The organism is Sphingobacterium sp. MYb382, from assembly GCF_037572665.1.
Lineage (GTDB): Bacteria > Bacteroidota > Bacteroidia > Sphingobacteriales > Sphingobacteriaceae > Sphingobacterium.
The window spans coordinates 115344-173014 of record NZ_JBBGZT010000011.1; the positions used below are offsets into that span (position 1 = coordinate 115344).

Genomic DNA, 57671 nt, shown 5'->3' on the forward strand with positions numbered 1-57671 from the left:
GTTTTAAATTGAATGAAATGGGTAATCCTCCAGGAGATAAGGTTAAGGGAGGTAGGGCTAATCCGGAGGGAATATCGTACCTGTATCTTTCTTCCGATATTAAAACTACCATTTATGAAACTAGGGCTAGCTTATTTGATTTTGTGTCAATTGCTACTTTTAGGTTGGAGCACAATATTAGAATAATCAACTTAAGTAGCGATACTTATGATATTTTTAGGCTCGCTGAGCTGGAGCAATTGGAAGAGGTCCTTTTACATAGTTCCTTTATTCAAAAACTAGAAGAAGAATTGTCAAGACCTAAGCGAAAAAGTGATAGTGATTTGGAATATTTACCAACACAATATCTTTCTGAACTAATTAAATCAATGGATATTGATGGAATAGAGTTTAGAAGTTCCCTTTATAGTGATGGTTATAATCTTGCTATTTTCAATCCTGAAAAATTCAAAGTATTGGATGTAACTGTTTATGATGTTTCTCGTATTGATGTTGAATTCGAAAAGGTTTGAGAGGAATGAAATTTATTTTAGACACTGCAATAGCCTTTAGCAGTTACTAAAGGCTATTGCAGTGTTTTTTTTAGCGCACCATATGCGACCCCGCTGGGGGCGATTTACAAAACAATTCTTTCTCTATACACATATTACCCCGCTGGGGTAATGATTAACGAAGTTCTTCTTGATCATGGTGTGCCTTGATATAGGATAATCAATCCGGAGGGTTTGCACGTTTCTAGAATTGCATGGTTAGTGGGAAGATGTTATTGGTTTGTATGATTTTGCTTTGTTGGACTTCGTCTTCAATATTTAGGGATTATCTTGAATGCCTTCAATCCGGAGGATTGATATGTTTATAGAATCGTATGGTTAGTAGGGGATACGCGACTCTTGAGGAGTCGAATTTTTCGCCTTGCTCGTTTGCCTAATGTATGTCGGAGTAGAGGAGTTTGATAGTATTTTTATAACTAGTCGTTAATTTCATCATTAACTATGATAATCTCCAAAACTTCATTATCCATTAATTTTGAAAGTGAACCATCTGCTTTCTTCTTTGGTACTTTTTTATATCTTACAATAATTTGTTCATCCTTAGGAATATCGTTAGGAAAAAAAATCATCTAAGCTTTTGAAACCGAAAATGCCTTTTAGTATTCCAATGTGTCGTAGATTGTGTTTTTCAGGTTGATCTAAAGATTCACATTTACCTACAAATGCCTCAGCGAGCCCCATTTTTTTGCTTAATACTCTTTGAGACCAGCCGCGCTCTTCTCTAAACTTCTGAACGTTAGTGATTAATTCATAATCTATACGATATATAGGGTTAGTTTCAAGGATAGTTGACATAGATAAAAACTTATCAAATTTTACATCATTTATGATTTACATCTAGTCTTCGTAAATAAATTCATAAAAATCATCTTTATATTATTCTTGGCTGTAGGTCATAATGGCTTTAACTAAAGTTACTTAATTTATTGTTGTAATTCAATGATTAATTATACTATAATAACCTCATTTATTTTAAAGCGTGCTATTTGATTCTTTAGAAGTTTTGACTCAAGAATATCTCGTCATTTAATGGAACCGTATGTTTATTAATGGCTGCTGTTTTTAAATTGGTAAAGCGGATACTCTTCAGGTTTTATTTAAGGAAGAAAAATACTAGAAATCTTTTAGCATGGGAAGCATTGGCCAATTATATTCCAAACCTTCTGATGAAATGGCTTTTAGTGTTTTCTCGGTTAGTTTATGCTTCTTTTTAACTTCGTTTCTATATTTTTTCATTAACTGATTTCGCAAATTTTCATTCTTGTCAAAATTATTCCTTACGGATAAGGGATATTTTTTATCAGCTAGGATGGTAGCTTTATCTTCTGCCACAATAGCTTCTTTAAAAATAAGCTTTCGCTGATCAAGTGTAAGAGATTTGTCGTACGCTGCAATCTCATTACTTACAGATTTTGGTTTAAAATGTTGGATATCTACAGTTGGTTCTAGGTCTACTTTCGCTTTTGAAAGTTTGGCAACCCATTGCCCCATACCGCTTTTACTGTGCTCTTCTGTTTGAAACAGGAATAAGCCAACAGCATTTGGCTCAGAACTGGTATTTTTAATTGAATCGTAAATATAGAGTAGGAGCTTTTTATTAAGTTCATCGTCTAAACCATCGTTTCCTTTTATGATTACATTGGCTCTATACAAAGTTCTATTTGGTGTTGTATAAACTTTCGGTTCAGAAATTATGTAGTCAACGGGTTTTGCATTTGTTATCGTTCCTGTATAATTCGTACTACTTCTTTCAATAGATGTATCTGTCGACTTTGTTGAATTTTCGTTTGTGCAACTAGAAAGTAATAGTATCCCCGCTACGAACATGTATGTTAAATTTCTCATGAGAACGGATTTTAGTTAAGTATTATACGAATGTATACTTTGGTTTATCAAAGTTATTGTGGTTTTCCGTAAGGCTAAGATTTATTGGTTATATATCTTTGAAAAAACTAGAGGGGGGCTTGCTAAGGTTTTCAAAATTAACGAGTACCTTAATATCTGGTTCTTAAAATAGTGGGGGGGGAGAAGAGATTTTTATTTCTTTAAATGTTAAGTAACATGTTTTTTGTATTGTTATCATAGTCTAGTATGCAGTTTGACTTTTGGTGGTTTTGTTGTAATTAAATTTAGTTTTTATCTTATGTTCATATTATTATTAAAATTAATCGGTTTGGCTTACTTGGCTATATTAATATATGGGTTTCCGCTAATAATGGGAGGTGTTATTGGCGACACTATTCAACAAAGAGATTCTAGTAAAACAACTTATCTGAAAGCAGTAATTTTAAATGTAATTATACAAACGCTTATTTACTCAATTTATTCTGCATTATTATTTAAAATAGCTTACAAATATGTAAACAATAATGATACAGTTAATTGGCTAGTATGGATAGTCGTGTTTTTTTGTAACATCGTTCCAATATATAATTTTTAAGTCGTAACTAGTTCTCATGTTAGGGCCGGTAATCCAAATCATAGTGTTGTAAATGCAGATTCATTAGGTCTTGTGGTTATAACTGCTTTTATTATGTTTTTCCTATTTCTGCTTTTTCCTAGCTTATTAAATCATTATAATTGGATTCCGTTTGTAGGTTAGTGATATTTTAATTACCTAGGTTAATCTATCTTTTGCATCTTACTCGTCAGTAGAAGTTAAGTATAAAACTTCATTATCCATTAATTTTGAAAGTGAACCATCTGCTTTCTTCTTTGGTACTTTTTTATATCTTATAATAATTTGTTCATCCTTAGGAATATCGTTAGGAAAAAAATCATCTAAGCTTTTGAAACCGAAAATGCCTTTTAGTATTCCAATGTGTCGTAGATTATATTTTTCAGGTTGGTCTAAAGATTCACATTTACCTACAAATGCCTCAGCGAGCCCCATTTTTTTACTTAATACTCTTTGAGACCAGCCGCGCCCTTCTCTAAACTTCTGTACGTTAGTGATTAATTCATAATCTATACGATATATTGGGTTAGTTTCAAAGATAGTTAACATGTGTAAAATTTATGTACCAAATATTTGGTACTTATAAGTTAATTTTGTATATTTGACTTAAGCAATTAGAAAAGCTATTATCCATTACGAACGCTACCTTCCCATCAAGACGATTAATCCAAACACATTAAGATATTTATTCATCGCCCATATAAAATAGAGAAAAAGGGTAACGTATGTAGAGAAATCTTGCAAGCTTTGGGCAAGAGTGTTTTTCATCTAGAACATAGAACACGCGCTTTACTTTTCGTTATCCTTACCGACCGCAATATTAAGACAGCGTTATAGCCATGAAAGGGTATAGACGTTGGTCAATAAATTGGTTCGTGTTTTTATTCTTAAGCAGCTTAAAAATAGCAAACTTTTCGATGACCAGCAAATCATGTTCTTGAATGTTTGAAACGTAGTTTGAAATTGTGGTCGGTTATTTCATAAAAAAACTGGCCTGTAATAGTAGAGGGGCAAATGTGGCTATTTGTTAATCGTAAATTAGCGATGGGTTTATTTCCATCTTTTCTCGAACGTAAAATTTAGGCCGTAGCACGGCCTCTTTCAATCTGTTTAAATTTATAATGGCCTGGAAAAAATACCTAAAAGAGGGTAGTATGTCCATAAACCTAGGTATTTCGCCAATCCGACAACAAATTATTTATTTAGAAGGCAGGTTTTATTGGCCGTAGTGTTATTGGTAGGCTTGTTTGTATTAGTTTGTATACTGCTAAAAGTTTTGTTAACGATGGGTGTTTTTAATTTATTAATAATCTTTTAGTTATGTAATTATTGAAACTAGGTGTGTTCGTTGTTTGTTTTAAATATAGCGTCGCTAGATTTCTCTTTGCGACGCTTTTTGATATAATATGATTTGGCAAGTAAATTTAATACAAGCGGGCTTGAATGAAAGCCCGCTTGTATTTTTTAGAAGCATTTACTTCCTTCTGGCGTATAGAATGGCAATCATCAGCATTAAGCTTGCCGCAAATAGAAAGGCGCTCTCTAGGTTCAGTTGGTGTGCGATAAATCCTAAGATGGCTGGCCCCATGAGCTGACCGGCATAGCCCATAGTAGATAGTGCCGGTATACTTACCGATGTAGGGATAGATTTGAGCTTTCCAGCATCACTAAAGAAGATAGGGACGATATTCGCGGAGCCAATACCTAGCAAGAGAAAACCCAGTAGTACAAATACCATAGCGCTACTGTAGACCATAACAGCAAGGCCTAGAGCGGCTAATAAGCTTCCTCCGATTACGATAACCTTACCGTCTAATTTTTCTACCAAACGGTCACCCAGCAAGCGCATCGTAGCCATAGCTATAGAGAAAGTGGCATAACCAGCACCAGCAAATTCAGGACTTATGTTTTTAAGATCTTTCAAAAACACAGCGCTCCAATCTAGCATAGCTCCTTCAGAAAGAAAACTTGCAAAACAAAGTAAACCTAGAAAGAGAACCGCACCATTGAATAGGAGCTTTTTGTTGGATGTTGTGGCTTGTTTATCATCTTCCTTAGGTAATTGAAAATTATGTTCTTGCGCAGCGTTGAAAAGATGTTTGTACTGAGTCAATACAATAACGCAAAGTAAAATGGAAATGGTGATCGCGGCTATTTGAGGCTGAAGTCCCATCTTGATGAGGAAACCTAAACCCAGCGAACCAAAAAGCCCACCTAAGCTGAATAAACCATGTAAGGATGACATAATAGGCCTGCCGTATTCATTTTGCACAATAATACCGTGCGAGTTCATCGCTACATCTATCGTTCCAATTCCAGCGCCAAATATAAAGATGGCTAAAGCCATCATCGGTGCCGTAGGGATGATAAGTAACAAGGGAAGACAGAGCGCAATGATGGCTGTTGCGCAGAGAATGATTATCCGATTGCCATAGCGTTTGGCAAGTAAGCCCGTGATGGGCATCATGATGATAGCGCCTAAGCCTAAAAATAAAAGAAGCAAGCCTAATTCTGCTTCGTTAATGTTTAATCTTTCTTTTACGTAAGGAACCATAGGTGCCCAGCTGGAGATACCTAATCCGCATACTAAGAAGATAAATTGAGTAGCTAGTTTAGCTTTTTTTGTGTGTTGTGTAATCATGTATGAATGTCTGCGTTTTGCAATTAAATTACGTTGTTTAGTAAATTAATATGCAAATATATGCAAAGTTGCATATATTTGCATATGAATTATTTTAAAATAGAACAATATGACAATAGAACATCTTGGTGTTTGGGTCGATGACCTAGAAGGAATGCGCAATTTTTACCTGACTTATTTTGATTTGACAAGCAATGAGAAGTACACAAATGCACGTACTGGATTTACATCCTACTTTTTATCCTTTGGAGAAGGGAAAACACGCTTAGAGCTGATGCATCGCGCTGATATTAGCGAGGAGCCTACAAAACGAGGCTTTAGCAAAGGTCTTGCACATTTTGCAATTTCTGTAGGGAACGATGAAGCCGTTGATCGCTTGACAGAGCGCTTACGTGCCGATGGTTATACGATTGCTAGCGAGCCGCGTCGCACGGGAGATGGCTACTATGAAAGTGTGGTGCTGGATCCTGAAGGAAATTACGTAGAAATCGCAGGTTAAACAGCTGATAGTATGATTAAAGCAATAATCTTTGATTTTGGAGGTGTCTTAGTGGACTGGAATCCACGATATCTTTATGCTGATGTATTTTCGGATACCGAAAAAATGGAATGGTTTCTTCATGAGGTCTGTTCTACAGCATGGAATTTAGAGCAGGATAGAGGACGTAGCTTTGCCGATGGTATAGCGCTATTGGAGAAACAATATCCTGCGTTTCAAAAGGAAATTCGTCTTTTTTGGGAAGGTTGGCCAAAAATGTTGAAAGAGAAAATTGCGGAAACAGTTACGCTATTACCGCAATTGAAGCAAAATTATGCGGTTTATGGACTTACAAATTGGTCGGCAGAAACGTTTCCAATACTGATGGACAGGTTTGATTTTGTTCAGCTCTTTGATGATATCGTTGTTTCGGGAGATGAAGGACTCGTTAAGCCCGATAAGTCTATTTATGAACTTTTGCTGAAACGCTATAACCTGCTGGCGCAGGAATGTATTTTTATCGACGATAATAGCGACAATGTGAAAGCTGCTGAGCAATTGGGCTTTTCTGCTATACTTTATAAAAATTCAGATTACTTGATGCAAGATTTGTCCAGCTTAGGGGTAAAAGGATTTCAATAAGCGTATCTATTTTTTTTAGTAATTTAACGACGCTATTTAAATTTTGCCGTTGCATGCAAAATAATTGTCCCCAAAAGTAGAAGCCTGATTGTCTATACTTAAAATAGAACGTAAACTTAAAGAAGTAGCATTATGAAAGAGTTTTTATTACTAATCCGCGAAAGTGCCCATTATGCTGAATTATCTGCCGAAGAGATGCATGCTGATATCCAAGAACACATTCAATGGGTAGAAACATTAGTCGAGCAGGGAAATTTTAAGGGAGGAAATCCTTTAGACGGAAATGGGGTGACCTTGCATGGAGATGTGTTGACCGACGGACCTTTTGTAGAGTCGAAAGAATGCATTAGTGGTTACTACTTTTTGTTGGCCAATTCATTGGAAGAGGCTGCTGCACTGGCAAAAGGTTGTCCCGATCTAAAACGAGGAGCTCGTTTAGAGGTTCGCGAGATTATTGATGCTGATGCCTAACGCTGGCCATACTGGTAACATGCAAAGGCTTACTGACCATCTTTTCAGAATCTATTATGGGAAGATGGTTGCTTATCTGACGGCGAAATATGGGTATAACCTGCTAGATGCAGTCTTAGATGCCATACAAGAGGCTTTTGAAGCAGCACTGCGTACTTGGAAATTTGGAAACCTACCGGCAGACCAATTCGCTTGGCTTTATCAGGTGGCGCAAAGAAAGTTATTGAATGGCTTAAAGAAAAGTGCTACACACCAGAAGCATTTATCCGCATTGGCTGAAGGCCAAGATTTAAACCTGGCTTGGAATGAAGAAGAGGCCGAGGATGATCTGTTGTATTTACTCTTCTTCTTCGCTAGGCTACCTTATGGCGAAAAGACGAAGTTGGCAGTTACCTTATACTTTCTGTGTGGCTTTAGTCGTAAGGAAGTGGCTAAGGCTCTACTAAGTAAGGAGGAGACAATTAAAAAGATGCTATCTCGTTCGAAAGATTATATCAAAAAATATGCAGTAGGTTATAGACGCTTTGCTATTCATCAGAAGGAGGAGGATATTGCTTATCTATTAAAGGTCTTGTATCTCCTGTTTAATGAGGGATACAAAAGTTCGAATCAGAAAGTGGCTATCGAATTTGATTTATGTTTCGAGGCTATGCGCTTGGCCAAGCTGTTGCATGGTACCTATCCAAAGCATGTAGAGCTTAATGCTTTACTGGCTTTACAGTTTTTTACAGCGGCACGATTTCCAGCTCGTGTAGATAGTGAAAGCCATTGGGTAGATTTGGCGGAACAGGATAGGAAGCTTTATGAACCTCAACTTATGAAGACGGGATATTATTATCTGGAGCAAGCCAAGATCTATGGTCATTCCTTGACAAAATACTATCTTGAAGCCCTAATCTCTTCACTCCATTGCAGTGCACTTTCGTATGCCGATACCGATTGGCGAACAATTTCATTTCTCTACGCGCAACTTGAAGCATTGGAACCGCTATCACTAGCCCAGCAAGTTAATCGGTTGATAGCCGCGAGCCATTTTGAGCCTAAAAATGCTATTTTAGATGCATTGGGCGCTATTGAAGTGAAGGCAGCTCCTAATTTTCTTTTTACCATTCTTATGGCTAAAGCCTACGTACATCGATTGCATAACGATTGGGGTGAAGCGCGTCATTGTTATGAAGAGGCTTTAACCAAAGATATAACTGTGCTAGATAAAGTCTTTATTGGTAAAAAGTTAGCAGCTCTTTCTTGAAGTTAAATAACCTATTCTGCATATCCCTTTTGAATTGTACTAAAAAACTCTTTGTAGGCATTATTCATTGGAAAATCTTTGCGTTTAATGAATAGAGTAGGTACTTTTTCTAATTTGTCGGCAGGCGATTCAGTCTTCACATTTCTAAAGGCATATTGCTTTTCGATAAGCGCTGTCGGAAGTAGCGTAATGCCCAAGCCTTGTTCGACAGCTTGTATGATAGCTTCTAAGCTATCCATTTCTATGAAGCGGATGGTTTTTTCGGGATAGGTGGCAAGTAGTTCGGTCAAGATATGTCGATAAGTACATCCTTTACTGAATACGATAAGCTTAATGGTTTTGTTAGCCTTTATTAAATCGTCTAAGCTGCCAAAGTTTTTCGCATATACTACACCTAGTTCCTCATAGACAATAGTTTGTCCTTCTAATTCGCCATTGTTAAGCTCGCCAGAAACAAAGGCTCCATCGAGCTTATAAGTCAGTACTTCTTTGATAAGACTAGCGGTAGTGCCGGTTTTTAGTTTAAATTCTACTTCAGGATAGCTTTCTGTGAATTGCTGCAATATCGCTGGCGCACGGAGTGCTGCTGTAGTTTGAAGACAACCAATTTTTAGATGTCCTTTTATGACTGTCGTGTCGGCTAATGATTCTTTAAAATCTTCCAATTTACCGAGTATTTCCCTGGCAAGCTTGAGGAAAGAGGTGCCTGCAGGGGTTAGCTCGGCCGATCGCGTACTTCGTTTGAGTAGCTTATCACCAAAATAGTCCTCTAATACTTTTATTCGCGCCGAGACATTAGACTGCACGGTGTTGGTTGCTATAGCAGCTTGCGTGAAAGTGCCGTAATCAGCAATGGCGATAAATATTTTTAAATCATTGATATGCATAGTCTACTTTTTTGAATTATTCATCATTATAAATGATAAATAATAATCATTTAATATCGTTTATATAGATGTAAAATTACACATAAATTTGTATGCGGAGCAAGTTTTCCAAGAAAAAGGAATGAACTGATGCGCTATATCCAAAACGGGGCTTATTTTAAAAGGTATTATAGAGGCTTGATAAAGAGGAGTGTGACGAATTATAAAAGTATAAACAGTGAAGTATGAAAAATGATATTATATATCTTGGTCTCGCTCTGCTTACCGGAGCATTGATTCCTATTCAGGCGGCAACAAATGCTACGTTTAGTAAGAGTGTAGGGCACCCTTTTATCACTGGGCTGATGGTTTTCTTGGTTGGCCTTATCGGCATGCTTGTTTTTGTAATTGCTTCACGGACAGCATTGCCTAATCCAAAGCAATTGATGTCTGCTCCACTGTCGGGTTATCTTGGCGGTATTATCGTCGCTACCTATGTTATTATGATCACCGTTCTTACCCCAAGATTAGGTGTTGGGGCCTCCATTGGCTTAATCGTTACCGGACAGATAATTTGTGCTGTTACCATTGATCATTTTGGTTTATTCAATATGGCTGTTCGTACAATGAGTATGTCACGGTCTATTGGTTTAGTTTTGATGGCCTTAGGGGTTTATTTGGTGATGAGGAGGTAAAGGCAGAAGGTATATGGCTCTTTTAATCTATTAAATTATAGGTTGTTGTGCTTATTTGGATGAGGCTTTTTTCTTCATTGTATTGAAGCCTTCAAAGCATGTGTCTATAATTTACAAAGAGGGAATAATCACGCAAATTATGATATTTTAAAAAAGCCAGTGGTTTTATGTCCACTGGCTTTTTGTCTTTATTCTTGTCCTTTTATAGCGAATACAACGCCACCATATGTGCTTCTGTCGTCTCCGATATAAAGAAGGTCGAAGCTACTTTTATCTTTCTGTTCAAACTGTGCCTTCAAGCTTGGGTAATTCACACGTTCCATAGTGCTTTCCCAGTCAGAGTCTGTTTGTGGCTTTAAAGGTTCTAGCTGCTTCATATCAAACAGACCTGTAACTTCACGAGTTTGTTTAGAGCGTTGGATGAATAAGGTATCGCCTTCAATTTTATTGATTTTAATCCACGCCTCTTGCAACGATTGGTTCTCGCCTTTAAGGTTGGTATACAGGCTCACACCATATAGTTGTCCTGGTTGAAGGTGTTGCAGTTTTTCAGTAAGCGCTGCCGTTTCATTGGCACGTTGGCTATTTTCAAACTTAAGCTTTCCCGCAAAAATTACACCTCCTATTAGTGCTATAGCACTGAAGTATATTAGTCCTTTCCATAGTTGGAAATAAGGGATGCTGAAATTTTTCTTATATTCTTTAATTTCTGCTTTAAGCTCGTCGGAGTAGTGTCTAGCATGAATAAGTTTTCCTTCTTCATTATATAGACGTGATATTTTAACAAATCCACCACCAATAGGGAGATAGATGAAACTACGTGCTGGCGTAGTAATTTGTAGGGTGTACCTTCTTGGAGTAGGATCTTTCTTTAAAGTTGCGGTGATGATTTTTTCACCTAAAACGTAATCGTGAAGCGTATAAATAAACATGATACTATGATAAAATTGAATGTGATTTTCTGTCGTAAAAAAGCGCTATCCAGTCACAAATTTCTATTATTTACTAAGTTGTTTTTCTGCTGCGAAAAGAAGAAAAACAGCCTCAAAGCTATGTAAAAACATAGTTTTGACCCAAAATAAATAATTGTTTCCTGACTTTATGACTTAGGGCTAGCACACAACAACCTTTATGCCAGCATAGTAAAAAGTGCAAAAAAAATGTGATTTTATTTCATGTTTGTAACATCTTGCGTTCGGTATGATTTGACCTTTTGGAGCTGTTTTTATGGCTAATGCCGTTATTTTATGCTGATTAAGCAGCTTAGCTTTGTGTGAACTAAAATGCTAATACGATGATACAAGGCAATAAACAAATCGCAATTATCGGCGCTGGTCCAGGCGGATTAACTTTAGCGCGACTTCTACAGCGCAGCGGACTAACAGTAAAGGTGTATGAGAGGGATCTAGATAAGGATACACGTGTGCAAGGCTCTCCCTTAGATATGCATGAACACTCGGGATGGGCAGCTTTGGTGGCTGCAGGATTAACGGAATCTTTTAAAGCGCATGTTCGCCATGGGGCCGATCGCAAAGTTGTTGTGAATGCAGAAGGTGATGTTTTGTTTAGCGATCATGCTGCAAAAGAAGAAATAGGCTTAGCTGCTGGCACTAACCGTCCGGAAATTGATCGTGGTATGCTTCGTAAGTTGTTGTTAGCTTCGCTTAAGACGGATACGGTGTCTTGGAATCATCATTTTTTACGCATGGAGCCACATGGCGAGGGTTGGTTGTTGTATTTTAAAGATCGTGATGCTATTTATGCTGATTTAGTAATTGCTGCAGATGGTGCTAACTCCAAAGTGCGCCCCTATGTAACACCAATAAAACCGTTGTATAGCGGTATTACCATGATTGAGGTTAATATAGCTCATGGATTACGCGATACCCCAAAGCTACGTGCGCTGTTGGGAGGAGGGAAGATTATGGCCATTGGCAAAGGGAAGAATATCCTTGGTGGCCAGAAAGAGGTCGATGGCCTAGGTTTCTACGTTAGCTTGCCTTTGCCAGCGGACTGGACGAAGGCAAGTGGTCTAGATTTTTATAATCGAGAGCAGGTTTTTACTTGGTTCAAGCAGGAGTACAAAGGATGGAGCACCATATGGGATGAGCTGTTCCTGCATATGGTTTTGCCCGTTATTCCACGTCCGATTTATTACATGCCACTCGACCAATTTTGGTCGCCTCGTGCAAATGTAACCTTGCTGGGAGATGCTGCCCATGTGATGCCTCCATTTGCTGGTGAAGGAGCTAATACGGCGATGTATGACGCTCTGGAGCTTTGTCACTATTTGACTTCTAATGAATATCCCAATTTGCAAGAGGCTATTGGCGACTACGAGTCGAGCATGCGTCAGCGGGCTGCTATGGCGACCAAGCAGTGCTTAGAAAATGGGGAATTGATGCATAGCGATGAGGCTTTAGCCACGATGCTTGCCCGTTTTGAGCAAAATTAATTTGTAAGAAATTTGCCTTTTTTATTGGTTACAATAACTATCTTTAGGGAAGCCGCTACGTCCTATAATAACTGTTTCTTTTATTTTGCGTGAAAACGCAGCGTTTTAGCTGTTTGTAAAAATATATTTTGATATATTTTTAGATATTGCATAATATTGCATTAAACAAAACCAATATACAACATGAAAATGATGCACCTCTTTAAAGCTGCAATTTGCTTTTTACTGCTTGGTCAAATGGTCGGCTGTTCATCCGCCGAAGGCGAACCCAATACATTGAGTGAACAAGAACAAAAAGAAGGATGGACCTTATTATTTGATGGGAAATCTTTTGATAAGTGGCATATCTATAATGCTGGTAGTCCTGCGGGATCGGCTTGGCAAATTAGAAATGGAGAGATTTATTGTGACCCTGATAATGAAAGCCAGAAAGGCGATTTAGTGACGAATGAGGAATTTGAGAATTATGAATTAAAATTCCAATGGAAGCTGATGAAGGAAGGAAATAGTGGTGTATTTATTAACGTGTTGGAGACCCCTGAGCTTAATGCCACTTGGCATTCGGGACCTGAGTACCAGCTTTTAGATGATGCACATGCCGATTATGATGTTTTCGCTAAACGCTCGGGTTGTCTATATACTTTTGCTCCGCAAAAAAACTTAGCAAATAATAAAGTGCGTACGGAATGGAACAATTCAAGAATCGTACAGAAAGGTGGTAAGGTTCAGTTTTACTTAAATGATATTTTAACTGCTGAAATGGATTTCAAGTCTAAAGCTTGGTTCGATAAGATTGAGAAAAGCCATTTCCGTGATTTTCCAGAGTTTGGCAAACATACGAAGGGAAAAATCGCTTTACAAGATTGGTCGAGAGGGGTATCCTTCCGAAATATCAAAATTAAAACGTTATAAAATATAAAGGGACTTTAGTGATAAAGTCCCTTTTTTATGTGCCTTGTACTCGGATATTCTTTGTGTTATACAATCTTTAGGTTTAGATTTCTAAAATCATTTAAAGCATTATCATCGCTAGCCAGATTCGTAATCAAAACAGCTATATTATCTGTTGTACATACCTTAAATGGCTTTGCTACACCAAGGTAGTCATGGTTAGCTAAAGCAATTGCTTGTTTACTATTTTGTAACATCGCTCTTTTTACGTCAGCATCTTCTTGCACGGCAGCGGTTATTCCCAATTGATTGTGTACACCACAGGTGCCCATGAAGTATACATCGGCGATGTATTTATTTACTTCTAGGCAGGTTTCTGTTCCAAGCGTTGTTGCTGTTTCAGCATCATACTTTCCTCCTAAAACAATAAGTTCTATATTTTTAAAAGTCGATAAGATTGGGACTGCTTGCATATTGGTCGTTATGATCCGTAGCTTACTGTCGGCCGCCAATTGACTGATGAGCATACATATCGTGGTGCCTCCATCCATAAAAATAGTCATGCCATCAGCGATAAATTGCTGGGCTTTGAGCGCAATAATCTCTTTTTCCTGTTTCAGGTAGTTGCTTCTATCTTGAAAAGTTAATGGGTTTTTAGCTCTTTGCATGGCGCCGCCACGTACTTTTGATAGTAAGCCATTATTATGAAGATAATCGATATCCCTACGTACCGTATCTGCTGAAACTTGTAAGTCTGTTGCCAGACTTTCGTAGGTTAGCATTTCAGCTTGCTCCAATTGTCTTAGGATAAAGTCAAATCTTTTCTCTTTTAGCATGAAATCGAATATTTTACCAAAAATACGCAATATTGCAAGTACTTGCAATAGGTGCGGTCTTTTGATTAGCATTTGGTAAAAGGTTGATTTTTATTCCTTTTAGGCTAGGCGATCTTTTAATAAACGTTTGTAGGTAATACCGATTGGCAATTGTGTTTCTTTGAGAACTAGTATATTACCTTAAATTTTTTGAACCCGAGTTAAGGATACAATAAACGACTTGTGGATACGGACAAACTGAGAGCCTGGCAGGAGGTGCATAATTTCCTGTGTGGTGATGGCGACAACGTAGCTGCGTGTTGGTGTAAAGATTTTTACATAATTGCCATAGCTTTGTATATAGCAAATATGCTTTAAGAGTATATCGTAAATTCTGCCATCAACTTTTACAGTTAGTATTTCCGGTTCTTCTTCTGCCTTGGTTATTTTTGTGTAGGAGAGTGCACGGTCTACCGCTTTTAGAAAGCGTGAGGTGGAAACGGGTTTTAGTAAATAGTCCACAACACCATAGTCGTAACTTTCTAAAGCATATTCGGAATGTGCTGTTGTTAAAATAGTCTTTGGCGGATTTTTTAATAGTTGAAGCAATTCCAATCCACTAATCTCCGGCATATCAATATCTAAGAAAATTAAGTCTACAACATTTTCTTTTAGGTAGTTATGCGCTTCAAGTGCATTATAGCATTGCTTGACTAAAAGCAAAGCGTTATTCTTTTCAATATGGTTACACAATACGTAATGTGCGGCAGGCTCGTCGTCAACAATTAGACAGGTAAATGTCTGGTTTATCATGACTAAGATAAATTTATGTGTAGTAAAACATTATGCAGGCTTTTCTCTGCATGGATGGATAAGCTGTGGCGTTCTGCATACAGCATTTCTAAACGAGATTTCGTGTTTTCTATACCGACATGTGTCGACAGTATTTTTGGCTTTTTATGCGGTACCGAATTACTCGTGCATAAGGTTAGAAGTCCCTTCTTTACCGTAAGGGTGATGTGTATGAAGCAATCTTCAATGTTGCAGGTGCCATGCTTAAATGCATTTTCAATAAAATTAAACAACAGCATAGGATGGATATGGTAGGGGCCGTGTTCGTCGATATCGTAATTAAAATCGATTTGTGTACGGTAGCCTACACGTTCCTTTTGTAATTCAATATAGCTTAAAATAAACTCTACTTCGCTTTCTATAGCGACTCTTTCTTTCTTGGTGTTCTCCACTTGATAGCGCAATAGTTCCGAAACTTTTAGAATCAATTCGGAGGTTTTTTCGGGGTAGCGTAAACTCACTCCATAAATGGTATTAAGCGTATTGAATAAGAAATGCGGATTCAACTGCTTGGTCAGAAAATCAATCTGACTGATATTGGAGGTGATTTCTCTTTTTGCCGTTATTCGTTGATTTTGATAGTATTCAAAAAATAAGGTAGATCCCAGAATACAAATCGCGGACCCTAAAATAACACCAAACTGATATTTAGGCGTTGTTTTTATCGGATTGTTGTGTAAAAAACATTGCCTATAGAAATCGGAATTGGATAGGTAATGCAAGATTAATGTAAATACAAGGATTAGTATCAAGCTCAACGTTGTATACAGCGAAACTTTTTGCCTTTTCGTTAGCAGTGGTAATAGTAAAAAACGATTGATTTGTGCATGACTGTATAGCACCATAAAATAAACGATACCGAGAAAGAAACCTCGCCAGCTTGATATTAAAATCCAATCATTAAGGGTGAAAAGCACAAAGGAAAGAACCAGTAAGCTGATTTCTAGACGCCATTTACTCTCAAAAATACGCTTCATATTGTCCTTTATTAATTCGTTTTTTCTTCTTTTTTACTGTTTTGTCTTGTTATGGAGTACGATAGCGGACAAGTAAAGAAAAAGCAAATTAACGTTAAAAAAAAACGATTATATGTAACATTTATGACCAATGCAATTGGACATTCTCTTTTTCAATACATCATTAATAAAAGCTGTTCATTTTGTTGAGCCACTACATTTGCAGCTAAAATTTAATGCATGACAAAAATCTATCCTATTCTCTTGCTTGGACTATTTTCTCAGATTAATGGTCAAGCGCAAACCATGCCACTCAAAGAGGCTATTGAAATGGGGATCAACAACTATGGGAAATTAAAGGCTGAAAATCGCTATGTGAAAGCTTCTACAGCGCAAATAGAAGTGGCTAAGCGCGCCTATTTACCAGAAGTTAATCTTTCTGCACAGCAAAGTTATGGTACTATCAATGGGCAAAATGGACCGTCGATGGGCTTTGGTGGGCTTGGCGTGGCCTCCTCGGGTCAACCCTTGGAGGAGCAGAATTGGAAAGCGGCCTTCGGGGCGCTCTATCTGGTCAACGTAAACTGGAATTTTTTCAATTTTGGCCGTATCGACCAGCAAGTGCGCGTGGCGAATGCGGAGGCAAAGCAGCGTACGAAAAACTATGAGCAAGAAGTATTTCAGCAGCAAGTGAAAATCGCTGCTGCTTACCTAAATTTATTGGCTAGCCAGCGCCTGCAACATACGCAGCAGCGAAATTTAGACCGCTTAGTCCAATTTCAACAGAATGTAGATAGTCGCGTTGCCGGTGGCTTGCTTCCAGGGGTTGATGGCACAACGGCGGCGGCTGAGGTTGCGAAGGCTAAAATAACCCTCAACCAAATTAAAGACCGTGTTTCGCAAAGCAATAATGAGCTTATTAGCCTTTTGGGAATACGGGATGCACAGGTGCAGACAGACACGTTATTTCTGGCGGAAATTCCGCATGGGGATTGGCAAGAGCAGCTGGAAGCTACGAAAAAAGTACATCCGAGTTTAGCGTTCCTGACGAGTAAAATTGAACAAAGCAAAGAGCAGGAGACCTTCCTTAAAAAAGAGGCTTTACCATCTTTTCATCTTTTAGGAATTTATCAAGCACGAGCCTCAGGGTTTGAAAACACTTATGGGACAAATCCAGCCGCTTATTCGCAGAATTATTTTAAAGGGGTTGGACCCACGCGACAAAATTATCTAGTGGGAGTAGGCGCTGTTTTTAACTTAACTGGACTAGGTACTTCCAGTAAGAAGCTACAGGCACAACAGTTTTTAACCGATGGTTTGCAGGAAGAATGGTCGGCTATCGATACGGAGATACACAACCGAGTGGATGGTGCGCGTAAAAGCTATGTTTTTGCCTTGCAAAATTATAACGAAGCACCACTACAAGTGCTGGCCGCACGGCAAGCTTATACGCAACGGTTAGCCTTATATAACAATGGTTTAAATGAACTTATCGACGTGACGAATGCTCAATATTTACTTAATAGGGCAGAGATGGATCGTGATATTGCCTATACCAACCTGTGGCAAGCGCTACTGATGGTTGCCGCATCGAAAGGTGATTTTGAACTGTTTATTAATGAATTTTAATACCTATAATTTATGAATTTAATACGTTTTGCTCTGCGCAAGCCTATTTCTATCATGGTGTTGGTGGTCGGATTGCTTTTCTTCGGAATTGGCGCCGTCCGTGATATCAAAGTAGATATTCTACCGAAGATGGATTTGCCTGTTATTTATATATCGCATCCATTTGGCGGGTATACACCTGACCAAATGGAAGCTTATTTTTCTAAGAACTACGTGTCTATTTTGTTATTTGCAAATGGTGTAAAGTCCATTGAAAGCAAAAACTTGCAAGGTGTTAGTTTGATTAAAATTACCTATTATGAGGGGACAGATATGGCACAGGCCGCCGCGGAGGTGAGTGCTTTAACGTCTAGGGTACAGGCTTTATTTCCGCGTGGATCTCAACCACCATTTATCGTTCGTTTTGATGCTTCTTCTTTGCCTATAGGGCAATTGGTGCTTAAAAGTAAAACGCGCACCGCGAATGAGCTGCAAGAGTTAGCCAATGTATATGTGCGTTCTTCATTTACTTCGATTCCGGGTTTATTATCCCCGCCACCATTTGGGGGAAGTCCACGTACGGTAGAGATTAATGTCGATCCTTCTAAAATGCGGGTATACAATTTGACATCAGATCAAATTGTTGCGGCCTTGAGTCTCAACAACCAGATTAGTCCTTCTGGAAATGTGCGTATCGGTTCAACGAATTACATTACACCTAATAATACGACCATTCGTACGATTAAGGATTTTGAGAAGATTCCGCTGTTTAAAGGCGATGTTAAAAATCTGACGCTAGGCGATGTTGCCAAGGTGGTTGATGGTGCCGATATTGAACAAGGATTTGCATTGATTGATGGTAAACGATCTGTTTATTTGAGTATTGCTAAGGCTGCCGATGCTTCAACTTGGGATGTGGTACGTAATTTAAAAAAGAACCTCCCTAAAATTCAAAATTCATTGCCCGAAGATGTCGAGGTGTCTTATGAGTTTGATCAATCTGTTTATGTTTTGAATTCGGTGAAAAGCTTGATTACTGAGGGTGTCATTGGTGCTGTATTAACGGGGTTGATGGTTGTCCTTTTCTTGGGTGATCGACGAGCTGCTTTTATTGTTATTCTCACGATTCCTATTTCTATTATTTCGGGCGTCTTTTTATTAAAGCTTTTTGGCTTTACCATAAACTTAATGACGTTGAGTGGATTGGCCCTTGCTATTGGGATTTTAGTCGATGAAAGTACGGTGACGATAGAAAATATCCATCAACATTTAGATATGGGTAAGTCCAAGGCACGTGCCATTTATGATGCCTGTATCGAGATAGCGATGCCTAAGTTATTGATCTTACTGTCTATATTGGCGATTTTCGCACCAGCCTTTATGATGAAAGGTATTCCTGGGGCTTTATTTTTACCGCTAGCTCTAGCTATTGGCTTCTCCATGGTGACATCTTTTGTTTTATCACAGACCTTTGTGCCCGTTATGGCCAATTGGTTACTGAAAAAGCATGCTAAAAAGGAACCTGTTCTAACGAAAGAGGCTTTATCTGAGCAGGAAGATTATAATGGAAATGGAAAAATAGACCGATTCGAGCGTTTTAGGCTTCGCTTTATGGCGATGATGGATGGCTTACTCAAGCGAAGCAAGTTGGCGGCTTTATGCTATTTGTTTGGTATCATAGGAGGCGCTGTGCTATTGATGAACGTTATTGGTAGCGACGTGTTTCCAAAGGTTAATTCCAGTCAGTTTCAGTTACGCATGCGTACCACTGAAGGTACACGTGTTGAAGAGACCGAGGTAATAGCTCGACAAGTGTTAAAGGAGATAGAAGGGGTGGCTGGTAAAGACCATGTGGGCATTACATCTACTTTCGTGGGAATGCACCCTTCACAATTTTCTGTTTCGCCGATTTACTTGTTTATGGCAGGGCCCAACGAGGCACTGTTTCAAGTATCCTTGAAAGATTTACACACCAATATGGATGTGTTTAAAGATACGTTACGCCAACGCATCCATACTAAGCATCCGGAAGTTAAACTTTCTTTTGAACCGATCGATTTGACCGATAAAATATTAAGTCAAGGATCTCCTGCGCCTATTGAAATTCGCTTGACGGGGAAAGATAAAAAGCTTAATGCCGAATATGCCAATAAGCTGGTAAATCGTTTGCATGCGATATCTTATTTTAGGGATGCACAAATCAATCAGTCCATTAAATATCCAACGTTAAACATTGAAATTGATCGTACTAAAGCCGCCCAATTAGGGGTTGATATGAATGAGATTTCACGATCTTTGACTGCCTCGACATCCTCATCCCGGTATACGGAGAAGAATATGTGGCTTGATGAGCGGTCTGGTCAGGCTTATAATGTGCAGGTGCAAGTGCCTTTAAACAAAATGAATAGTGTTGCAGAAATTGGACAGATTCCTTTGTTAGAACATGCGCAACGTCCGTTGTTAAGTGATGTATCTACAATTGTTCAGGGTACAACAAATGGACAGACGGACAATTTAGGTGCTTTATCTTCCTTGTCGGTTACGGCCAACATTCACGAAACAGATTTAGGAAAGGCTGCTAAAGATGTAAAAGGTATTATAGCAAGACTGGGCGAGTTGCCGAGAGGATTAAACATTGAGTTAATCGGATTAAGTAATGTATTGGATGAAACCTTATCGAGCTTACAGTCGGGTTTATTAATAGCCATGGTCGTTGTTTTCTTAATGCTGGCTGCAAACTTTCAATCCTTCCGTGTTTCATTTGTAATTCTTACAGCTGCACCAGCTGTTGTTTTGGGCTCTTTATTGTTGTTGCTAGCGACGGGCTCTACCTTAAACTTACAATCTTATATGGGAATCATTTTGGCTGTAGGTGTGTCATTGGCGAATGGCGTTCTGCTAATTACTAATGCAGAAGAGATTCGTAAAACGGGAAAATCAGCCCATGTAGCAGCGCGAGAGGCTGCTTCGTTGCGTTTGCGACCTATTATCATGACGAGTATCGCTATGATGGCTGGCATGCTCCCGATGGCTATTGGCCATGGGGAAGCAGGTGAGCAGGTAGCCCCTTTAGGAAGAGCCGTAATCGGCGGATTGTTGTTCTCAACCTTTGCCGTGCTTATTGTGTTGCCACTCATTTTTGCATGGATTCAAGGAAAAACAACCATTCAATCGCCTTCATTAGATCCTGAAGATAGCGACAGTAAATTTTATGAACCCACAACCACTAATTAATCATATCATGTATACGTATAACTCAATTTTTCGCCTACTATATATTCTGTTGCCTGTATCGCTTTTTTTTAGTTGTCAGCAGGAACCCGCCCAAATAAAGGCGGTTAATGTAGAGGAAAGTACGGTTGAAACCTTCATTTTGAAGCAAGATAGCTTACAATCTTCGATTAGCTTGCCCGCCGAATTATCAGGCTTCCGTGAAGTAGAGCTTTATGCTAAAGTAAATAGCTATGTCAAAAATTTATGGGCTGATATTGGTGATGAGGTGAAGCAAGGTCAGCTTTTAGTTGATCTGGAAGCACCAGAAATCCAATCGCAGTTGACCGCAGCAAAGTCTAAATTGGTTGCTCAAGAGGCCGTTGCAGCGGCGAGTAACAGTCATTATCAGCGTTTGTTGGAAACGAGTAAAGTGGCTGGTACTATTTCTACCAATGATTTAGAGCAAGCCATTGGTAAGCGTAATGCTGATAAAGCACAGCTAGAAGCTATACGCGCCGCGTATAACGAGACCATCAATATGCAGGATTATTTAAAAATTCGTGCTCCATTTAGTGGTAAGGTAAGTTTGCGTAATGTTAATGTAGGCGCTTATGTGGGTAGTAATGGTAGCGTTCCTTTATTGCGTGTTGTCGATTATCGAAAACTTCGTTTGACGATTTATGTACCAGAGTCTTATGCTGGTTTATTGCAACTCGGCCAGTTGTTGAATTTTAAAATTGCTTCACTACGTGGAGATACTTTTAATGGAAATATACGTCGGATGTCGGGAGCATTAGATAAAACAATGCGTACAGAACAAATAGAGCTGGATATTGATAATTCCAATGGGAAGCTTTTACCAGGGATGGTAGCCGAAGTGCAGTTGGATTTAAAAGGTCAACATAAAGTTTTTATTGTCAATAAAACAGCAATCGGTAATACCGGAGAGGGGGCTTTTGTTTACCGTATTCAAGATAATAAGGTGACCCGTATAAAGGTGGACCGTGGTATTGAGACGACCGATAAGGTAGAAATCTACGCAAGTGAACTAAATGAAAACGACGTGTTACTAACGAAAGGAAATCCAGAACTGCGTACGGGCGATTCCGTTAAGTAATTGCGCAAAATATAGGGATGTCATGCTTTAATTTTCCCGAAAGCCAAGCCTCAACTTTTGTTGGGGCTTTGGTGTTTTATAAAATTTGAATTTTAATGCTTATATTTAAGTATAAGTTGTTGATAGTGTATTTGATAACTTGTTTTTTGATGTGATTGTTGTTTCTCTTTCCAGGTTTGCTAGTGCTGTAACACGGATGATAAAACAATGTTTTGTGCTTAATTACCCGCCATACGACCTCTTAAAGGCATTTCCATACGTTTTCTTTCCCTTACATGGCCTTTATCTAAAAATGTTAATCAATTTTAAAATTACCAATTATGAAATCAGAAGAAATCAATCAATTATTTGAACTGTTTGAACAGGCTGCCTCCGAATTAGAAGGCGTGGAATGTTGGAGTGCTCGGGATTTGCAAAAATTACTCGGTTACGGTAAATGGGATAATTTCGAAAAGGTTATCCAAAAAGCTAAAGATGCTTGTAAAAATGCGGGTGAGGAGGTCTATTATCATTTTCCCGACGTCGGGAAAACGATTCTAATGCCCAAGGGAGCGGAAAAAGAGATTACTGATATCCTACTTACTCGTTATGCATGTTATCTAATTGCTCAAAATGGGGACAGCCGAAAGCAAGAGATATCCTTTGCTCAGAATTATTTTGCTGTACAGACTCGCAGGGCAGAATTGGTCGAGCAACGTCTTTTGGAGTACGAGCGACTTAAGGCTCGGGAGAAGTTAAGCCAAACTGAAAAGCAGCTCTCGGGCATTTTGTATGAACGCGGTGTCGATAGTCTTGGTTTTGCGAAAATTAGAAGTAACGGCGACCATGCCTTGTTTAAACTACATACCCATACATTGAAAAAGAAAATGGGCGTACCCGACAATCGACCGCTTGCTGATTTTCTACCCACCATAAGTATTAAAGCGAAGGATCTAGCTGCCGAGATGACTGGATTGAATGTGCAAACGAATGATTTAAAGGGGCAAGCTACGATTGAAACAGAGCATGTCGATAATAATAAGGCGGTTCGCGATATGCTGACTGAGCGCGGTATTATTCCTGAAAATCTACCCGCAGCAGAAGATGTCAAAAAACTGCAACGTAAGTTAGAGGGGGATGAAAAAAAATTACTGAACAAAAAGAAAGGCGATGAATTGTTTTGATGCTAAAGTAATAGAGTGATTACCGTTGAAATAGCTATTTTAGCGTTCAAAATAGTTGTAAAAGGTATTTAATGGGTAAGGATTCATTTTATGGAGTGCCGAAGGTTCTCATCCAACTTGCGGAAGCAATGAACACAGAGGTTGTGGATTGGCGCTTAGCGATTCCTCCGGCCTATGGAGAGGGGTATTGCAAGGGCTATGTCTTTAATGAACATATCCGTATGTTGGTGCTTGATTATAAATTAAATGAAGAATTGGTGCTTACTAATCCCGATAAGGACACTTTGGGGCGGATGATTCTTTTCAAATTTAGAAATATGCTGCCTGTAGATGGAAATGCGATGTCTAAAACGACGTCAGAATTGCCATCTGTTCTTATTGCTACGAGTCGCATTGATAGTGATCAGTTGATTCCGGTACACTCCAATAGGGCATCTATTAATATTGAAGTTGATGCTTCTTATTTACAAAGTCTATTTCGGTTTTCCGAACCATCGCCTATACTCCAAAGTCTAATAGATAATACGCAACCTTTGCTTTTCGATCAATTGTTGCACGCTTCGATACAGAAAGTCGTAGATGAGATGTTTGTATCATCTATTAGAGAACCCTTCACCTTGTTTTATCTACGTATAAAGACTGAGGAATTGATTTGTAGATTGCTGGTTGAGTTGGAGAAAAGAGATGAGGAACATATTTATGATTTAAATAGTAAGGATATTGACTCTCTTTATCAGGCTAAAGAATCCCTTTTAGCAGATTTAAGTGATGCTCCGAGCATCGACTCGTTGGCTTTGACGGCCGGGATGAGTGCTTCTAAATTAAAAAGACTCTTTAAACAGGTTTTCGGGAAAAGCATATTTAGTTATTATCAAGATTTCCGAATGCAAGAAGCTGCACGCCTGTTGCGGAATGAAAAAATCGCCGTGTCGGAGGTTGGTTACCGTTTAGGTTTTACCAATTTAAGTCACTTCACACGCGTTTTTAAGGAGCATATAGGGTTGAATCCGAAGCGGTATACAAAAAGTAAACTCGAATAGCGTGCTAGCCTGTGGAGAAGTCAGAGCAATCTCTCCACAGGGCTAAATTCGTTATTGGGCCATTGCGGTATAAGCTGATAAAGAGTCCATGTAATCTTTCCAGTATACAATTTTTCGATTCTTAATCGTGATAATCGAACAAAACCTATTGTCATAAGCTTTTCCATTGTGTGGAATGGTGCCATGCACTTCATACAATAAGGTGATTACACCCTGCTCACGGTCTTTGTAAATGTGTAAATTGTCAGCACTATGCAATTCGTTCGTATAGCCACTAAACCAGTCCATATAAGCCTGTCTGCCTTCAATCTTTGTCGCAAAGCCTGGAAAATGGTAAAGGAATTCAAATACAGCATCTTCGGCTACGGTATCCCAGAAATGGACACCATCTACTTCACCTTTCAATCCCTCTTGAATGATGTTGTAGAAAGCGTCTGCATTTTTGCGAAAAGCACCATGGCTACGGTCTAGGGGTTTCGTTTGTTCGTTCATCTTGTTTTTAGTTTGATTTTAGTCAAAGCTAGTAAGGGCTCTTGACAGCTATATGTCAGTATGCTTTTGGGCGTAACTTTATCGTTCATGTATAATGGTTAAGCTATAGTCTCAAAAAATGATATAATAAGTCTGTTTTGTAGTATAATTCAACGCTTAATAGAAGTGCTTATCAATAGGCAATCCGCTAGCTTTGTACTGTAATTTTATAATTGGAAAACAGATGAAATGTAAACATGTTTTTGCTATTGCATTACTTAGTGTAGGTAGTATGAAGCTTCAGGCCCAGCAGCATAGGGCCCATGAGCAACAGATGCATACTATGGCTAGTGAAGTTCAACAAACCAACGTACGTATTGCTATTTTACTCTATCCTGATGTCGTTCTTCAGGATTTTGCCGGCCCGATGGAAGTTTTTTCTAAAGCAAAGAATCTAAGTCAAGGTAAGTATACTGTTTTTACGGTCGCTAAAGATCTGAAGCCAGTGCGAACGGAAAATGGTTTGTTAAAGATGACTCCCGATTATACACTCGAAAACATGCCAACGGCCGATTATTTGATTATTCCTGGAGCGAGTATGCCGGTTATGCATGCTTTGGTGGATGATAAGGTGTATCTAGATTTTATTAAACGATGGTCAAAAAAGAATGATGGCCATCTGGTGACCGTTTGTACGGGAGCATATTTGGTTGCCCCAACAGGCGCATTTGATGGTAAAAAGATTACAACGCATTATTTCGTGGCCGACGATTTAGCCGAGCAATACCCTAAGGCCACCGTGGTCAAGGATGTTCGCTTTGTTGATGAAGGTAATATCATTACCTCGTCGGGCGTTACTTCCGGTATTGATGTCGCTTTGTACCTCGTTGGAAAACAAAGCGGTGAGAAAATGAAAGCCATGATTGAGCGTGCCATGCAGTATACCTACCATGAAGAAGAGAAATGGCCCGTAGCACCAAATGGAATGCGCTACCGTAGTCAATAATTTTTTATAGAAGACATTTCGTAAAATGCTTAACTTGCGACCATGAAAATTGAGTATTTCCTTAAATCTTTTGATGACTTAAGTAGCCTTGAGCTCTATGCTATTTTAGCGTTACGCAGTGCTATATTTGTGGTTGAACAACAATGTGTTTACCAAGATATTGACGGTAAGGACTTAAAAAGTGAACATCTTATGTGTTTTGTTGAAGGTAAATTAGCTGGCTATACACGCTTATTACCTGCCGGTTTATCCTACGAAGAGGTTTCTATTGGGCGGGTAGTTATTGATCCGGTGTTTCGTAGTTTTGGATTAGGTAAAAATTTAATGCAAAATGCTATTGTAGCCTGCGAAAAGCTTTATGAAACAACAGCTATACGTATTGGTGCACAGCATTACCTAAAAGGGTTCTATGGCTCTCTAGGCTTTGTTGAGCAAGGCGAGCCTTATGATGAAGACGGTATACTACACATTGAGATGTTGCGCCAAGCATAACTTTATTTCAAGGCTCATTTACCTTAAAATAGAACTGCAGCGTCAATGCGCTGCAGTTCAGATTACATATAAAATATAAAGGCTAATAGAGTTATACGTCCAATTAAATTTTCTTTATTTTTTGTACTGTATTTGCATTTGATAATACATCATCTGCTTTACGTCCATCTTTGTTGGTTACATATACAGAACCGTCTTTATCATTTATAACAAGGGTATTCGGTAAGCCATCAGTCGGAATTCTTTCGCTTACTTTGTAGGCTTTCATATCCACAACAGCAACTTCCTTCTTGTTGCGGTTTGCCACGAACACCTGGTCATTCTTAGCATCATAAACCAAACCAATAGGAGAGGCGTCATAGCCTAAATATACCTTGTTGATGATTTCACCTGTCTCTCCATTGATTACCGTGATATTGTTGTCGTTCGACTGGCTTACGAACAAGCGGTTGTTTTGTTTATCTAGGGCGATGTTTAACGGGCAATAAGACCATGTTTTCCATTTAGATTGAAGACTGTAGTCTTTGGTGTCGTACACTAAAACATTACCTTCCATGGTATTAGAATCTGTTGCATATAATTTACCACGTTTGCTATCTACACTTAGGCCTAGCACCATCGCTTCTGGTATGGCGATAGTTTTTTTGTAACTATTTGTTTTTCCATCAACGACCCAGATAGAAGGATCACCATGGTCAGAAACATAAACCATATTGTTGTCTTCATCTACGACGATTTCTCTGATTTTAGACTTCTCACGTCCGCTTGATATAAGTGTTTGCTTCTTTGTTTTTAAATCAATCGCGCTGATACTTTGCTTAATAGAATGACCCACATATAGCGTTTGTGTTTTATTGTTTATCGCTACGCCAAAAGGAGCATTTTTACCCAAAGGTATAGAATCTACCACAGCGAGATTCTGTCCTTTTAAAACATAAACATACTGCTCTTGGTCCTTGGAATTGAATCCTCCTTTAGGGCCCACGACATATACAAGGTCATTGGCCGTATTAAAAGCCAATTGGTAAATACTGGCATCAATCTTTTGGTTGGATACAATTTCATGCTCTGCAGGCAATTTCTTTTGTGCCGGTTGCGCATAGGTAGTTCCGATGGTTAGAAAGCCTAATGCGATTGCTAGTTTTATTGATTTCATGATGATTTTGTTTTAATATTTATTTTTTTAAACTTCCTACGCCAGATATTTCTTTAATACCCGTCATTTTCAATCCTCGTTTTGCGGTATTGTTATCCGCATCGATTACGTATAAATAACTTACCGAAGCTTGGCCTTCTTGTAATGGTAAGTACGATTTTCCGTTTACAGTAAATAATGGGAAGCCAAATCCTGGGTCTGTAATTTTTGATGTTACCCCCGATACCCATTTAAATTCTTTTTTCACGACGTCAACAATGGCTAATTTCACCCCATCAGCTTCCGCTTTAGCATTATCTCTCGGTGTCATAACTAATACAAATTTGTTATCCTTAAGGAAGAAGCCCGCACGAATACGCATACCCGCTACAGCTTCCACATCCCAGTAATAATCTTTATCAAATTGTTCGCCTTTGATTTTTAAGAAAGCTGAATGGTTGTTGCTCGAAGCGACGTCACCATTAGAGAATGCATAGACGTCTCCGTTAGCAACCTGACCTAGACCAATGTTGTTATAGTATTGACCGATATAAGGCATACGCGTATCCGTAATGGTTTTTTCGAATTTCAAGTTCTTATCGAAAATGGCTACGAAGGCGCGGTTTCTATAGTCAAAGCCAGCAGGATCTTTATCGCCTGAACCTCCATAAGCAGGCAAGAGTGGAGCATATATTTTATCACCAAACTCGAAGAAGGCATACGGCCAGCCGAAGTGGTTGTCAATATGTTTACCATCTATGTAAATTAATTTTTGATCCACATCCAGCTGCTTGTCTACAGCGTTTGTTTGTGTATTTACCCAGTAAGCTGTTCCTGGTGTTGTCAAGCTGCGTCCAATATTATATGCTATAAGGTGGTCTCCAGCTTTTAGTGGTAAGAATACATTTACCGACTTCACATTGAAAGCGCCTGTTTTCGTCAATTCATTTTTCGCATCTAACTGAAACACCTCTGCATTTCCAGGATCCCCTCTATTATATTTAAAAGTAATAGCTTTATTGTTTAAGGCATACATCGTACCACCGGCCGTTTCGTAACCATTTCCCTTTACCGTGATTTCGCCTTCATCCAATCGGTCGGCTAAGAACAAGTATTGCTTATCTTGCTCCGCTGTGGCGGCGATACCGGCAATTACAAATTTCTCTACAGCGGTGTCGGGAGGAGTATCCGGGCCGTTGTTGCTTTTGCTACAGGAAGCTAATCCAAGTAGAGCAAAAGCTAAGGTGCTGTTAATTACAGATCTAATTTTCATGTTATAAATTAATTTTTGTTTATGTATTCTATTTTTTTCGCTTACATATTAAATAGGAAGTACCTAAACTTCACGTTGAAAGAACGGCTAGGCTTCTGCAGTTTGAAATGATCATACAGCAGAGCATCGGTCATATTCAAGCATTCGAGCGTAACATTGTACTTGCCTCCTTTGAAAGCATAAATCAAATTGACATTGTGATTCCACTGTGTTGGAATCGTTACTTTCTTACTTTTTGTTCCAAGGCTAGGCCAGCTTTCGAAATACTCATGAGTATAGTATAGTTGGTAGCCTAGGGTTAATGAACCGTCGGTTCCCATAAAGTTGTTGAAGGAATAATAAGCATCCGTATTACCAAAGAAGTAAGGCATATTAGGGATACGGTCTTTATAGACAATACTTACCATATCATCCGTACCGCCTTCGTATTTCGTTTGGTTAATCAAGTTTTGGTAGCTGATGTTCGACCCTATGTTAAAGATGTTCTTGTAGCGGTAACGTATACTTAATTCAACTCCCTTATTGTCTACATCACGTAGATTGACCATTTGTAAGCCTGTAGAAGCCTGCACACGTTGCATCCGAGGACGAATAAAGTCGCGGGAGTAGCGGTACAACACGGCTGCATCAAAAGTCAAGAAGTGCGTATTGTTAATTGAAGGACTGTAGATAACGCCTAAATTTACGTTTTCACTTTTCTCTGGCTTTAAGGTGAAATTTCCCGACATGGTGTTCATGTTACCCAAGAGCTCGTTGCTGGTTGGCACGCGTATACCATGTTCGTAAGAAGCACGTAGTTGAAGGTCATCACGGAAGAAGTACGTACTAGCGACTCCATATCCTTGTGTGGTAAACTTGCTGCTTTGCCATGCATAGGCATTGTGGCTCGGCACGGGATCAACACTAGCCGTTGTATCGACGAAAGCACGTGAGTTTTGTTGATACAATTTTGCGAAAACAATAGTATTCCATTTTTTAGAATAATCGTATCGGTAGGATAGCCCTAACACATTCTTACGAACAGAACCTGGTTTATTATCAAAGAATGTGTCGTTATCACCTAATAAGTTTTTAGAAACACGGCGTAATGTGGTGTAGTTGTTGTTCAATACAAAAGAATGCTTATCGTCTAGTTTATAACTCAAATTGGCGGTAAAGACACCATCATTGTTATGATAACGGCTGTCGGTAAGGCTTCTTTCACCTCTTTTTGTAGAACTAGAAGGAAGGATGTTTGTACCTAACCAGTTATAGCGTGCTGCTGCGGTATCGATGGTACGATCGTAACCAAAATTGAAGTTACCACTGATGTTAAGGTCTAAATTCTTTAAGCCTAAGTTTCTTTTTAAGTATTTGATGGATGGAAGGATCGTGATACCTTTAGTTTCGCGTTTGCCAAACACATCTTCCATGGTATTTCCATTCTGGATATCCTTTTTATATTCACCTAAATCTATCCCAACCAAAAACTGGTCGGCCCATGCTTTATGGCGTACACCAGCAGCAAGCATGACCATTTCATTGCGGTAGCGGTCGTGGAAACGGCGTGTGCGTACAGGATACAATTGACCACTAGCATCATACTCTGTTTCAAATTCAATCCAATAGTTATTATCCGAATAGTTTTGCAGCGCATTTAACATAAAGGTGAACCCTTTTTTATTATTCATCGCTAGGTTAACCGACGTTTTATGCGTATTAAAGGATCCATAAGAGTAGGAGGCGTCTAGGTAGCTTGTTTTGCCAGAGTTGGTCACAATATTGATGGCTCCACCTAAAGCATCTGCACCTAAATTAACAGGGACAACCCCTTTATAGACCTCAATACGCTCCGCAAGGTTAATTGGAATGTTATTGATGCGGAAGGCGTTACCCATATTTTCCATGGGGATTCCATCGATAAAAAACTTGACTTGGTTACCGCTAAAGCCGTTCAGCGAAAACTCTGTGCTTGATCCCAAACCGCCTGATTCTCGTACACGGATGCCCGGAACGGTATTTAGTGCACTCGCAATGTTGAGCGTTGTATTATGTAATTTCTTGGCATCAATAACGGATACTTGGTAAGCCTGCTGTGCTGCTTTTTGTGTCTCCGTTTTCCCACTTACGTTGACTTCGTCCAATTTGTTATCTAAAGCTTCTAGGCGGATGCGTATTAACGCGGGTTCCGACTGGTTATTCACCGTTACTTTCTGTGTTATCGTACGGTAACCAATAGCACTAACTTTTAAGCTATGGCTTCCTGTATGTAGGTTTTTCAGGTGGAAATTTCCTTCGTTGTCCGCATGTTGCCCATGGTGGCTGTTGTTCAATACAATGGAGGCATTAGGTATTTTTTCTCCTGCGCTGTTTTCAATACTTCCCCTTAAAAATCCCTTCTGTTGCGCAAAAAGCGGATTACAGAATAGTAAGAATAAGGTTAATAAGCGTAATGCTTGGTTATGTTTTTTTAACATTTTGTGTAATGATTGGTCTGTTTGTTGTTTTCTTATTTTTATTTAGAATAATTATAAATAAATTTGATACCGCAAATGTAAGACTCCTGTTACACGCTTCACAGATGAAAAAGGGAGTACTTTCGATGAAAAAGGATCAAGATGTAACCATGCATATTTACGTAGAAAGTGTTTCCCCGAGTGGAATTAAAGTGGTCAATAGCATTCCTGATGGGTTGAAGAGTCAAGATGTCGTTGAATTAAAGAAGATTAGCTATGTCGATGGGGTTGTTGACCGCAATCGTACCATCGCTTGGTCTGATATTATGATTACCCATGTAAATATTGATGCGCAGCGCGAAGTTGAATTTATGGTGAGTTCAGATTCTTGCTATGTCGAGATGGTATTTTACACGAGTTGTAGTTCCGGTTATGAGCTTGATGGTCCACAGCGGCTGATTCATATTGATGAGAACCAACACAACTTGTTGTTTCTTTCACAGGCAGCCTACGCCAATTATTGGCCGATAGGCCAAAACAAAGAATTAATATCTATTATCTTAACACGCGATTTGTTTTATCGCTATGTGCCACAAGAGTCTATGTTTGCCCGATTTCTAAAGGCTATTGATAAGGAGGAGCCGACACCGTTATTTAAGCAATCGGCACCCATCACACCGCAGATGGAGGGCTTGCTTCGTGATATTTTGGCTACGCAACATGATACTTTGCTGCGTCGCATGTCTATGGAAGCGAAGGTTATTGAGCTTTTGATGATGCAGTTTCAACAGTATTTAGACCTTCATTATACCGGTGCAAAACAGACGATAGATAGCAAGATTCACCGTACGATGCTCGATGCGAAGTATTACATGGACTATAATTTTGCAAAGCCATCTTCTTTGTTGGATTTAGCACAAAAAGTGGGGACTAGCGAGTATTATCTAAAGAAATACTTTAAGCAAGTTTTTGGTAAGACAGTGTTTGATTATATGAATGAAAAACGCATGGTCAGAGCGCGTTATTTATTGCAGGAAGAGGGGATGAATGTGAATGAGGTTGCGCAATATTTGGGTATCCCTGATGCGACCAATTTTTCGGCGGCTTTCAAGAAATATTTTGGTGTTTCGCCGAGTAAGCTATACAAGTAGAAAACTTCGCCTAGTTTACTCGGGGTTAGAAAAGCAAGGGCTCCTAGATTTATCATCGTAGGAGCCCTTTGCTGATTATTAAACCAAAACTCGTGTTATTTCACCTTGATCTTGTATAAACCTGAAACGGATCCACCTGCGGTTACATTAAATAAAGGACTCGCTTGGGTACCTTTTAGTTCGTAGTAACCATTTTTATCACCGGCTTTCGTCGTTACACGCAATAAAATTTTACCATCAATTTCTAGAGCACCAAAGGCTGCTCCTGGATTCGTTACTGCCGGTACACCGTCGATTTTAGTACGTGTTTTGCTGCTTGCATCAATACTATAGAATACCCATACATCTTCAAAGTTGATATTACCGGTTGGACCACCTGTGAGCGGGGCATTAGGAATTAAGGTGATCAATTTTCCGTTTTTAGCAAATACAGAAACGAATTTTCCACCTTGCTGGATACCATCCATATCTAAAGACCATGTTTTATCAATATCCGTTTCCTTGGCTTTGATACGTACGATTTTAGATTTACCACCTGTTGCCGTTCTTCCTTGTGTCACGAGGTATAAGTCGCCGTTAGTATCAAAAGAATACATGTAGTTATCGTTGATGTAGGCGATTGACCCTGTATTTTCAATCTTGATGGTCTTCTCATATTTGTTTGTCGCAATGTCAATAACGGCAAGGTACACATCGTCATAAAAATCGTCGAAGAATCCTTTTTGCGTTCCATCAGTCTTCGCGTAGGTAATGTTAGCATATAATTTACCTTCTTTTACGGCCAAGAACTTCTGGCCAATAGAGCGGTATTTAATTCCTGCTTCTTGCTGACCTCGTTCATTAACAACGCTTGCCAAGTCTATGTCGCCCGTGCGCTGAAAGGAAGTAGGGCTGAAGGTCTGTATTTTTAAGGGTGCAGCAGCGTCCCAATAATACCCTTTGTTGTCATCGACGATAGCGAAGTTTCCAGTACCATTGGTGTTATTATCACCTGCGATAAATTTGCCATTGCTCACTTTTCCATTCACATCAACGTTTAATTGTTGAATTCCCAAGGCATTTGTTTCCGTGTTGAACATCTTAAGTAGCCAGTTACCATAAGGGCGCCAACCGCCAAAGCCTAAGCCTTGTAAGCTGTTGTTTCCGTTGTTGACTATATTGCCAGAAGGCAAAGCGTCAAAGGCAGTAGCGAAGCCTGGTTTCGTTAAGGTATTTTCGCTCATCGTGATGAGTACATACTTATCTTTCACATTGGGCTCTTCAGGCTCCCAGGGTTTATCTTTACTACTACAACTTGCAAATAGACTAGTGGCTACCAAACCAACTAATGCTGATTTAAAAAGTGTTGATTTTTTCATATTGTTATATTTGATGACTTAGTTTTACATGAAAGCTCCGACCTGGACGCGCAATGCGGTAATAGTCGAATAACTGCTTATCCATCAGGTTCCGTACTTCGAAGCCGATGCTCGTACCGCGATTCGCCAGTTTATAGGTCATTCCTGCCGTTAGCAGGTGCTGATTGGGGATAATTAAATTGGAGTTGATCTTTGCGCTTCCTGCGAGGCCTAAAAATCCTTTCGGCTCCGCCGATTTAGGAATAGTCTCTAGATAGAACTCCCGTAAGAAGTTGTAATGTAGGAACAGCTTTAGTCGGTCGCCAGCACCTACAACATCGGCGTAGTCAGCTTGAAGGCCTGCATTAGCAAAGAAGTAAGGTGTATTTCTCAAGCGGGCATCATTCTTCCAAAAATCGTTGCCCTGCGCTATGCCAAATAAGCGAAGGTCTTGCCATGTAGCATTCGCATTTACACGGTAGTTCTTCAGGAAGCTGTAGGCAAGGTCAACATCAAATCCGAATCCTTTGACCTGATCTTGATTTTGATATTGCGCGTTAGGTGCTTGGATAGGTACCACGATAATGAGATCCTTGGTACGTCGATAAAACCCGTTGGCCTCAACGTTTAAGCTTTCAAAAAAGGTGTGCTGGTAGCTTAAGGAAAGGTTTATGCTGCGTTCCGGATTTAACTCAAAATTAGGAACTATAAAAATATTGTTTCCAAAAGTTTCTTCACGGTCGGGCAGGCGATACACATATTCTGCTGATGCTTTGATTAAGGACACAGGGCTTAATTTGTAACGGATGCCATCCGCAATACCCCAGTAACTCCCACGCTTTGTACGCTTATCTTTTTCGTCAACATTGGCGGATAGCCAGGTGTTTTGTAGGCCTGATGTACGGTAATTATAGAATTTCACCATCAGTGTATTTTGCAATTTCTCTTGCCAACCGTAGCTGTCTATGCTAACACCTGCAACATGCTTCTGGTAGGTCGATCCGATTTGTAAGACATCAAGATCGCTTTCTGCCAGACGAGCACCGTAAGGGTCAGTTCCTTTCCGACGGCTTTCGGTAAACACATAATTCAAGTTTAATTTGTTGTTTCCATTAAGGTTGTAGCGCAAATTTGTACGTGCTACGAATTGGCGCTCATGAATATGTGATTGGGAGGCTAGTCGGCTTTCACCAACGGTAGCCCGAGGGAATAGTTGCCCATACCAATCGTAATAGCCGCGAAGGGTATCTATTCTTTCTGTTTGGAGGTCATTGTAGGCTAAAAATTGATCTATGTGTAGCTTTTTATCGAAGAGTGCTTTTTGATAGCGCAAAGTAGGCGAAAGGGTGTACTGCTTTGTATGGAGCGCTCCATAAGCATCGGTCATTAGCGCTGGATGCTGCTGTTCTTTATTAACACGGAAACCGATTAAGCTTAGGCGCAATTGATCGACCCAATTTCTATTTTGAATTTGTCCGTATAGCTCCCCATAATAGTGTCGATATGCGTTATGAAATAGGGGTAAGCGTGTTGGTTCGAGATTTTTAGTTTCCGGATTGATAACATCCACTGTTGCTTTATAGTTGTTGTCCGAATAGTTGTAAAAGACAGAACCGCCAAACGCCCAGCTCTGGTCTTTAGTTGGTTTATGCAGTATGACGCCTGTTTTATGCGTATTGAAAGATCCATATTCATAGAAGGCTTGTAGGTTAGCATCTTGGTTCTGCTTGCTGACGAGGTTCACCGCTCCACCTAAAGCATCAGCACCTAACGACACGGGTAATATGCCTTTATAGACCTCTACGTGATCTAAAGCTTCAAGTGGTGCGTTGGCTAAATTGTAGCCCTCCCCCAAAAAATCTAATGGAATACCGTCCTTAAAATATTTTATTGCCTTGCCTTGAAAACCATTGATAGAGATTTCAGCACGACTACCTAAACCGCCATTTTGGCGAATACGGATACCTGTGCTACGATTCATCAGGTCGTTCAAACTTGTCGCTTCCGTTGCCGCAGCTCGGGTATCAATCACGATTGCTCGGATAGGCTGCTGCTTTAATTGTGCAGCAGCTGTGCGACTAACGGTGACCGCTTCAATGTGCTCTATTTTTGGCGTTAGAGTAATGGTCAGTTTTAATTGTTCGCCCGCCACGATGGATAGAGTGTCCTGTCGACTGCTATAATCTGTCGCTTGAATAAGTAATATATGTTGGCCAGGCGTTAACGTGTTTAAACTGAAAAATCCATCTTTTGTTGTACTCAACTGCGTGTTTCCAATCTGTATACGAGCATTCGCAATAGGCTTTTGCGCTGCATTTACTACCTGGGCTCGTAAGGCCACAGCGCGCTGCGCATATCCTTGAAGGTATACAAAACTTGAAAATAGAAGGGTTAAGCTTACTTTATGATAGCTGCTGAATATTCGATTGTACATAATTGTTGCAATAGATTATGCTTGCAAATATATCTTTATTTAGACTCATTAAGAATAATTTTGAATATTATTTATAATTATTCTAAATTAGTGGCGTGAAAAAGCAAAGATGTAGACACGAATTCCTGTAAGATGGCCTTAGAAAAAATAAAGAAGAAATATTCCGTAGCATTTGAATTAACGAATGACAACCCGCTATATACCGGTCATGGCTGCTATATGGTTGGTAGTTTTAACAACTGGTCTGCCGAAGGCTATTTTGTAGGCTCTTTGCCTGTTCCGGGTGAAAAGCTTCATTTTACACTACCGGATGTGGAAGGAGGTCATTTGGAATTCAAGCTAATGCGAGAGGGCTCTTGGCAAAAATGTGAAGTAGACAAACAAGGTCGATTGCACGATGGATATAGTGTTCAAGTGCCTGCTATAGGTTCTTTTCCGCTACATACAAATCGTTGGCGTGATGAGTTTGCGCATTCTACGGCAAGTCCACAGGTACATGTGCTGGATGAAGCTTTTTATTTTCCAAGCCTCGGCAAGCAACGTCAGGTATGGATTTATCTACCTAGCGATTATGCGACGAGTGATCAATATTATCCTGTAATATACATGCATGATGGGCAGCATTTATTTGATGAAGCGCTAGCTCCAGGGCGGAAAGGTCCCGTTGAGTGGCAAGTAGATGAAACAATTGATGAGGCGCAAGAAAAGGCTATTGTTGTTGCTATAGCACATGGTGCTGATGTATCCGATCGGTTCAATACCTATTTAATGGATCCATATGCAGACATTCATGCGCCAAAGGGGAAGGAATATCTGCAAGATATCGTGCAGGTCTTGAAACCTTATGTAGACCTGCACTTTCGAACGAAACCTAAAAGAGAGTCAACGGCTATGGTAGGCAGTTCGCTAGGTGGTTTACTTACTTTATATGCAGGCCTTATGTACCCAGATGTGTTTGGTAGCCTCGGAGTTTTCTCTCCTTCGTTATGGATTGGCCATCATTTAAATAGCTTGCTGGCGCAGCGGACTTTAGAAGAGCGACATGCTATTCAAGGTCAAAGTTATTTTTTCTACGCTGGCGAGAAAGAGCTTCGTAAGAAAGATGGAAAGATGCAAGATAGCATGGTGTCTGACATGCTGGCCTTTGTTCAAAATTTCGTAACTGATTTCCATTCGGATATTCAGGTAGATATCGATCCGATGGGTAAACATGGTGCTTTGTATTGGCAGAAATCCTTCCGCCGATTCTATGCTTGGTGGCATCGCAAGACTTTATAAAAATTATTTATTCACTTAATATATGTATTAATATGAGTTTCAATAAATCTTTATTTAAGAATAAGTTATCTTTTAAAAAGACCAATGCTGTCTTTGCTTTGATGACGTTACCCCTGATGTATAGTACGGCGCAAGAACTTGCAAAATCATCACCTGCGGGCTTTGGCGTTTATGAAGCCGTAATCAATCCGGCTGATCAACATATTTATGTTACTGGAGCAGGTACACGGACTACGCCTGGTGGTGCTTTATACAAAATAAACCCTACTTCGTTAGCTATAGTGGATAGTATCAAGATGACGGAACATCCTCCTTATGGAATCGGTTTGAACAGCAAGACACAAATTGCCTATACGACAAATACGCGCACAAACAGGGTTAGTGTATTGGACTTGAAAACTGGTAAAGTGATTAACACGATTAGCCATGGACAGGAAAAATCACATACCCGTGAGGTTCTTGTCGATGAGGTAAACAACCTGGTATATATCAGTGATGTTGGTGATCCTAGTTCAATTTGGGTGATAGATGGTAAAACGAATACTTTTTCTCATTTGATTGAAAATGTAGGCAACATGACCACAGGCATGGCTTTTCTAAACGATAAAGAGCATATCTATGTTACCAATATGGGGGAGAATGCTGTCGCGGTGGTAAATACCAAAACAAAAAAAGTAGAGCGTAGCTTCCCTAGTGGGGGTGAATCGCCCGTAAACATTGCTAGTGATGGTAAGCATTTGTTCGTAACCAACCAGAAGTCGGGCGATGTCACTGTTCTTGATAAAGATGGCAAATTATTGAAGCGTATTGAAACAGGGGCAGGGGCTTTGGGAATTACGTATGATGCTGTGAAGAACCGCATCTATGTAGCTAACCGACAGGCGGGTACAACGAGTGTTATCGATGCTAAAAGCTGGACTGTTTTAAAGAATATTGAAACCGGGTCGCATCCAAACCATGTGAAAGTGGACCCAAAAACAGGCGTTGCCTATGTTGTAAATAAAGCCAAAACAATTAAAGTAGAAGCTGGAGCACCTCCGCAGGTTGATCCACATGGCGATACCATAAGTAAAATAAATTAGCCTAATAATAGAGGCATACAATGCTGTTTAACACGTGTTAGACGAGCATTGTATGCTTTTATAGCGTATAGAGATGAAGATAAAAAGAAGAGAGGAGTTTCCTTTTGTTAATTAAAATTCGAAGTTATTTGCCCTTAGTTCTTTTATTCCTTGGAATAGCTGTATTGACGATAATTTCTTTATTTACGGGGGTAACTGATATTCATTATAGGGAGTTGTTCCATCAAGAAGATAAGCTTCTGGTGTTTACTATTACCCGTATTCCACGAACGTTAACCTTGCTTTTGCTTGGTGCTGGAATGAGTATTTCCGGAGCCATCATGCAGCAGCTTTCGCAGAATAGATTTGTTTCGCCAACAACCTCAGGAGCGTTGGAGTCGGCGAAAATGGGTATTCTAATTGCCCTTATTTTGTTTCCTGGTGTCTCTTTTATGGGACGGTTGGGTTTATCGCTCGTCGTCACCTTCTTTTGTAGCTCCTTGTTTATGGGGTTTATAGCTAAGATACCGCTGCGGAGTACCGTTTTTATTACCTTAGTTGGGATTATTTTTGGGAGTATATTGAATGCCTTGGCTACCTTCTTTGCTTACAAGCATAATATTGTGCAGAATGTGCAGGAGTGGCTGCTAGGTGATTTCTCATCCGTTATGCAAGGCCAGTACGAAGCCGTATATATTGTTGTGCCTGCTGTTATTCTTGTTTATTTCTATGCTGATCGTTTTACTTTAGCGGGGATGGGCGAGAGTTTTGCTGTTAATTTAGGCTTGTCCTATCAAGCGGTTTTACGCATTGGCCTCTTGGCGGTATCATTGGTTGTCAGTGTGTCTATGGTTACCGTAGGTGCATTGCCTTTCGTTGGGCTTATCATTCCCAATATGGTGCGTATCTATAGAGGGGATAATTTACGACCCAATCTACCTTGGATTGCAGGCATGGGGAGTGTATTCCTGTTGGTGTGCGACATCTTCAGCCGACTGATTGTTTATCCGTATGAAATCCCTATTGGGGTTACTGTTGGTGTCATTGGAGGTATTTCCTTCTTGGTATTGATTTTAAGAAAGGAGGCCCAATGATGCAATCGAATAAGCAGAAGTTGGCCTGGATAGGCTTGTTTTTAGCCGTGCTGTGTGTCGCTTTTCTATTTTATGGTGTAAAAGGTAATTATACGTATGTGTTGAGTCGACGCGGAATTCGTTTAGGAAGCATGCTGGTCGTAGGCGTCAGTGTGGGCTGTGCTTCTTTGATTTTTCAGACAATTACGAATAACCGGATTTTGACACCGTCTATAATGGGCTATGAATCTATCTTTATTCTTTTTCAAACCATTATTGTCTTTGTGTTAGGGGATAGGGCATTTCAAAGTATCAGTTCAGAGGCTAATTTCTTTTATGCGGTCATGCTGATGCTTGCATTTTCTGCCTTCATGTATTTCTTGATGTTTGCGAAGCAGAAAAAGAATATGTACTACCTACTTTTAGTAGGGATGATCATGGGGACGCTCTTTCAGGCGCTTAGCCAGTTTATGCATATTTTGGTGGATCCCAATGAATTTTCGGTGATTATGAACTTTATGTTCGTTTCATTTTCTAAGATGAATACCACGCTGCTGAGCATTGCGCTGGGCACTTTACTTGTTGCTTTAGTCTATTTGCTACCACAGCTACGCTATTTCGATGTGCTACGGCTAGGGAAAGATCAAGCGGTAAGTCTTGGGGTGGATTACAACAAGTTGATTAAGAAAGCCATGATTATTGTGGCTGTCTTAGTCTCGGTATCTACAGCTTTGGTAGGGCCCATTACCTTCCTAGGGATACTGGTTACGAATTTAAGCTATGAATTATTTAAAACCTATAAGCATGCTATTTTACTGGTAGGCTGTAGCCTTGTGGCGTGCGTCAGCCTTGTTTTAGGGCAGTTTTTGGTCGAACATATTTTACCCTTCTCCACGACGGTGAGTATTGTGATTAATGGAATTGGTGGAGTTTACTTTTTGTACATATTATGGAGAACAAGCAAAGCAGTACGTTAAGTTTTGAGGGACTGAACAAGTTTTTTGGTAAGAAAAAGGTCTTAGACGATTTGTCCGGATTTATTCAGCCGAAGGCTTTAACCTCTTTAATAGGTCCAAATGGGGCAGGAAAGAGTACCTTGTTGGGCATCATGAGCCGATTGGTAAAGCAGGATACAGGAACAGTGTTCTTTCTCGATAAACCGATGAATAGCTTTAAAACAGAAGAATTAGCGAAGAAACTATCCATTTTAAAGCAAGCGAATACCATTGATTTGAAACTTACGGTAAAGGATTTGGTTTCTTTTGGTCGCTTTCCGTATTGCCAAGGGCGATTGACAAAGGCAGACTGGGCTAAAGTTGACGAGGCTTTGGCTTTCGCCGATATGAAAGCGCTAGAAGATGCTTACCTCGATGAACTTAGTGGTGGTCAGCGTCAGCGCGCCTTTATTGCGCTGGTGGTCGCTCAAGATACGGACTTTGTCTTTCTTGATGAGCCATTAAACAATTTAGATATGAAGCACGCTGTGCAGGTGATGAAAATGCTGCGCCGACTCGTTGATGAGCTTGGCAAAACCATTGTGATCGTTATCCATGAAATAAATTTTGCTGCGCAGTATTCTGATCGTATCGTGGCGTTGAAAGATGGACAGATACGCTATAATGATGCGACAAATGCCGTAATTCAGCAGGCGGTATTACAGGATATTTTCGATATGGAATTTGCCATTTTGGAACACAATAATAAAAAGATTTGCAACTATTTTAATTTATAATTATGATGAAGAATATAAGAATAATTTATCTATTTATGCTGAGCTTATGGGCCTTTACAGCTTGTAATGGTTCTTCTGAACAGGGAAATACACACACAGAAAAACTATCGGTGGTCCATAAATTGGGTACTACAGATGTTCCTTTATCACCAGAGAAAATTGTTGTGCTAGATATTGGTGCTTTGGAGACGCTACATGAGCTGGCTATCATGCCCGTTGGTATTCCTAAGAAATTTTTGCCGAATTATTTGGATGGCCTAAAGGATGATGAGAAGATTGCTGATGTAGGTTCGGTTATCGAACCTAATTTCGAAGCTATTAGCGCATTAAATCCCGATTTGATTTTGATATCTACGCGTCAAGAGAAATTTTATAAGGAGCTGTCGGATATTGCTCCAACCGTATTTATAGGCACGGATAGTAAAGACTACCTAAACTCTTTCCGCGAACAAACATTATTGCTGGGACGTATCGTGGGTAAGGAACTGCAGGCACAAGGTAAATTGGATTCCCTACTGAAATTTGTTGCTGTGGAGCAAACTAAGTTTGATGCAAATCAAGGTAAGGCAATGTTTTTAATCTATAATAACGGCCGTTATAGTGCTTTTGGCAAAGGGTCTCGATTTGGTTTTATACACGACGTGCTTCATTTAAAACCTGTGATGGATTTCGATGATGAGTCGGTACACGGACAGAAAGTGTCGAGCGAATTGATTGCTAAAGCGAACCCTGACTACCTTTTTATCGTTGATCGGAATGCTGCCGTGTTGGGGAAGGTAGCCAACAAAGATGAGATGGAGAATCCATTGGTAAAGCAAACACATGCTTTTAAGAATAATAAGATTTTTTACTTGGATCCCAATGTTTGGTTTATATCTGGAGGAGGGTTAACCTCCGTACGCTTAATGGTGCAAGATATTGAAGCCTTAAAATTGAATCCTTAAGTAGATTTGGTTGGTTAGTTAGAAGGTCGTCTGTCAAAGACGGCCTTTTTTCTTTGTAGTCAATTGCTTTAATTCTTTGAAAAGAAAGGCTAATTCTATATACTTGTAGTAGCATGGGATGTTGTTGGCATACATCTTATTAAGCTTATTAATCCCATTTAAGGCTCGGTAAATGAAAACAAAAGCAAGTTTTGTAAGTGCGATATCGCAGAAAAAATTTCCTCAAAGTGAAGAAATTTCAGGTGCAATGGTTAGAAATCCCATTCTATCTTTAATCCAGGCAGATTATCCCAATTTCAACGAGAGCCAAAGCATCGCTATTTCGGAGCTAAATGTTTACCGTCAAAAATACATCGCACAATATCTTTCTAAGGAGATTGGCAATTTATCCTCGCTGGAGGAGAAAGTCGTCAATTCTATGGGGTCCGACGCGGTGCTTACGCGTACCGTAGAGGAGGATAATACGAAGTATACCTTTGGACAGATAGTCGCCGATAAGGTGGCCACATTCGGTGGTAGCTGGACTTTTATCATCTTTTTCTCTGTTTTTATTGCTATTTGGATTGGTGCTAACATATACTTTTTGCATAACAAAGGCTTTGATCCATATCCTTTTATTCTGCTCAATTTAATCCTTTCCTGTTTAGCGGCCTTGCAAGCTCCTGTCATTATGATGAGCCAAAACCGACAAGAGGAAAAAGATCGTGCGCGTGCAAAAAAAGATTATATGATTAACCTGAAGTCCGAGCTTGAAATACGCCTTTTGCATGAAAAGCTTGACCACCTTATCCAGCATCAGCAGCAAGAGCTTATCGAGATTCAGCAGGTACAAATCGAGATGATGGATGATATCCTTAGTCGCATTAATAAATAGCTTAAGACTTGACCAAACTATGGTAAGGGTATTATCTATATGTTTAAAACCGCCTTTTTCCTTGATGTTATGTTAAGGGAAAAGGCGGTTTTAGTTTTTCTAGGAACGGAGAAATTAGATAGGTTTGTGTGTGCTGATAGCAATGCGGTTCCAAGCGTTGATGGTGATTACAGCCATAATAATTTGAGCAATGTAAGCCTCATTAAATAGTATTTCTGCTTTTTTGTACGTCTCTTCGCTTAGTCCATGTTGGCTAATTAAGGTTACCTCTTCCGTGATGGCTAAGATTACCTGTTCTTCGGCGGTATACAGCTCTTCTGCTTCGCGCCATGCATTTAATAAGAAAATACGTTGGCTTGTTTCTCCCTTAGCGAGGGCATCTTTCGTGTGCATATTGAGACAGAAAGCACAACCATTAATCTGCGATGCTCTGATCTTAATGAGCTCCATTTGCGTTGGAGTGACTTGCGTACTATGTAGGTACTGCTCAAGGGCCATCATTGGTTTATACGCCGCAGGCTCTGTTTTTTGAATGTCTATACGTTTTTTCATTGTTATCATGTTTTGATAAAACAAAGTTATATTCCTTATAACACAAAAAACTTAAGCTAGTTTAAGAACGTTTTTTTCTTTTTATCTCACTCAAATATTCAGGCGTCATTTGCAAGTAGGAGGCGAGCATATATTGTGGGATACGTCGGCTGAAATCGGGAAAACTACGGTGGAAATGCGCATAAAACTCCTCACGGGAGAAATCCGACTGATATAGCCCTTTACGCTGATTGGCGGCTTGTATTTTTTGATATAGAATGCGGAAATAGCGCTCTAGGACCGGGAACTCTCCAAGCAATTGTTCGTGCTGCGCAAGATCAATACGCAGAACTTCCGTTTCTTCGATGGCCTGTATGTAAAAGTCACTTCTTTCATGTCTTTCAAAAGCATAATAGTCGCTAAGCCACCAATCTTCCATAGCAAACTGAACCGTTTGTTCGACACCCTTTTCACTGATATAATAAAGGCGTAAGCAGCCCTTAAGGACAAAGAATAACGATTTGCAGACACTTCCGGCCTCCATTAAGTTTTCTTTTTTTGCATACTTTTCCAGCTGAAAAAAATCAAGAATAGCTGGCTCATCCTCCTGCTTTAAGGTTACAAACTTTTTTATATGTTCAAGAATAGCCTCCATTATCTGTTTCCGTTAAAATCTGTCTCTACCTGGTAAAGATGCATATTTTATAAACGATGTCAAAAATCAACTTAAGGACATTTTTTTGTAATCTACTTTTTAGTTTCCCTCTAGAATAGGTTAATCAGGATAATGTTCTTATTTTTGCAGCATGAAGAAGATGTATAACAGTGTGGTTGAATTATTGCCCGAGCTTACGAGCTGCTTTAATGACCACAGCATGTTTGATTGCTTAGAAGAAGGTGATGTAATTACTTTTGAGCCTATTGCAGACCCCGCTGTAGGAAAAGAGTTTACTGATGCGACTAATAAGGTATTGAATGATTTTTTTGAAGTAGAGGAGGAAGACGAAGTTTGTTATGAAGCGGGTGCTTATGCCGATAAGGTGGATAATCCTGTTTTATTTTGGAAAGATTATTTAGGATGCTTCTTCAATTTAGAAATCGTCGATGATACATTGGATGCATCTGAATATGTAGGAACGAGCTTCGGTATGTACCGTATCATGAAGATATCCTTTATTGATGAAGTAAACAAACGTTTGAAACAGCGCCGCTTGAATGGTGTGCGGTTAGAATATAAAGTGAAGGCTACACCAATGGATAGCAACAAACATTGGAACCGTACTTACGACAAAGAATGTTAAATACCTAACGACAGGTCATTTTGTATTTGTCCGTAAATAACAAAGCCTCCATTTTACAAAACTTGGAGGCTTTATTTATTACGCGGAGCGTAGAAAATTATTTACATAAAGGTTGCTGCTGTTACGCCAGACATCAAATTGATGAAGTAGTTAGCACCATAAAGACCTATTAAAACAAGTAACACATCGTTTTCCTTTTCACTGGAAATGGTGTAGCTATATTTGAAGTTTTTCCAAGCAAAACTAGGCTCAAACTCCATAAGTATCTCGTTTTTATCATTCTCCAAATGATATTTACTTTTTAAAGTACCTTTAGTTTTGAAAAAGAACTCTTGTTTCGTTTCGTGGAAACGGATACGTAAAGCCGTTGTTCCCTGCATATGTAAGCTCGCTACTTCCTCTTTATCTTTAAAAATTCCGATACGCGTTTGTAGAACACCAATGGATTTAGCAAGGTAAGCTTCCGTAGGGCTTGTTTGCAGTAAAGCTTTCGTAGAAAACAGACTTCTGTAATTCAATTGTCCGATAAGTTGATCTTCTTTTGTCAAGGTGAACAATCTGTTATCCGTACATGTTGCTTTGATTGTAATCATAGATATTTTCGTTTTTTGGATTTAGATAAGCCTTATTAATAGCTTTTCTAAAGGTTAACGAATAAAAATACCCCCAAAAGAAGCTTCTGGGGGTATTAAAATGAGGTTTAAACTATTTGTTAACTTCGTTACACCAGTTTTTAGCATTTACAAATGCTGCTAACCAAGGTGTTACTTCATCTTGCTGCGCTGGGTAATGTGCCCAGTTCCAAGGGAATGTAGAGCGCTCAATATGTGGCATGGTAACCAAGTGGCGACCTGTTGTATCACATAGCATTGCCGTATTGAAGTCCGATCCATTCGGGTTGTGCGGATATTCTTCATAAGCATATTTCGCTACAATCTGGTACTGATCTTCCGACTGTGGCAAGTTGAATTTTCCTTCACCATGTGAAATCCAAACACCTAATGTAGTTCCTGCCAATGTACTTAACATCACCGAGTTGTTTTCTTGTACTTTTACAGACACGAAGTTAGATTCGTGTTTCTGCGAAGTATTGTGAAGCATTTTTCCGTGAACGGCATGGTCAGGATTGATCAATTCTAACTCCATAAACAATTGACATCCATTACAGATACCAACGGATAGGGTATCAGGACGAGCAAAGAAGTTTGTTAATGCTTTTTGTGCTTTTTCGTTGTATAAGAAAGCACCAGCCCATCCTTTAGCAGATCCTAAAACATCAGAGTTAGAGAATCCACCTACAGCACCTATAAATTGAATGTCTTCTAAGTTCTCACGACCGGAAATTAAGTCCGTCATGTGGATATCCTTAACATCAAATCCAGCTAAGTACATAGCATTAGCCATTTCACGCTCTGAGTTAGATCCTTTTTCGCGAATGATAGCTGCTTTCGGACGTTTCTCATTGCTAGCAAAAACAGGACGCTTGCCTGTAAACTCCGCTGGGAATGTATACTGTAAAGGTTGGTTTTTATAGTTGTCAAAACGAGCTTGTGCCATTCCGTTTTTAGACTGCTTGCTATCCAATAAGAAAGAAGTCTTAAACCACGTGTCGCGTGTTTCAGCAACATCAAAGCTGAAGTTATCGCTTTGGTTTTGGAACGTAACGGTTGTACCGCTGATTGCTTGACCAATTTTTTGAACAGGAATACCAGCAGCTGTTAAAGCAGATTCGAAAGTAGCATCATCTTTAGCTTGAAGCACAAGTGCTATATTTTCGTTGAATAATGCTTTTACTGTATCGGCTTCGCCTAATACCGAAAGATCATAGTTCGCAGCCAAATTAACATCAGCAAATGTCAATTCTAATAAAGAAGTAACTAAACCACCTGAACCAACATCATGACCTGCGGCCACTTGGTCAGCAAGGATTAATTCTTGAACAGTATTAAATGCCTTTTTGAAGAAGGCAGCATCTTGAATAGTTGGAACTTCATTGCCAATCTTATTATTGATTTGCGCGAAAGAAGAACCACCAAGTTTGAAGCTATCTTGTGAAAGGTTGATATAGTAGATAGATCCTGCATCTTTTTTCAAGACAGGCTCAACTACTTTGTTAATGTTCACACAGTTACCACCAGCCGTAACGATTAGCGTTCCTGGAGCAATAACATGTTCACCATTAGGGTATTTTTGTTTCATCGACAAGGAGTCTTTACCCGTAGGGATATTGATGCCTAGTTCGATAGCGAAGTCTGAACATCCTTTAACGGCAGCATAAAGACGTGCATCTTCACCTTCGTTATTACATGCCCACATCCAGTTGGCTGATAAGGAAACACCTGCCAATCCGCTTTTAATAGGAGCGAATACAATATTTGATAAGGATTCCGCAATAGCATTACGTGAACCTGCTACCGGATCAACCAAAGCCGTTAATGGCGAGTGACCCACAGTAGTCGCGATACCTTCTGTAGAACGGTAGTCTAAAGCCATTACGCCGACATTGTTCAATGGCAGTTGTAATGGACCAGCACATTGCTGCTTCGCTACACGACCACCCACACAACGGTCTACTTTATTTGTTAACCAATCTTTTGCGGCAACAGCTTCCAATTGCAATACCTGATTTAAGTAGGTAGGCACTTTGCTTAGCTCATAGGATAAACCAGCGTAGTTGTAATCTACTTTTTTATCCGTCATGATTGTCTTCGGCGAAGAGCCAAAGAAGTCTGCCAAATCGTAATCCATAGGTTTAGCACCCGTGGTTGCCGATTGGAAAGTAAAACGGTGGTCACCTGTTACATCACCAACAGTATACATTGGTGAACGCTCGCGGTCGGCCACTTTTTTCAATAAGTCGATATCTTTATCGGCAATCACTAAGCCCATTCTTTCTTGCGACTCGTTACCGATGATTTCTTTTGCAGAAAGGGTAGGGTCGCCCACAGGCAATTTGTCTAAGTCAATTAAACCACCAGTTTCTTCAACAAGTTCTGAAAGACAGTTTAAGTGGCCACCAGCACCGTGGTCATGGATTGAGACGATAGGGTTGTTGTCAGACTCTACGAAAGCACGAATGGCATTTGCAGCTCTTTTTTGCATCTCTGGGTTGGAACGTTGAATAGCATTCAACTCAATACCCGAACCGAAAGCACCTGTGTCTGCCGATGATACTGCTGCACCACCCATACCGATACGGTAGTTCTCTCCACCAAGGATAACGATTTTATCTCCTGTCTGTGGTTTTTGTTTTTTCGCTTGGTCTAGTTTACCGTAACCGATACCACCAGCCTGCATGATTACTTTGTCGTAACCTAGTTTGCGGCCAGCTTCTTCATGTTCGAACGTTAAAACAGATCCCGTAATAAGCGGTTGACCAAATTTATTTCCGAAGTCGGAAGCACCATTGGATGCTTTAATAAGGATGTCAACAGGCGTTTGGTATAACCATTCGCGCGCTTCAAATGCTTTTTCCCAAGGGCGTTCTTCATTAAGGCGGGAGTATGCAGTCATGTAAACCGCTGTTCCAGCTAATGGAAGAGAGCCTTGACCACCTGCTAGACGGTCACGAATTTCACCACCAGAACCCGTTGCAGCACCCGAGAAAGGCTCTACAGTCGTTGGGAAGTTGTGCGTTTCCGCTTTCACAGAAATTACGGAGTCGAAGTCTTTCTCTTCGTAGAAATCAGCTTTATCAGCCGTTTTCGGTGCAAATTGCGTGATACGTGGACCTTTAATAAAGGCTACGTTATCTTTATAGGCAGAAACAATCTCATTTGGATTAGTTTCCGATGTTTTTTTAATCAGCTTGAATAGGGAAGTTGGTTGCTCTTCGCCATCAATAATGAAAGTACCATTGAATATTTTATGGCGACAGTGTTCAGAATTGGCTTGTGAAAAAGCAAATACTTCAGCATCCGTCAATGGTCTATTAAGTTTTGTAGATAGATTATTTAAGTATTCTACTTCTTCAGGATTTAAGGCTAAACCTTCTTGCTTGTTGTATGCATCAATATCAACGATGTCCAAAATAGGCTCCGGATTGATGGCAATGGTGTAGATATCTTGCGTAAGGGCGCTAAATTTCTGCGAAATCATCGGATCGAAATCTGCGAAATCGGCAGCTACAGATTGAAACTCCTCGATGCGGATAATACCTTGAATACCCATGTTTTGGGTGATTTCTACGGCATTGGTACTCCATGGTGTAACCATGGCTGCACGCGGTCCGACAAAGTCTTGGTTGAGGGTTTGATCATCTAGTTTTTTAGCGTTGCCAAAGAGCCAGTTTAGTTTAGAGATATCTTCTATAGATAGGTCTTGTTGCGTTTGCACACCGTAGACGGTGTTGCTGGGGTTCACAAAGAAATGAATCATTATAACGGTGTATTTTGAACGTTCTTCAACTTAAAGCGCAAATTTACGTATTATTTTATGATTCACCGTGGTTTAGGCGACTTATTATAGATAATTTTATTTCCACAGGAAAAGGGGACCTTTTGAAGCCTGTTTTTGCTAATTAATTTACAATTCGCGGGTATTCCATTACTCCTTTCGGGAAAAATTCTATCTTTGTGCATCAAAACAATGTTGAGATGAATATTTCCTATAATTGGCTTAAAAACTATATACAGACGGATAAAACGCCAGATGAGCTTTCGCTTATCTTGACGAATATTGGATTAGAAGTTGAACTCTTGGATAAAGTACAGAGTATTCCAGGTGGTTTAGACGGATTGTTGGTGGGTGAGGTGATTACCTGCGAGCAGCATCCTAATGCTGATAAACTGCGTGTTACTACGGTCAACGTAGGTGCGGAGGAGCTTTTGCATATTGTTTGTGGTGCGCCAAATGTGCGTACAGGTTTGAAAGTTATTGTAGCACCAGTAGGTGCAACTTGTCACCCGAACCAAGGGGAACCATTTAAAATTACAAAGTCTAAAATTCGTGGTGAAGTATCCGAAGGTATGCTTTGCGGAGAGGATGAGATTGGCTTAGGCTCTTCGCATGCTGGTATTGTAGAATTGAAAGAAGATGCTGCTGTAGGCTCTTTGGTGAAAGACTATTTCCAGATTCAAGACGATTTCGTTTACGAAATTGGCTTAACGCCAAACCGTGCTGATGCGGCTTCCCATTTAGGGGTAGCACGCGATTTAGCCGCTTATTTGAGAACTAACTACACCTTGAGCGATGTTTCTGCTTTTAAAGCTAGCGAAGCGCAAGGTACTGCCGTAGTTGTGGACGCTGCAGAAGCAGCACCGCGCTATTCTGGTATTAATATTACAGGCATCACGGTTCAAGATTCACCAGATTGGTTGAAAGAGAAGTTGAATGCTATTGGTATTCGTCCCATTAACAATGTGGTCGATGTGACGAACTATATCTTACACGATTTAGGTCAACCATTACATGCGTTTGATGCGGATAAAATTGCAGGAAATAAAGTTGTTGTCCGCTACGCGAAAGAAGGAGAGCCCTTTGTTACGCTAGACGGTGTTGCACGTACGTTAGCTGCGGAAGATTTAGTAATTGCGGATGGTGAAAAACCAATGTGTATTGCTGGTGTTTTCGGTGGTCAAACGTCAGGTGTAACGGAGTCTACAACAGCTATTTTCTTGGAGTCTGCATATTTTAATGCGGTTACTGTTCGTAAAACTTCTAAACGTCATGCCTTAAAGACAGATGCATCATTCCGTTTTGAGCGTGGTACAGATCCTAACATTACGGTTTATGCTTTACAGAAAGCAGCCTTATTGATTCAGGAAGTTGCTGGCGGACAAGTGAGCAGCACGTTAACAGATATTTATCCAGCACCAGTACAGCCTTTCGAGTTTACGGTGAACTATGGCAATGTGCAACGATTGATTGGTCAAGCTATTCCTGCAGAAGAGATTCGTGCGATTATTGTTGCTTTAGGCATTGAAATCGTGAAGGAGGATGCCGAAGAGCTTTTAGTGCAGGTGGCACCTTATAAAGTAGATGTAACACGTGAAGTTGATGTGATTGAAGAGGTGTTACGTATTTACGGATATAATAATATTGAATTAAAATCGCAGATTAAAGCTTCTTTGAATACGGCGGAGAAACCGGATAAAGAATTGCTTTTAAACCAGGTTGCTGATTTGCTAATTGGCAATGGCTACCGCGAGATTTTAAATAACTCATTGACAAAATTAGCATTCGTTAATGATGAAAATACCGCTGTACGTCTATTGAACCCATTAAGTTCAGATTTAGATACGATGCGTCAGAACTTATTGTTCTCTGCTTTGACATCTGTTTCGTACAACCAAAAACGTAAAAGCCCGAATGCGAAATATTTTGAATACGGTAAAACGTATTTCAAAACAGAAGAAGGCTATAAAGAGAAACAGAATTTAGGATTGACCATTGCTGGAGCGCAAGCGGAAGCACAATGGAATGTTGCTGATACAAAAGTAAACTTCTACAACCTTAAAGCTGCTGTTGATACCATTGTAAAGCGTTTGAATATTCAAGGGTTGCAAACAGCAGAAGGGGACGCACGTTACTTTGATTATGGCTTAAGCTATATGAAAGGTCAGCAAGCATTAGTTACTTTCGGCGCTGTTTCTACAGCCAATTTGAAAAAAGCAGATGTGGATGGCGCTGTATTTTATGCGGAGTTTGATTGGGATTTGGTGGTGAAAGCTATTCGTAAGAATGTAATTAAGTTCCAAGAGGTAGCTAAATTTCCTGCTGTAAACCGTGATTTAGCTTTACTAGTAGATGAGTCTGTAGCCTTTGAACAATTGAAAACCATTGCGTTAAAGAGCGAAAGAAAGTTATTGAAAGATGTAGCTATCTTTGACGTTTATAAAGGCGATAAATTGCCAGAAGGCAAGAAATCATATGCTTTGAGTTTCGTTATTCAGGATGATGAAAAAACCTTAAATGACAAACAAATTGAAGCTATTATTAAAAAATTAATTATTAACTTTGAGAAAGAGACTGGCGCGACGGTACGCTAGTTTGAATTTGAAAAAATATTAATTGCGAGGGATTTTATGGCGACACTATCTTCACAGCTGAACGTTATCGTTGAGAAAACGAAAAATTTGATTCAATTGTGCGAAGCTCTTCAAGAGGAAAATGATTTGTTAAAGCTCGAAGTACAATCGCTTCAAGTAGCTTTTGAGACAACAAAAGCAAAAGTTCAACAAGGCGAGGAAAAGCTTAAGGCTATGGCAGTTGCGAAAAGTTTGGACGAGTCGAACGTAGATAAAGACGCAATAAATGAAAAAATACTTGACACAAAACAAAAAATTAACGATTTTGTGCGAGAAATAGACAAATGTATAGGCTTGTTGAAGTAGATAAGCGGGATAAGGAAAAGTCTGTAAAAGTTATTTAAGCTCAAAAAAAAATGGGAGAGATTTCCATAAAAATAAATATTGCTGATCGTGTGTATCCTCTACGTGTAACGACTGAGGAGGAGGAAGTAATTCGACATGCAGCGAAATTGATAAATGAAAAAATAAAAGAACTGCAAGACAATTATGCGGTTCGTGATAAGCAAGATTTGCTATCTATGTGTGTGCTACAGTATGCTACCGGGATGATTAAAGCCGAGCGTAGTGCTGCACAACATGAAGATGGAATAGCAGAACAAATTCACGAATTGGATGCTGTCTTAACGGAGTTCTTTAAGAAATAAGCATAACGTTCTTTATTTTTAGAGCTTTATAACGACGAATTTGCCGCAATTAAATTCGGGTTGTCACTATTTTAAACTTAACGCTTCAATATCACGAGCGAACAAAGATGAAGGCCATTTTGCATATGCCATCTAGGTCAAGATCAATTGCTCAAATCCTGTGAAATCGAAGTTTAATAATACATGATACCTGTTAATTTAATTGCGGTTTTTTTTTTGACTAATTATTAATGAAGTAAAATAGTATAAACACAATCATCAAACATGGAGTTATCGACAACAATTTCGATTATAATTTCGCTGATCATTGGGGTGGTTATTGGTCGTTTTTTATTACAAATACTGTTTAAGAAACACGAACAATCGGCTCGCGAGAAAGCGGAAAGAATCATTAAGGAAGCCGAGCAGCAAGGGGAACATTATAAAAAGCAGCGCGCACTAGAAGCTAAAGAGAAGTTTTTACAGCTTAAAAGTGAGCATGAAAAAGAAGTAAACCAACGCAATAATACGTTAACACAAAAAGAGAACGCTGCTCGTCAAAAAGAGCAATCAATGAATAGCAAATTGGAAAATCTAAATCGTGAAAAAGGTGATTTGGATAACAAAAACAAGAAGCTAGATCAATTGATTGAAGTTAACGAAAAGAAAAAAGAAGAAGTAGAACTGTTAAAGAATCAGCATATTACACAGTTAGAGAGTATCGCTGGTTTATCTGCTGAGGAAGCCAAAGAGCAATTAGTAAGCTCTTTGCGTGAAGAAGCTCGTTCGCAAGCTATCATGCAAATTAAAGATGTGGTAGATGAAGCTAAATTGACGGCGTCTAAAGAAGCTAAAAAAGTTGTTATCCAAACGATTCAGCGTACAGCAACAGAGTCGGCTATTGAAAATACAGTATCTATCTTTAACATCGAAAATGATGAGATCAAAGGTCGTATCATTGGTCGTGAAGGACGTAATATTCGTGCTTTAGAAGCGGCAACAGGTGTTGAGATTATCGTTGATGATACGCCAGAGGCGATTATCCTTTCTGGGTTTGACCCTGTACGTCGTGAGATTGCACGTCTTTCTTTACACCGTTTGGTTACCGATGGTCGTATCCACCCTGCGCGTATTGAAGAGGTTGTTGCTAAAACACGTACACAAATTGAAGACGAGATTGTTGAAATTGGTGAGCGTACAGCTATCGATTTAGGTATTCACGGTCTACACCCAGAGTTAATCCGTATGGTAGGCCGTATGCGTTACCGTTCTTCATATGGGCAAAACTTGTTACAACACTCGCGTGAGGTAGCAAATTTCGCAGCAACTATGGCGGCAGAGTTAGGCTTAAATGTGAAGCTTGCTAAACGTGCCGGTTTGTTACACGATATCGGTAAAGTGCCTGATGATAACCCTGAATTGCCACACGCAATTTTAGGTATGCAGTTGGCCGAAAAATATAAAGAACACCCTGAGGTTTGTAATGCTATTGGTGCTCACCACGACGAAATCGAGATGACATCTATGATTTCACCTATTGTTCAGGCTTGTGATGCTATCTCTGGTGCGCGCCCTGGAGCACGTCGTGAGGTTGTAGAGAGCTATATCAAGCGCTTGAAAGAATTGGAAGAATTAGCTTTATCATACCCTGGTGTAGAAAAAACTTTCGCTATTCAAGCAGGGCGTGAATTACGCGTAGTTGTTGAATCGGAACGTGTATCTGATGCACAGTCTGAAATCTTAGCTGCTGATATTTCAAACCGTATACAAACAGAGATGACTTATCCAGGTCAAATTAAAGTAACGGTTATCCGCGAAACAAGATCTGTAGCTTACGCTAAGTAATAAGCATCATACAAATTAAGGAAGCCCCGCTAATTGTTTAGCGGGGCTTTTTATTGTTAATATCTCGTTCCAATATAAGTCGGCAGTTAGCTCAATTTGTTATGAAAAAGTCTTCACCTCAAGTGATATAAAGACTATGGAAAAAACAATCTCCCTTTAAAACATCATTCCGATAGCGAGCTATAATACTGTTCACATCAATACAAAGAAATAGCTTGTAAAAACAGTATTGTTTGTTCAGTGGCGAATAGAAATGATTATAGAAGTAAGTGTAAATAATTATTTGTAATGTGCTATTCTCCAAAAATTTTTTTCATCTAAAGAACTGTTGGGACAGGTGTAGCTTTGTTCAAACACTTTATTAATTAATAAAGCGGTATCCTTTTTTAATAATAATCCTTGCGTAGCATTTCCACAGGCAGGATATGTTGACGTTTCTGACCCTTTAACTCTTCCCGCAATAATTATAGCGTTATTTACTTCAACTTCATGATAGGAGTAATGTTGTATTTTTCCGTCTGTTTTAACAAAGAAGCATGGAGATTTAAGATGTAGACCTTTAATTTTTCGTCCATTTATTTTTAAAAAAGAGAAACCAGCACTATCCAATAATTCCAGATGATTTTGATTGATGACTCCAGAATCAGTAATTCGAACAGCATTTACATTAGTTTTATTCCCCGAACAAGAACCTAGGCAAATGGTAAGAAACATAGTTGAAAGAAGTATATTTTTCATTTTTTTAAATTAATTCCCATAACCAAATCTCTTTTCCTACTGAAAAATAATTAATAATTATCTCAATCAAAAAAGCCACCTTTATTCGGGGTAAATTGAGCTCCTATGTAATCATAGGTTTTGATAGTTGATGATGGAAAGTCGAAGAAACTAAAATTTGATAACGTAAATTTACCGAATTGTTGTTTGCCGACATCAATTTAATGAATTATTTTATTGTAAACTAATGCTTTAACTGTATTTTCATCTTGAACCTTTGAAAAATCCTTTTCTACATTATTAGCTGTTATTTTTTATCGTTCATAAGTATGTTTTTCTAAACCTATCCAAATTTTGTTTTCGTATTGACGGCTGTGTTAGTAATAATTTAATCAGAATGGAAAGTAATAGTTCTCCTTTGTTGGAGGATGTAAAGGATAATAGTAGTAGGTTTTATGTGTTTGGTTTGCCTAATGTTAATAGCCTTGTAATGGTCGTAAATACAACTTGCTTTGGTGCATTATGTATGCCGAAAGATGTTGTACAATAATACTGATGGCATTATAAAAGATCGTATTGTAGTAAATAGTAGTTGATTTGTAGAAGTAACTAGCCCCTAGAATCTGTATCAGTTTCTTAGGACTAGTTGTATAGGTAGGGTAGTAGCAATTTTTATTTAACTATTCTGTTTAGGAAACAAGCTCTTGTTCTTTTGTTTTCTTGGCTAAGGGTTTTAAGCCTAAAGTTTGCAGTAAAGCTAAATCTTCGTCAATGCCAGGGTTTGGCGTCACCAATAAGGTTTCTCTTTCACCCGTGAAGATTGAATTGGCGCCAGCCATAAAACAGAAAGCCTGCTCTTGCTCCGACATTTCTAAGCGCCCAGCACTTAAGCGAACCATAGTAGTAGGCATGGCAATACGCGCTGTAGCTATCATACGTACCATCTCCCAGCTATCTACTTTCGGATTGTTTTCTAAAGGCGTTCCTTTGACACGCGCTAAAGCATTAATAGGCACTGATTCTGGATGTACTTCCATGTTGGCTAATGTTAGAATCATAGAAATTCGGTCATTGATCGTTTCTCCAAGACCTATGATTCCACCTGAACACACCGTAATTCCTGCTTTGCGTACATTATTTATGGTATCTAGGCGGTTGTCAAATGTGCGTGTAGATATAATGTTGTCGTAGTTGCTTTCAGAGGTGTCGAGATTGTGGTTGTAAGCATATAGGCCCGCTTCTTGAAGACGTTGCGCTTGCGACTCTGTTAACATACCAAGGGTACAACAGACTTCTAATCCCATTTCGTTTACACCTTTTACCATATCTATAATGCGGTCAAAATCACGGTTGTCGCGTACTTCACGCCATGCCGCAGCCATACAGAAGCGGGAAGAGCCTCTGTCTTTAGCCTTTTGTGCCTCTGCCAAGACTTTCTCTGTAGGCAAGAGCGCTTGAACTTTTACGTCGGTATGGTAACGCGCTGCCTGTCCGCAGTAGGAGCAATCTTCGGGGCACCCACCAGTCTTCACCGACAAGAGAGTTGACAGCTGTATCTCGTCGGCATTATGCCATTGACGGTGTACGGTGGCCGCTTCATAGATTAAAGCCATTAAGGGTTTGTTATAAATCGCAGACAACTCTTCTTTTGTCCAATCGTGTCTTACTATATTTTGATTCTGCATACTTCTTCTCCAATTAATGCAAGCAGGTATTCGCTTTTTAGCATAGCCATGTCGGCCGACATTATTTATCTTTTGTATGCTGAAAAAGCTAGGTGCTTACGAGGACAAACCTATAAAGTATTTGCGGGAAGGGAAGGTGCCAGATTTATTTTAGCAGGTAGTCCAGTTGGATAAATGGCCATATATCAGATGTATACATGGCTTGTTGCGTAGGGAGGGAATGGGGTTTGAGTAACTAGGCCAGCCTGTTATTTTCTGTAATTGCAGATTTTGGTATAGATTTTACCCCAAAGCTACATCTAAGGTCATCATGACGATAAATCCAGCGATAAATCCGATAGTAGCGATGTCAGAGCTTCTATTTTGCTGGGCTTCTGGTATTACTTCTTCTACAACGACAAAAATCATGGCGCCTGCGGCGAATGCTAAAGCATAGGGCAGGATAGGTGTGAAAGTCGTAACGGCCAAGGCGCCAAGTACACCTGCAATAGGCTCAACTACAGCAGACGCCTGTCCATACATAAAACTTTTGCGACGGCTTAATCCCATTCTACGTAAGGGCATCGCTACAGCGATACCTTCCGGAAAATTTTGCAAGCCAATGCCAATGGCTAGGATAACAGCTCCCGCGATACTTGCTTCAGGAATTCCGGCAGCAACACCACCAAAGAGTACACCGACTGCGAGGCCTTCAGGGATATTATGTAGCGTTATGGCTAATATCATTAAGGTACTTCGTTGCCACGGTGTTTTAACGCCTTCTACCTTTTGGAAGTTTACATGTAGATGGGGTAAAACTTTATCTATCGCAAAGAGAAAGCCCGCACCGATAAGAAAGCCTACAACAGAAGGGACGACCTTCGCAAATCCCTCCCCAGGGCTCATCTCTAAAGCAGGAATAAGCAGGCTCCAAATACTAGCAGCAACCATAACTCCTCCCGTAAATCCCAGCATGCCGTCCATCACGCTTTTCTTCGCTTCTTTGAATAGGAAAACAGAAGCAGCACCCAATGCCGTAACAAGCCAAGTGAAAAGGGTGGCATATAGTGCCGCAAGGATAGGGTCAATACTTTCTAAATAG

At 39.6% G+C, this 57671-nt stretch carries 50 protein-coding genes (2 of these 50 cut by a window edge); 28 read left to right on the forward strand and 22 right to left on the reverse strand.

What is annotated here, in order from left to right; all coding sequences use genetic code 11:
- A protein-coding gene (locus tag WH223_RS04790; RefSeq protein WP_340046398.1) for an RES family NAD+ phosphorylase crosses the window boundary here: on the forward strand, nucleotides 1-512 show its 3' portion. The gene continues 397 nt to the left of window position 1, outside the view; the window shows 512 of its 909 coding nt (coding positions 398-909); its start codon lies beyond the left edge, outside the window; the stop codon is at nucleotides 510-512.
- 591 nt (nucleotides 513-1103) lie between these two features.
- Here the strand turns inward: WH223_RS04790 and WH223_RS04795 are convergent.
- The 4 genes from WH223_RS04795 to WH223_RS04810 form a co-directional block, all read right to left on the reverse strand.
- Nucleotides 1104-1346: a hypothetical protein gene (locus WH223_RS04795; protein ID WP_340046399.1), complete on the reverse strand. Its 243-nt coding sequence runs from the start codon at nucleotides 1344-1346 to the stop codon at nucleotides 1104-1106.
- Nucleotides 1347-1664: 318 nt separating this feature from the next.
- The gene (locus WH223_RS04800; protein WP_340046400.1) at nucleotides 1665-2396 is read right to left on the reverse strand and encodes a hypothetical protein; all 732 of its coding nucleotides are present in this window, start codon (nucleotides 2394-2396) and stop codon (nucleotides 1665-1667) included.
- Between the two features lie 796 nt (nucleotides 2397-3192).
- Complete coding sequence (locus WH223_RS04805) at nucleotides 3193-3558, reverse strand: hypothetical protein (RefSeq protein ID WP_340046401.1); 366 nt, start codon at nucleotides 3556-3558, stop codon at nucleotides 3193-3195.
- Between the two features lie 925 nt (nucleotides 3559-4483).
- Complete coding sequence (locus WH223_RS04810) at nucleotides 4484-5650, reverse strand: MFS transporter (RefSeq protein WP_340046402.1); 1167 nt, start codon at nucleotides 5648-5650, stop codon at nucleotides 4484-4486.
- Between the two features lie 109 nt (nucleotides 5651-5759).
- Between WH223_RS04810 and WH223_RS04815 the strand changes: the two genes are divergently transcribed.
- From WH223_RS04815 to WH223_RS04830, 4 genes are all read left to right on the forward strand, one after another.
- Complete coding sequence (locus WH223_RS04815; RefSeq protein ID WP_340046403.1) at nucleotides 5760-6149, forward strand: VOC family protein; 390 nt, start codon at nucleotides 5760-5762, stop codon at nucleotides 6147-6149.
- 12 nt (nucleotides 6150-6161) lie between these two features.
- The gene (locus WH223_RS04820) at nucleotides 6162-6770 is read left to right on the forward strand and encodes an HAD family hydrolase (RefSeq protein WP_340046404.1); all 609 of its coding nucleotides are present in this window, start codon (nucleotides 6162-6164) and stop codon (nucleotides 6768-6770) included.
- Between the two features lie 132 nt (nucleotides 6771-6902).
- A complete protein-coding gene (locus WH223_RS04825) occupies nucleotides 6903-7241 on the forward strand; it encodes a YciI family protein (RefSeq protein ID WP_340046405.1) in 339 nt (112 codons plus the stop codon).
- Nucleotides 7242-7260: 19 nt separating this feature from the next.
- Entirely contained in the window at nucleotides 7261-8490 is a 1230-nt protein-coding gene (locus WH223_RS04830; protein WP_340046406.1) for an RNA polymerase sigma factor, read from the forward strand.
- Nucleotides 8491-8501: 11 nt separating this feature from the next.
- Here the strand turns inward: WH223_RS04830 and WH223_RS04835 are convergent, their stop codons facing one another.
- On the reverse strand, nucleotides 8502-9377 hold the full coding sequence (locus tag WH223_RS04835; RefSeq protein ID WP_340046407.1) for a LysR family transcriptional regulator: 876 nt from the start codon (nucleotides 9375-9377) through the stop codon (nucleotides 8502-8504).
- A 224-nt stretch (nucleotides 9378-9601) separates the two neighbouring features.
- On the opposite strand from WH223_RS04835, the gene WH223_RS04840 reads away from it, so the two are divergent.
- A complete protein-coding gene (locus WH223_RS04840) occupies nucleotides 9602-10051 on the forward strand; it encodes a DMT family transporter (RefSeq protein WP_340046408.1) in 450 nt (149 codons plus the stop codon).
- A gap of 188 nt (nucleotides 10052-10239) precedes the next feature.
- Here WH223_RS04840 and WH223_RS04845 read toward each other — a convergent pair whose 3' ends face one another.
- The gene (locus tag WH223_RS04845) at nucleotides 10240-10983 is read right to left on the reverse strand and encodes a hypothetical protein (protein ID WP_340046409.1); all 744 of its coding nucleotides are present in this window, start codon (nucleotides 10981-10983) and stop codon (nucleotides 10240-10242) included.
- Between the two features lie 362 nt (nucleotides 10984-11345).
- Here WH223_RS04845 and WH223_RS04850 point away from each other — a divergent pair, with 362 nt between their 5' ends.
- Nucleotides 11346-12506, forward strand: coding sequence for an FAD-dependent oxidoreductase (locus WH223_RS04850; RefSeq protein WP_340046410.1), 1161 nt, complete (start codon nucleotides 11346-11348; stop codon nucleotides 12504-12506).
- Between the two features lie 183 nt (nucleotides 12507-12689).
- The gene (locus WH223_RS04855) at nucleotides 12690-13418 is read left to right on the forward strand and encodes a 3-keto-disaccharide hydrolase (protein ID WP_340046411.1); all 729 of its coding nucleotides are present in this window, start codon (nucleotides 12690-12692) and stop codon (nucleotides 13416-13418) included.
- A 65-nt stretch (nucleotides 13419-13483) separates the two neighbouring features.
- Here WH223_RS04855 and WH223_RS04860 read toward each other — a convergent pair whose 3' ends face one another.
- The 3 genes from WH223_RS04860 to WH223_RS04870 all read right to left on the reverse strand — a co-directional run bounded on the left by WH223_RS04860 (nucleotide 13484) and on the right by WH223_RS04870 (nucleotide 16041).
- Nucleotides 13484-14233 (reverse strand): DeoR/GlpR family DNA-binding transcription regulator, encoded by a 750-nt coding sequence (locus WH223_RS04860; protein WP_340046412.1) that lies wholly within the window; start codon nucleotides 14231-14233, stop codon nucleotides 13484-13486.
- 180 nt (nucleotides 14234-14413) lie between these two features.
- Nucleotides 14414-15025 (reverse strand): LytR/AlgR family response regulator transcription factor, encoded by a 612-nt coding sequence (locus tag WH223_RS04865; RefSeq protein ID WP_340046413.1) that lies wholly within the window; start codon nucleotides 15023-15025, stop codon nucleotides 14414-14416.
- 2 nt (nucleotides 15026-15027) lie between these two features.
- Nucleotides 15028-16041, reverse strand: a complete 1014-nt coding sequence (locus WH223_RS04870) for a sensor histidine kinase (RefSeq protein WP_340046414.1) — start codon at nucleotides 16039-16041, stop codon at nucleotides 15028-15030.
- Between the two features lie 219 nt (nucleotides 16042-16260).
- Here WH223_RS04870 and WH223_RS04875 point away from each other — a divergent pair, with 219 nt between their 5' ends.
- From WH223_RS04875 to WH223_RS04895, 5 genes are all read left to right on the forward strand, one after another.
- Nucleotides 16261-17649: a TolC family protein gene (locus WH223_RS04875; protein WP_340046415.1), complete on the forward strand. Its 1389-nt coding sequence runs from the start codon at nucleotides 16261-16263 to the stop codon at nucleotides 17647-17649.
- Between the two features lie 12 nt (nucleotides 17650-17661).
- A complete protein-coding gene (locus WH223_RS04880; protein ID WP_340046416.1) occupies nucleotides 17662-20862 on the forward strand; it encodes an efflux RND transporter permease subunit in 3201 nt (1066 codons plus the stop codon).
- A 7-nt stretch (nucleotides 20863-20869) separates the two neighbouring features.
- On the forward strand, nucleotides 20870-21958 hold the full coding sequence (locus WH223_RS04885) for an efflux RND transporter periplasmic adaptor subunit (RefSeq protein ID WP_340046417.1): 1089 nt from the start codon (nucleotides 20870-20872) through the stop codon (nucleotides 21956-21958).
- 320 nt (nucleotides 21959-22278) lie between these two features.
- Nucleotides 22279-23121 carry a DNA damage-inducible protein D gene (gene dinD, locus WH223_RS04890; RefSeq protein ID WP_340046418.1) on the forward strand — a complete coding sequence of 281 codons (843 nt, stop codon included), beginning with the start codon at nucleotides 22279-22281 and terminating at the stop codon, nucleotides 23119-23121.
- 71 nt (nucleotides 23122-23192) lie between these two features.
- Nucleotides 23193-24161, forward strand: coding sequence for a helix-turn-helix transcriptional regulator (locus tag WH223_RS04895; RefSeq protein WP_340046419.1), 969 nt, complete (start codon nucleotides 23193-23195; stop codon nucleotides 24159-24161).
- Between the two features lie 51 nt (nucleotides 24162-24212).
- On the opposite strand, the gene WH223_RS04900 is transcribed toward WH223_RS04895, so the two are convergent.
- Nucleotides 24213-24653 carry a nuclear transport factor 2 family protein gene (locus tag WH223_RS04900; RefSeq protein WP_340046420.1) on the reverse strand — a complete coding sequence of 147 codons (441 nt, stop codon included), beginning with the start codon at nucleotides 24651-24653 and terminating at the stop codon, nucleotides 24213-24215.
- Between the two features lie 223 nt (nucleotides 24654-24876).
- Here WH223_RS04900 and WH223_RS04905 point away from each other — a divergent pair, with 223 nt between their 5' ends.
- Both WH223_RS04905 and WH223_RS04910 read left to right on the forward strand, forming a co-directional pair.
- A complete protein-coding gene (locus WH223_RS04905; RefSeq protein ID WP_340046421.1) occupies nucleotides 24877-25638 on the forward strand; it encodes a DJ-1/PfpI family protein in 762 nt (253 codons plus the stop codon).
- 42 nt (nucleotides 25639-25680) lie between these two features.
- Entirely contained in the window at nucleotides 25681-26130 is a 450-nt protein-coding gene (locus WH223_RS04910; protein WP_340046422.1) for a GNAT family N-acetyltransferase, read from the forward strand.
- 103 nt (nucleotides 26131-26233) lie between these two features.
- On the opposite strand, the gene WH223_RS04915 is transcribed toward WH223_RS04910, so the two are convergent.
- From WH223_RS04915 to WH223_RS04925, 3 genes are read right to left on the reverse strand one after another with little or no spacing between them, the layout of a single operon-like run.
- The gene (locus WH223_RS04915) at nucleotides 26234-27286 is read right to left on the reverse strand and encodes a YncE family protein (RefSeq protein ID WP_340046423.1); all 1053 of its coding nucleotides are present in this window, start codon (nucleotides 27284-27286) and stop codon (nucleotides 26234-26236) included.
- Nucleotides 27287-27305: 19 nt separating this feature from the next.
- Entirely contained in the window at nucleotides 27306-28538 is a 1233-nt protein-coding gene (locus tag WH223_RS04920; RefSeq protein ID WP_340046424.1) for a DUF4374 domain-containing protein, read from the reverse strand.
- A gap of 41 nt (nucleotides 28539-28579) precedes the next feature.
- Entirely contained in the window at nucleotides 28580-30994 is a 2415-nt protein-coding gene (locus WH223_RS04925) for a TonB-dependent receptor (protein WP_340046425.1), read from the reverse strand.
- Between the two features lie 104 nt (nucleotides 30995-31098).
- On the opposite strand from WH223_RS04925, the gene WH223_RS04930 reads away from it, so the two are divergent.
- Complete coding sequence (locus tag WH223_RS04930) at nucleotides 31099-32124, forward strand: helix-turn-helix transcriptional regulator (RefSeq protein ID WP_340046426.1); 1026 nt, start codon at nucleotides 31099-31101, stop codon at nucleotides 32122-32124.
- Nucleotides 32125-32219: 95 nt separating this feature from the next.
- Here the strand turns inward: WH223_RS04930 and WH223_RS04935 are convergent, their stop codons facing one another.
- Together WH223_RS04935 and WH223_RS04940 are read right to left on the reverse strand one after the other, a co-directional pair.
- Nucleotides 32220-33482 carry a hypothetical protein gene (locus WH223_RS04935; protein WP_340046427.1) on the reverse strand — a complete coding sequence of 421 codons (1263 nt, stop codon included), beginning with the start codon at nucleotides 33480-33482 and terminating at the stop codon, nucleotides 32220-32222.
- A 4-nt stretch (nucleotides 33483-33486) separates the two neighbouring features.
- Nucleotides 33487-35895 carry a TonB-dependent receptor gene (locus tag WH223_RS04940; protein WP_340046428.1) on the reverse strand — a complete coding sequence of 803 codons (2409 nt, stop codon included), beginning with the start codon at nucleotides 35893-35895 and terminating at the stop codon, nucleotides 33487-33489.
- A 132-nt stretch (nucleotides 35896-36027) separates the two neighbouring features.
- Here WH223_RS04940 and WH223_RS04945 point away from each other — a divergent pair, with 132 nt between their 5' ends.
- The 7 genes from WH223_RS04945 (at nucleotide 36028) to WH223_RS04975 (ending at nucleotide 42857) form a co-directional block, all read left to right on the forward strand.
- Nucleotides 36028-37173 carry an alpha/beta hydrolase gene (locus WH223_RS04945; RefSeq protein ID WP_340046429.1) on the forward strand — a complete coding sequence of 382 codons (1146 nt, stop codon included), beginning with the start codon at nucleotides 36028-36030 and terminating at the stop codon, nucleotides 37171-37173.
- Nucleotides 37174-37205: 32 nt separating this feature from the next.
- On the forward strand, nucleotides 37206-38255 hold the full coding sequence (locus WH223_RS04950; RefSeq protein WP_340046430.1) for a YncE family protein: 1050 nt from the start codon (nucleotides 37206-37208) through the stop codon (nucleotides 38253-38255).
- Between the two features lie 128 nt (nucleotides 38256-38383).
- Nucleotides 38384-39328, forward strand: coding sequence for an ABC transporter permease (locus tag WH223_RS04955; protein WP_340046431.1), 945 nt, complete (start codon nucleotides 38384-38386; stop codon nucleotides 39326-39328).
- A complete protein-coding gene (locus WH223_RS04960; protein WP_340046432.1) occupies nucleotides 39325-40284 on the forward strand; it encodes an iron chelate uptake ABC transporter family permease subunit in 960 nt (319 codons plus the stop codon). Before WH223_RS04955 ends, WH223_RS04960 begins: the two co-directional genes overlap by 4 nt.
- Nucleotides 40257-41039, forward strand: a complete 783-nt coding sequence (locus tag WH223_RS04965; protein WP_340046433.1) for an iron ABC transporter ATP-binding protein — start codon at nucleotides 40257-40259, stop codon at nucleotides 41037-41039. Before WH223_RS04960 ends, WH223_RS04965 begins: the two co-directional genes overlap by 28 nt.
- Before the next feature lie 2 nt (nucleotides 41040-41041).
- Nucleotides 41042-41983, forward strand: coding sequence for a siderophore ABC transporter substrate-binding protein (locus WH223_RS04970; protein ID WP_340046434.1), 942 nt, complete (start codon nucleotides 41042-41044; stop codon nucleotides 41981-41983).
- A 172-nt stretch (nucleotides 41984-42155) separates the two neighbouring features.
- Entirely contained in the window at nucleotides 42156-42857 is a 702-nt protein-coding gene (locus WH223_RS04975; RefSeq protein WP_340046435.1) for a DUF1003 domain-containing protein, read from the forward strand.
- Nucleotides 42858-42971: 114 nt separating this feature from the next.
- On the opposite strand, the gene WH223_RS04980 is transcribed toward WH223_RS04975, so the two are convergent.
- Together WH223_RS04980 and WH223_RS04985 are read right to left on the reverse strand one after the other, a co-directional pair.
- On the reverse strand, nucleotides 42972-43409 hold the full coding sequence (locus WH223_RS04980) for a carboxymuconolactone decarboxylase family protein (protein WP_340046436.1): 438 nt from the start codon (nucleotides 43407-43409) through the stop codon (nucleotides 42972-42974).
- Between the two features lie 61 nt (nucleotides 43410-43470).
- Entirely contained in the window at nucleotides 43471-44043 is a 573-nt protein-coding gene (locus tag WH223_RS04985) for a Crp/Fnr family transcriptional regulator (RefSeq protein ID WP_340046437.1), read from the reverse strand.
- 151 nt (nucleotides 44044-44194) lie between these two features.
- Between WH223_RS04985 and WH223_RS04990 the strand changes: the two genes are divergently transcribed.
- Nucleotides 44195-44689, forward strand: a complete 495-nt coding sequence (locus WH223_RS04990) for a hypothetical protein (protein ID WP_340046438.1) — start codon at nucleotides 44195-44197, stop codon at nucleotides 44687-44689.
- Nucleotides 44690-44790: 101 nt separating this feature from the next.
- Here WH223_RS04990 and WH223_RS04995 read toward each other — a convergent pair whose 3' ends face one another.
- Both WH223_RS04995 and purL read right to left on the reverse strand, forming a co-directional pair.
- Nucleotides 44791-45282 carry a hypothetical protein gene (locus tag WH223_RS04995; protein WP_340046439.1) on the reverse strand — a complete coding sequence of 164 codons (492 nt, stop codon included), beginning with the start codon at nucleotides 45280-45282 and terminating at the stop codon, nucleotides 44791-44793.
- Between the two features lie 112 nt (nucleotides 45283-45394).
- Nucleotides 45395-49066 carry a phosphoribosylformylglycinamidine synthase gene (gene purL, locus WH223_RS05000; protein ID WP_340046440.1) on the reverse strand — a complete coding sequence of 1224 codons (3672 nt, stop codon included), beginning with the start codon at nucleotides 49064-49066 and terminating at the stop codon, nucleotides 45395-45397.
- Nucleotides 49067-49284: 218 nt separating this feature from the next.
- Here purL and pheT point away from each other — a divergent pair, with 218 nt between their 5' ends.
- From pheT to rny, 4 genes are all read left to right on the forward strand, one after another.
- Nucleotides 49285-51678 carry a phenylalanine--tRNA ligase subunit beta gene (gene pheT, locus WH223_RS05005; RefSeq protein WP_340046441.1) on the forward strand — a complete coding sequence of 798 codons (2394 nt, stop codon included), beginning with the start codon at nucleotides 49285-49287 and terminating at the stop codon, nucleotides 51676-51678.
- Between the two features lie 36 nt (nucleotides 51679-51714).
- Nucleotides 51715-52023, forward strand: a complete 309-nt coding sequence (locus WH223_RS05010) for a hypothetical protein (RefSeq protein WP_340046442.1) — start codon at nucleotides 51715-51717, stop codon at nucleotides 52021-52023.
- A 50-nt stretch (nucleotides 52024-52073) separates the two neighbouring features.
- A complete protein-coding gene (locus WH223_RS05015; protein WP_340046443.1) occupies nucleotides 52074-52364 on the forward strand; it encodes a cell division protein ZapA in 291 nt (96 codons plus the stop codon).
- 264 nt (nucleotides 52365-52628) lie between these two features.
- On the forward strand, nucleotides 52629-54188 hold the full coding sequence (gene rny / locus WH223_RS05020) for a ribonuclease Y (protein ID WP_340046444.1): 1560 nt from the start codon (nucleotides 52629-52631) through the stop codon (nucleotides 54186-54188).
- A 279-nt stretch (nucleotides 54189-54467) separates the two neighbouring features.
- On the opposite strand, the gene WH223_RS05025 is transcribed toward rny, so the two are convergent.
- The 3 genes from WH223_RS05025 to WH223_RS05035 form a co-directional block, all read right to left on the reverse strand.
- A complete protein-coding gene (locus tag WH223_RS05025) occupies nucleotides 54468-54926 on the reverse strand; it encodes a hypothetical protein (RefSeq protein ID WP_340046445.1) in 459 nt (152 codons plus the stop codon).
- 668 nt (nucleotides 54927-55594) lie between these two features.
- Nucleotides 55595-56590, reverse strand: coding sequence for a biotin synthase BioB (bioB, locus tag WH223_RS05030; RefSeq protein WP_340046446.1), 996 nt, complete (start codon nucleotides 56588-56590; stop codon nucleotides 55595-55597).
- Nucleotides 56591-56872: 282 nt separating this feature from the next.
- A protein-coding gene (locus WH223_RS05035; protein WP_340046447.1) for a ZIP family metal transporter crosses the window boundary here: on the reverse strand, nucleotides 56873-57671 show its 3' portion. 20 nt of this gene lie beyond the right edge of the window; only the last 799 of its 819 coding nucleotides appear in the window; the start codon falls outside the window, past its right edge; it ends in the stop codon at nucleotides 56873-56875.

What these genes read in the sequence shown, in the direction of transcription:
- WH223_RS04795 (WP_340046399.1), bottom strand. Translation starts at nt 1,346, where the DNA reads ATGTCAACTATCCTTGAAACTAACCCTATATATCGTATAGATTATGAA.
- WH223_RS04800 (WP_340046400.1), bottom strand. Translation starts at nt 2,396, where the DNA reads ATGAGAAATTTAACATACATGTTCGTAGCGGGGATACTATTACTTTCT.
- WH223_RS04805 (WP_340046401.1), bottom strand. Translation starts at nt 3,558, where the DNA reads ATGTTAACTATCTTTGAAACTAACCCAATATATCGTATAGATTATGAA.
- WH223_RS04810 (WP_340046402.1), bottom strand. Translation starts at nt 5,650, where the DNA reads ATGATTACACAACACACAAAAAAAGCTAAACTAGCTACTCAATTTATC.
- WH223_RS04815 (WP_340046403.1), top strand. Translation starts at nt 5,760, where the DNA reads ATGACAATAGAACATCTTGGTGTTTGGGTCGATGACCTAGAAGGAATG.
- WH223_RS04820 (WP_340046404.1), top strand. Translation starts at nt 6,162, where the DNA reads ATGATTAAAGCAATAATCTTTGATTTTGGAGGTGTCTTAGTGGACTGG.
- WH223_RS04825 (WP_340046405.1), top strand. Translation starts at nt 6,903, where the DNA reads ATGAAAGAGTTTTTATTACTAATCCGCGAAAGTGCCCATTATGCTGAA.
- WH223_RS04830 (WP_340046406.1), top strand. Translation starts at nt 7,261, where the DNA reads ATGCAAAGGCTTACTGACCATCTTTTCAGAATCTATTATGGGAAGATG.
- WH223_RS04835 (WP_340046407.1), bottom strand. Translation starts at nt 9,377, where the DNA reads ATGCATATCAATGATTTAAAAATATTTATCGCCATTGCTGATTACGGC.
- WH223_RS04840 (WP_340046408.1), top strand. Translation starts at nt 9,602, where the DNA reads ATGAAAAATGATATTATATATCTTGGTCTCGCTCTGCTTACCGGAGCA.
- WH223_RS04845 (WP_340046409.1), bottom strand. Translation starts at nt 10,983, where the DNA reads ATGTTTATTTATACGCTTCACGATTACGTTTTAGGTGAAAAAATCATC.
- WH223_RS04850 (WP_340046410.1), top strand. Translation starts at nt 11,346, where the DNA reads ATGATACAAGGCAATAAACAAATCGCAATTATCGGCGCTGGTCCAGGC.
- WH223_RS04855 (WP_340046411.1), top strand. Translation starts at nt 12,690, where the DNA reads ATGAAAATGATGCACCTCTTTAAAGCTGCAATTTGCTTTTTACTGCTT.
- WH223_RS04860 (WP_340046412.1), bottom strand. Translation starts at nt 14,233, where the DNA reads ATGCTAAAAGAGAAAAGATTTGACTTTATCCTAAGACAATTGGAGCAA.
- WH223_RS04865 (WP_340046413.1), bottom strand. Translation starts at nt 15,025, where the DNA reads ATGATAAACCAGACATTTACCTGTCTAATTGTTGACGACGAGCCTGCC.
- WH223_RS04870 (WP_340046414.1), bottom strand. Translation starts at nt 16,041, where the DNA reads ATGAAGCGTATTTTTGAGAGTAAATGGCGTCTAGAAATCAGCTTACTG.
- WH223_RS04875 (WP_340046415.1), top strand. Translation starts at nt 16,261, where the DNA reads ATGACAAAAATCTATCCTATTCTCTTGCTTGGACTATTTTCTCAGATT.
- WH223_RS04880 (WP_340046416.1), top strand. Translation starts at nt 17,662, where the DNA reads ATGAATTTAATACGTTTTGCTCTGCGCAAGCCTATTTCTATCATGGTG.
- WH223_RS04885 (WP_340046417.1), top strand. Translation starts at nt 20,870, where the DNA reads ATGTATACGTATAACTCAATTTTTCGCCTACTATATATTCTGTTGCCT.
- dinD (WP_340046418.1), top strand. Translation starts at nt 22,279, where the DNA reads ATGAAATCAGAAGAAATCAATCAATTATTTGAACTGTTTGAACAGGCT.
- WH223_RS04895 (WP_340046419.1), top strand. Translation starts at nt 23,193, where the DNA reads ATGGGTAAGGATTCATTTTATGGAGTGCCGAAGGTTCTCATCCAACTT.
- WH223_RS04900 (WP_340046420.1), bottom strand. Translation starts at nt 24,653, where the DNA reads ATGAACGAACAAACGAAACCCCTAGACCGTAGCCATGGTGCTTTTCGC.
- WH223_RS04905 (WP_340046421.1), top strand. Translation starts at nt 24,877, where the DNA reads ATGAAATGTAAACATGTTTTTGCTATTGCATTACTTAGTGTAGGTAGT.
- WH223_RS04910 (WP_340046422.1), top strand. Translation starts at nt 25,681, where the DNA reads ATGAAAATTGAGTATTTCCTTAAATCTTTTGATGACTTAAGTAGCCTT.
- WH223_RS04915 (WP_340046423.1), bottom strand. Translation starts at nt 27,286, where the DNA reads ATGAAATCAATAAAACTAGCAATCGCATTAGGCTTTCTAACCATCGGA.
- WH223_RS04920 (WP_340046424.1), bottom strand. Translation starts at nt 28,538, where the DNA reads ATGAAAATTAGATCTGTAATTAACAGCACCTTAGCTTTTGCTCTACTT.
- WH223_RS04925 (WP_340046425.1), bottom strand. Translation starts at nt 30,994, where the DNA reads ATGTTAAAAAAACATAACCAAGCATTACGCTTATTAACCTTATTCTTA.
- WH223_RS04930 (WP_340046426.1), top strand. Translation starts at nt 31,099, where the DNA reads ATGAAAAAGGGAGTACTTTCGATGAAAAAGGATCAAGATGTAACCATG.
- WH223_RS04935 (WP_340046427.1), bottom strand. Translation starts at nt 33,482, where the DNA reads ATGAAAAAATCAACACTTTTTAAATCAGCATTAGTTGGTTTGGTAGCC.
- WH223_RS04940 (WP_340046428.1), bottom strand. Translation starts at nt 35,895, where the DNA reads ATGTACAATCGAATATTCAGCAGCTATCATAAAGTAAGCTTAACCCTT.
- WH223_RS04945 (WP_340046429.1), top strand. Translation starts at nt 36,028, where the DNA reads ATGGCCTTAGAAAAAATAAAGAAGAAATATTCCGTAGCATTTGAATTA.
- WH223_RS04950 (WP_340046430.1), top strand. Translation starts at nt 37,206, where the DNA reads ATGAGTTTCAATAAATCTTTATTTAAGAATAAGTTATCTTTTAAAAAG.
- WH223_RS04960 (WP_340046432.1), top strand. Translation starts at nt 39,325, where the DNA reads ATGATGCAATCGAATAAGCAGAAGTTGGCCTGGATAGGCTTGTTTTTA.
- WH223_RS04965 (WP_340046433.1), top strand. Translation starts at nt 40,257, where the DNA reads ATGGAGAACAAGCAAAGCAGTACGTTAAGTTTTGAGGGACTGAACAAG.
- WH223_RS04970 (WP_340046434.1), top strand. Translation starts at nt 41,042, where the DNA reads ATGATGAAGAATATAAGAATAATTTATCTATTTATGCTGAGCTTATGG.
- WH223_RS04975 (WP_340046435.1), top strand. Translation starts at nt 42,156, where the DNA reads ATGAAAACAAAAGCAAGTTTTGTAAGTGCGATATCGCAGAAAAAATTT.
- WH223_RS04980 (WP_340046436.1), bottom strand. Translation starts at nt 43,409, where the DNA reads ATGAAAAAACGTATAGACATTCAAAAAACAGAGCCTGCGGCGTATAAA.
- WH223_RS04985 (WP_340046437.1), bottom strand. Translation starts at nt 44,043, where the DNA reads ATGGAGGCTATTCTTGAACATATAAAAAAGTTTGTAACCTTAAAGCAG.
- WH223_RS04990 (WP_340046438.1), top strand. Translation starts at nt 44,195, where the DNA reads ATGAAGAAGATGTATAACAGTGTGGTTGAATTATTGCCCGAGCTTACG.
- WH223_RS04995 (WP_340046439.1), bottom strand. Translation starts at nt 45,282, where the DNA reads ATGATTACAATCAAAGCAACATGTACGGATAACAGATTGTTCACCTTG.
- purL (WP_340046440.1), bottom strand. Translation starts at nt 49,066, where the DNA reads ATGATTCATTTCTTTGTGAACCCCAGCAACACCGTCTACGGTGTGCAA.
- pheT (WP_340046441.1), top strand. Translation starts at nt 49,285, where the DNA reads ATGAATATTTCCTATAATTGGCTTAAAAACTATATACAGACGGATAAA.
- WH223_RS05010 (WP_340046442.1), top strand. Translation starts at nt 51,715, where the DNA reads ATGGCGACACTATCTTCACAGCTGAACGTTATCGTTGAGAAAACGAAA.
- WH223_RS05015 (WP_340046443.1), top strand. Translation starts at nt 52,074, where the DNA reads ATGGGAGAGATTTCCATAAAAATAAATATTGCTGATCGTGTGTATCCT.
- rny (WP_340046444.1), top strand. Translation starts at nt 52,629, where the DNA reads ATGGAGTTATCGACAACAATTTCGATTATAATTTCGCTGATCATTGGG.
- WH223_RS05025 (WP_340046445.1), bottom strand. Translation starts at nt 54,926, where the DNA reads ATGAAAAATATACTTCTTTCAACTATGTTTCTTACCATTTGCCTAGGT.
- bioB (WP_340046446.1), bottom strand. Translation starts at nt 56,590, where the DNA reads ATGCAGAATCAAAATATAGTAAGACACGATTGGACAAAAGAAGAGTTG.